Origin of the sequence: Curtobacterium sp. PhB78, from assembly GCF_003751685.1 — a bacterium.
Taxonomy (GTDB): Bacteria; Actinomycetota; Actinomycetes; order Actinomycetales; family Microbacteriaceae; genus Curtobacterium.
This window is the reverse complement of sequence record NZ_RKIA01000012.1, coordinates 1-40,872: the sequence shown is the minus strand read 5'-3', so window position 1 is coordinate 40,872 and position 40,872 is coordinate 1. Positions and strand designations below refer to the sequence as shown.

At 69.7% G+C, this 40,872-nt stretch carries 38 protein-coding genes and 1 rRNA gene; 26 read left to right on the top strand and 13 right to left on the bottom strand.

The genetic code is table 11. The annotated features are described in order from the left end of the window. The 11 genes from rrf to EDF53_RS18820 form a co-directional block, all read left to right on the top strand. A 5S ribosomal RNA gene (gene rrf / locus EDF53_RS18870) occupies window positions 1-88 on the top strand; the annotation flags it as partial. Window positions 89-1,509: 1,421 nt separating this feature from the next. Further along, window positions 1,510-2,322, top strand: a complete 813-nt coding sequence (locus tag EDF53_RS18860) for a hypothetical protein (RefSeq protein WP_123294975.1) — start codon at window positions 1,510-1,512, stop codon at window positions 2,320-2,322. A 31-nt stretch (window positions 2,323-2,353) separates the two neighbouring features. Continuing rightward, window positions 2,354-3,325 (top strand): HAD-IIA family hydrolase, encoded by a 972-nt coding sequence (locus tag EDF53_RS18855; protein ID WP_123294974.1) that lies wholly within the window; start codon window positions 2,354-2,356, stop codon window positions 3,323-3,325. 10 nt (window positions 3,326-3,335) lie between these two features. After that, on the top strand, window positions 3,336-3,503 hold the full coding sequence (locus EDF53_RS19515) for a hypothetical protein (protein ID WP_159572718.1): 168 nt from the start codon (window positions 3,336-3,338) through the stop codon (window positions 3,501-3,503). 13 nt (window positions 3,504-3,516) lie between these two features. After that, entirely contained in the window at window positions 3,517-4,329 is an 813-nt protein-coding gene (locus tag EDF53_RS18850; RefSeq protein WP_260216180.1) for a TlyA family RNA methyltransferase, read from the top strand. Then, entirely contained in the window at window positions 4,326-5,255 is a 930-nt protein-coding gene (locus tag EDF53_RS18845; RefSeq protein ID WP_111086586.1) for an NAD kinase, read from the top strand. Before EDF53_RS18850 ends, EDF53_RS18845 begins: the two co-directional genes overlap by 4 nt. Window positions 5,256-5,280: 25 nt before the next feature. Beyond that, window positions 5,281-6,975: a DNA repair protein RecN gene (recN, locus tag EDF53_RS18840; protein WP_123294972.1), complete on the top strand. Its 1,695-nt coding sequence runs from the start codon at window positions 5,281-5,283 to the stop codon at window positions 6,973-6,975. 207 nt (window positions 6,976-7,182) lie between these two features. After that, window positions 7,183-8,898, top strand: coding sequence for a CTP synthase (locus EDF53_RS18835; protein ID WP_173170571.1), 1,716 nt, complete (start codon window positions 7,183-7,185; stop codon window positions 8,896-8,898). A 162-nt stretch (window positions 8,899-9,060) separates the two neighbouring features. Next, window positions 9,061-9,636, top strand: a complete 576-nt coding sequence (locus tag EDF53_RS18830; RefSeq protein WP_173170563.1) for an NUDIX domain-containing protein — start codon at window positions 9,061-9,063, stop codon at window positions 9,634-9,636. After that, entirely contained in the window at window positions 9,633-10,214 is a 582-nt protein-coding gene (locus tag EDF53_RS18825) for a DUF1349 domain-containing protein (RefSeq protein WP_123294970.1), read from the top strand. Before EDF53_RS18830 ends, EDF53_RS18825 begins: the two co-directional genes overlap by 4 nt. A gap of 19 nt (window positions 10,215-10,233) precedes the next feature. Next, window positions 10,234-11,262: a site-specific tyrosine recombinase XerD gene (locus EDF53_RS18820; protein WP_123294983.1), complete on the top strand. Its 1,029-nt coding sequence runs from the start codon at window positions 10,234-10,236 to the stop codon at window positions 11,260-11,262. A gap of 114 nt (window positions 11,263-11,376) precedes the next feature. Here EDF53_RS18820 and EDF53_RS18815 read toward each other — a convergent pair whose 3' ends face one another. Next, the gene (locus tag EDF53_RS18815; protein WP_221181239.1) at window positions 11,377-11,823 is read right to left on the bottom strand and encodes a DUF2510 domain-containing protein; all 447 of its coding nucleotides are present in this window, start codon (window positions 11,821-11,823) and stop codon (window positions 11,377-11,379) included. A gap of 123 nt (window positions 11,824-11,946) precedes the next feature. Between EDF53_RS18815 and EDF53_RS18810 the strand changes: the two genes are divergently transcribed. Beyond that, entirely contained in the window at window positions 11,947-12,444 is a 498-nt protein-coding gene (locus EDF53_RS18810; RefSeq protein WP_260216177.1) for an ASCH domain-containing protein, read from the top strand. 36 nt (window positions 12,445-12,480) lie between these two features. On the opposite strand, the gene EDF53_RS18805 is transcribed toward EDF53_RS18810, so the two are convergent. Then, window positions 12,481-13,512: an LLM class flavin-dependent oxidoreductase gene (locus EDF53_RS18805; RefSeq protein ID WP_395873932.1), complete on the bottom strand. Its 1,032-nt coding sequence runs from the start codon at window positions 13,510-13,512 to the stop codon at window positions 12,481-12,483. Window positions 13,513-13,568: 56 nt separating this feature from the next. Between EDF53_RS18805 and EDF53_RS18800 the strand changes: the two genes are divergently transcribed. Beyond that, a complete protein-coding gene (locus tag EDF53_RS18800) occupies window positions 13,569-13,901 on the top strand; it encodes a TraR/DksA C4-type zinc finger protein (RefSeq protein ID WP_123294966.1) in 333 nt (110 codons plus the stop codon). Between the two features lie 131 nt (window positions 13,902-14,032). Next, window positions 14,033-14,488, top strand: coding sequence for a TIGR02611 family protein (locus tag EDF53_RS18795; protein WP_260216174.1), 456 nt, complete (start codon window positions 14,033-14,035; stop codon window positions 14,486-14,488). A gap of 161 nt (window positions 14,489-14,649) precedes the next feature. Here the strand turns inward: EDF53_RS18795 and EDF53_RS18790 are convergent, their stop codons facing one another. Next, a complete protein-coding gene (locus tag EDF53_RS18790; protein WP_123294981.1) occupies window positions 14,650-15,903 on the bottom strand; it encodes an MFS transporter in 1,254 nt (417 codons plus the stop codon). Window positions 15,904-16,003: 100 nt separating this feature from the next. Here EDF53_RS18790 and EDF53_RS18785 point away from each other — a divergent pair, with 100 nt between their 5' ends. Next, window positions 16,004-16,369, top strand: a complete 366-nt coding sequence (locus tag EDF53_RS18785; protein ID WP_123294965.1) for a helix-turn-helix transcriptional regulator — start codon at window positions 16,004-16,006, stop codon at window positions 16,367-16,369. 38 nt (window positions 16,370-16,407) lie between these two features. Next, window positions 16,408-17,961 carry a methyltransferase gene (locus EDF53_RS18780; RefSeq protein ID WP_395873937.1) on the top strand — a complete coding sequence of 518 codons (1,554 nt, stop codon included), beginning with the start codon at window positions 16,408-16,410 and terminating at the stop codon, window positions 17,959-17,961. Window positions 17,962-17,983: 22 nt separating this feature from the next. Here the strand turns inward: EDF53_RS18780 and EDF53_RS18775 are convergent, their stop codons facing one another. Beyond that, window positions 17,984-18,844 carry an NAD(P)-dependent oxidoreductase gene (locus EDF53_RS18775; protein WP_111086594.1) on the bottom strand — a complete coding sequence of 287 codons (861 nt, stop codon included), beginning with the start codon at window positions 18,842-18,844 and terminating at the stop codon, window positions 17,984-17,986. Between the two features lie 110 nt (window positions 18,845-18,954). Then, window positions 18,955-19,545: a TetR/AcrR family transcriptional regulator gene (locus EDF53_RS18770; RefSeq protein ID WP_123294964.1), complete on the bottom strand. Its 591-nt coding sequence runs from the start codon at window positions 19,543-19,545 to the stop codon at window positions 18,955-18,957. Between the two features lie 131 nt (window positions 19,546-19,676). Between EDF53_RS18770 and EDF53_RS18765 the strand changes: the two genes are divergently transcribed. Next, the gene (locus tag EDF53_RS18765) at window positions 19,677-20,945 is read left to right on the top strand and encodes an MFS transporter (protein WP_243648859.1); all 1,269 of its coding nucleotides are present in this window, start codon (window positions 19,677-19,679) and stop codon (window positions 20,943-20,945) included. 57 nt (window positions 20,946-21,002) lie between these two features. Next, window positions 21,003-23,513 (top strand): glycoside hydrolase family 3 protein, encoded by a 2,511-nt coding sequence (locus EDF53_RS18760; RefSeq protein WP_395873928.1) that lies wholly within the window; start codon window positions 21,003-21,005, stop codon window positions 23,511-23,513. 448 nt (window positions 23,514-23,961) lie between these two features. Here EDF53_RS18760 and EDF53_RS18755 read toward each other — a convergent pair whose 3' ends face one another. Continuing rightward, on the bottom strand, window positions 23,962-24,978 hold the full coding sequence (locus tag EDF53_RS18755; protein ID WP_123294963.1) for an LLM class flavin-dependent oxidoreductase: 1,017 nt from the start codon (window positions 24,976-24,978) through the stop codon (window positions 23,962-23,964). Between the two features lie 87 nt (window positions 24,979-25,065). On the opposite strand from EDF53_RS18755, the gene EDF53_RS18750 reads away from it, so the two are divergent. Together EDF53_RS18750 and EDF53_RS18745 are read left to right on the top strand one after the other, a co-directional pair. After that, window positions 25,066-27,675, top strand: a complete 2,610-nt coding sequence (locus EDF53_RS18750; RefSeq protein ID WP_123294977.1) for an RNA helicase — start codon at window positions 25,066-25,068, stop codon at window positions 27,673-27,675. Then, on the top strand, window positions 27,675-28,187 hold the full coding sequence (locus EDF53_RS18745) for a GNAT family N-acetyltransferase (RefSeq protein WP_123294962.1): 513 nt from the start codon (window positions 27,675-27,677) through the stop codon (window positions 28,185-28,187). The genes EDF53_RS18750 and EDF53_RS18745 overlap by 1 nt, the downstream gene beginning before the upstream one ends. Before the next feature lie 31 nt (window positions 28,188-28,218). Here EDF53_RS18745 and EDF53_RS18740 read toward each other — a convergent pair whose 3' ends face one another. From EDF53_RS18740 to EDF53_RS18730, 3 genes are all read right to left on the bottom strand, one after another. Further along, a complete protein-coding gene (locus EDF53_RS18740; protein ID WP_123294961.1) occupies window positions 28,219-29,256 on the bottom strand; it encodes an NAD-dependent epimerase/dehydratase family protein in 1,038 nt (345 codons plus the stop codon). A gap of 86 nt (window positions 29,257-29,342) precedes the next feature. Next, window positions 29,343-29,864 carry a ribonuclease H gene (locus EDF53_RS18735; RefSeq protein WP_123294960.1) on the bottom strand — a complete coding sequence of 174 codons (522 nt, stop codon included), beginning with the start codon at window positions 29,862-29,864 and terminating at the stop codon, window positions 29,343-29,345. Between the two features lie 70 nt (window positions 29,865-29,934). Next, window positions 29,935-30,729 (bottom strand): LysM peptidoglycan-binding domain-containing protein, encoded by a 795-nt coding sequence (locus EDF53_RS18730; RefSeq protein WP_123294959.1) that lies wholly within the window; start codon window positions 30,727-30,729, stop codon window positions 29,935-29,937. 141 nt (window positions 30,730-30,870) lie between these two features. Between EDF53_RS18730 and EDF53_RS18725 the strand changes: the two genes are divergently transcribed. Then, window positions 30,871-31,122: a hypothetical protein gene (locus EDF53_RS18725; protein WP_123294958.1), complete on the top strand. Its 252-nt coding sequence runs from the start codon at window positions 30,871-30,873 to the stop codon at window positions 31,120-31,122. Here EDF53_RS18725 and EDF53_RS18720 read toward each other — a convergent pair. The 3 genes from EDF53_RS18720 to EDF53_RS18710 all read right to left on the bottom strand — a co-directional run bounded on the left by EDF53_RS18720 (window position 31,119) and on the right by EDF53_RS18710 (window position 33,967). Then, window positions 31,119-31,691 carry a hypothetical protein gene (locus tag EDF53_RS18720; RefSeq protein WP_123294957.1) on the bottom strand — a complete coding sequence of 191 codons (573 nt, stop codon included), beginning with the start codon at window positions 31,689-31,691 and terminating at the stop codon, window positions 31,119-31,121. The genes EDF53_RS18725 and EDF53_RS18720 overlap by 4 nt on opposite strands. Window positions 31,692-31,742: 51 nt before the next feature. Continuing rightward, window positions 31,743-32,561, bottom strand: a complete 819-nt coding sequence (locus tag EDF53_RS18715) for an aldo/keto reductase (protein WP_123294956.1) — start codon at window positions 32,559-32,561, stop codon at window positions 31,743-31,745. Window positions 32,562-32,761: 200 nt separating this feature from the next. Continuing rightward, window positions 32,762-33,967 carry an MFS transporter gene (locus tag EDF53_RS18710; protein ID WP_123294955.1) on the bottom strand — a complete coding sequence of 402 codons (1,206 nt, stop codon included), beginning with the start codon at window positions 33,965-33,967 and terminating at the stop codon, window positions 32,762-32,764. Between the two features lie 333 nt (window positions 33,968-34,300). Between EDF53_RS18710 and nrdH the strand changes: the two genes are divergently transcribed. The 4 genes from nrdH to nrdF all read left to right on the top strand — a co-directional run bounded on the left by nrdH (window position 34,301) and on the right by nrdF (window position 38,279). Then, window positions 34,301-34,534: a glutaredoxin-like protein NrdH gene (gene nrdH, locus EDF53_RS18705; RefSeq protein WP_017886897.1), complete on the top strand. Its 234-nt coding sequence runs from the start codon at window positions 34,301-34,303 to the stop codon at window positions 34,532-34,534. A 109-nt stretch (window positions 34,535-34,643) separates the two neighbouring features. Then, the gene (gene nrdI / locus EDF53_RS18700) at window positions 34,644-35,060 is read left to right on the top strand and encodes a class Ib ribonucleoside-diphosphate reductase assembly flavoprotein NrdI (RefSeq protein ID WP_123294954.1); all 417 of its coding nucleotides are present in this window, start codon (window positions 34,644-34,646) and stop codon (window positions 35,058-35,060) included. Between the two features lie 17 nt (window positions 35,061-35,077). Continuing rightward, a complete protein-coding gene (gene nrdE / locus EDF53_RS18695; protein WP_123294953.1) occupies window positions 35,078-37,183 on the top strand; it encodes a class 1b ribonucleoside-diphosphate reductase subunit alpha in 2,106 nt (701 codons plus the stop codon). A 94-nt stretch (window positions 37,184-37,277) separates the two neighbouring features. After that, complete coding sequence (gene nrdF, locus EDF53_RS18690; protein WP_111086559.1) at window positions 37,278-38,279, top strand: class 1b ribonucleoside-diphosphate reductase subunit beta; 1,002 nt, start codon at window positions 37,278-37,280, stop codon at window positions 38,277-38,279. Between the two features lie 201 nt (window positions 38,280-38,480). Here the strand turns inward: nrdF and EDF53_RS18685 are convergent, their stop codons facing one another. Beyond that, the gene (locus EDF53_RS18685) at window positions 38,481-39,794 is read right to left on the bottom strand and encodes a hypothetical protein (RefSeq protein WP_148058391.1); all 1,314 of its coding nucleotides are present in this window, start codon (window positions 39,792-39,794) and stop codon (window positions 38,481-38,483) included. Between the two features lie 223 nt (window positions 39,795-40,017). On the opposite strand from EDF53_RS18685, the gene EDF53_RS18680 reads away from it, so the two are divergent. Continuing rightward, window positions 40,018-40,542, top strand: coding sequence for a DUF6578 domain-containing protein (locus EDF53_RS18680; RefSeq protein WP_131878667.1), 525 nt, complete (start codon window positions 40,018-40,020; stop codon window positions 40,540-40,542). Window positions 40,543-40,872 lie beyond the last annotated feature (330 nt).

Sequence of the window (40,872 nt, the reverse complement as noted above, 5' to 3'; positions counted from 1 at the left end):
CGGTCACATTCCGAACCCGGAAGCTAAGCCTCTCAGCGCCGATGGTACTGCAAGGGGGACCTTGTGGGAGAGTAGGACGCCGCCGGACTTAACGTAAGAAGATGTGGCCATCGGCCCTCCATCGTGAATTCGCAGGGGAGACCCTCGTTCACGGTGGTGGCCGGTGGCCATTTCTGTTTTGCCGCTCGTCGCTCGACGTCGGCTCCGGTTCGTGATGGACTGGAGCCCGAACGTCGGTCCGACCGACGCGGCACCCAACACAACGACACAGCGGACGAACGCCCGGCCTTCGGTTCGGGCACGCGATGAGGAGCAACGGTGGCGAACGACGACGAGCGGCGGAACGACGGCGACCGGGGAGACCGACCCCGACGGGACGACCGAGCCCCTCGACGCGACGGAGGTCCGCGCGGAGACGCTGCGAGCGGAGGCCGTTGGTCGTCCGGTCCACGTGACTTCGAACGCCGTGAGGGCGACCGTCGTGACCGTCCTGAGCGCTCCGACCGTCCGTTCCGCGACGGCGCTGCACGTCGCGACAGTGCGCCGCGGAGCGGTGGCGACCGTCCGTTCCGCTCCGGAGACCGTGACGATCGTCCGTCGTGGCGGAGCGATCGCGGCGACTCCGGCCGTCCGCCGCGCGGCGACGGCCCCCGCGGTGCTGAGCGTCCGCGCCGCGACGGGGACCGTCCGTTCCGGTCGGACCGCCCCGCGCGTGATGGTGACCGTCCCGCCTACCGTGGTGGTTCGGATCGTCCGCGTCGTGATGGTGACCGCCCGTACCAGGGCGGTTCGGATCGTCCGCGTCGTGATGGTGACCGCCCGTACCAGGGTGGTTCGGATCGTCCGCGTCGTGATGGTGACCGCCCCGCCTACCGCGGTGGCTCGGACCGTCCCGCCCGCGACGGCGATCGTCCTGCTCACCGCGGTGGTTCGGATCGTCCCCGTCGTGATGGCGACCGCCCCTACCAGGGTGGTTCGGATCGTCCGCGTCGTGATGGCGACCGTCCCGCGTACCGCGGTGGTTCCGACAGTCCCGCTCGCGATGGAGACCGCCCGTACCGCAGCGGCTCTGACCGCCCGGCGCGTGACGGGGACCGTCCGTCGTACCGTGGAGGTTCATCGGACCGTCCGCGTCGTGACGGCGACCGTCCCGCGTACCGCGGCGGCTCTGACCGTCCCGCGTACCGCGGTGGTTCCGACCGTCCGGCGCGTGACGGCGACCGTCCGGCCCGCGATGGCGACCGTCCGCGTCGTGACGGCGACCGACCGTCCTTCCGGGGTGCTTCGGACCGTCCGGCCCGCGGTGGCGACCGCCCGCGTCAGGACGGTGGCGATGACCGACGCCGCTTCGGCGACGGGACGCGTCACGCCGGCGCACGGTTCGGCGAGGCAGCCCGCGACGACTGGGAAGACCGCGACCCGTACGGCACGAAGTCGATCCGTCCGCGCCACGACGACCCGGACATCCCCGACGAGATCGATGCGCGCGACCTCGACCCCGCAGCGCGCATGGAGCTGAAGACGCTCAGCAAGGACAACGCTGACTGGGTCGCCCGGCACCTCGTGGCCGCGGCGCTGTTCGTCGACGAGGACCCCGCTCTGGCGAACGAGCACGCTCTGAGCGCCGCTCGCCGTGCCGGTCGCGTCGGTGTCGTCCGCGAGACCGCTGCGATCACGGCGTACCGCCTGGGGGACTTCGCGACCGCGCTGCGCGAGCTCCGCACCTACCGGCGCATCTCCGGCCGCAACGACCAGCTCCCGATGATGGTGGACTGCGAACGCGGCCTCGGCCGCCCCGAGCGTGCGCTCGAGCTCGGGCGCTCGGTGGAGCGTGCCGCGCTCGACACCGCCGTACAGGTCGAACTCGCGATCGCGATGTCCGGCGCACGCATCGACCTCGGGAACCCCACAGCTGCCCTGGGCGAGCTGGAGATTCCACAGCTGGACCCGTCCACGGCCTACACGTGGTCACCGGCGCTCTACAGTGCTTACGCGGCCACGCTCGAAGAGCTCGGCCGCCAGGACGAGGCCGACGAGTGGTGGGCCCGTGTCGACCGTGCGGCAGCGGCTCTCGCCGAAGCCGCCGACGAGAACGCTTGGGAGACAGTTGATGTGGTCGAGGAAACGCTCGAAGTCGAAGAACACGGAGACGCCGGCGAGCTCGACGACACCGACCAGCTCGACGACGACGCCGACCTCGACGACGACGACGAGCCAGCCCTCGCCGAGCCCGACGTCGTCGGCGAACCCGGCGACGCCGACGAGCCCGGCGAACTCGACGACGACAACCCCCGCGACGTCGACGGCTCCGCAGCCGACTGACGTCCCGACCGCGCCGACGGACGGCGTCGACGTGGTGCTCACGGACCTCGACGGCGTCGTCTACCGGGGGCGGAACGCCATCCCGCACGCGGTCGAGGCGCTCACACGGGCCTCGCTGACCGCACGGGTCGGGTACATCACCAACAACGCGTCCCGACGACCGATCGACGTCGCCGAGCACCTCGAGCGCTACGGGCTCGAGGTGTCCGAGGACGACGTCGTCACGTCGTCGCAGGCGGGCGTGCAGCTCCTGTCGACGCTGGTGCCCGCCGGCGCGACGGTGCTCGTCACCGGTGGGCTGGGACTGTCGAGCATCGTCGAGGCCGCCGGCTTCACGGTGACGACCAGTGCCGAGGACTCCCCGGCCGCGGTCATCCAGGGCTTCTCACCGGACCTCGGGTGGAAGGAACTGGCCGAGGCGTCGTTCGCGTTGGCCGACCCGGCGATCCCGTGGGTCGCCACGAACATGGACTGGTCGATCCCGGTCGAGCGCGGCATCGCCCCCGGCAACGGCACGCTCGTGTCCGCGGTGCACCAGGCCGTGGGGCGGATGCCCGTGGTCGCCGGCAAGCCGGAGCGCCCGATCTTCGACGCCGCGGTCGAGCGGTTCGGCGGCGGGAAGACACTGTTCATCGGTGACCGTCTCGACACCGACATCAAGGGGGCGAACGACGTCGGGATCCCGAGCGTCCTCGTCCTCACGGGCATCGACCAGGCGAAGCAGGTGCTCGCGGCCGATCAGCGCTCGCGTCCACTGTTCGTGCTCGAGGACCTCCGTGGTCTGTCCGAGCCCTACCCGGTGACCGTCCGGCGGCAGGACGACGACGGCACGCGGTACGTCACCGTCGGCAGCGCCACCGTGGCGATGCGGGGACACGTGGTGCGGGTACTCGACGCGGGCAGTGACATCGATCGGCTCCGTGCCGGCGCAGCGCTGATCTGGGAGTCCGGTCTGGCCATCTACGGCCTCGACGTGGACCCGCAGCTGTACGGCGGCGAGTAGCGTGTCGGACGTGCCGAACCCCGAGCAGCCGTCCGCCGACCTGGAACCGCAGGACGAGTTCGCCGCGCGCACCTCGGCGGCCGAGACCCTGCCGCTCGTCGAACGTGCAGACGCGTTCTCGGCACTCCACGACGAGCTGCGCACGCGGCTCGAGAGCGGCGGCACCGCGAGTGCCTGAACCGGACGGAGCCGTGCCCGACGCGACCCCGGTCCGCCTCGACGCCCTGCTCGCGACACGTGGCCTCGCGCGTTCGCGCACCGCTGCCACCAAGCTCATCCAGGACGGCCGGGTGACGGTCGACGGTCGTCCTGTCGTGAAGCCCTCCACCCCGACCTCGCCGGCTGCCGACATCGTGGTCGACGCGGCCGACGAGTGGGTCTCCCGCGCTGCCCAGAAGCTGATCGGAGCGCTCGATGCGTTCGGCGTCGACCCGTCCGGCCGTGTGGTGCTCGACGTCGGTGCGAGCACGGGTGGCTTCACACAGGTGCTCCTGGCCCGTGGTGCTCGCCGGGTCATCGCGCTCGACGTCGGGCACGGGCAACTGCACCCGACGATCGCCGTCGACGAACGTGTCGCCGTGGTCGAGGGCACCAACGCCCGCAGCCTGACCCTGTCGGACTACCTCGCGCTCGACGGCGCCGCAGCCGAGACGACCCTGGTGGTCGGCGACCTGTCCTTCATCTCGCTCCGGCTCGTGCTGCCCGCCCTGGCCGAGGCCGTCCCCGCCGACGACTTCGTCCTGTTGGTGAAGCCGCAGTTCGAGGTCGGTCGCGGCGGGGTGCGCGAGGGCATCGTGCACGATCCGGCACTCCGCGACGACGCCCTGATGAACGTCCTGTGGGCCGCATGGGACCTGGGCTTCGGGACCACCGGGCTCGCGGCGTCGCCCATCATCGGGACGCACGGGAACCACGAGTACCTCGCGCGCTTCCAGCGTGGTGTCGGTGGCAATCCGACAGAATGGAGAGTCCGGGCAACCGAACTCACAGAGGGGACCGCATGAGCGACGACCGGCACATCCTGCTCGTCTCCCACACGGGTCGCCGTGACTCGATCGACGCTGCGGTCGAGGTCTGCGACCTCCTGCACGCCGCCGGTCTGATCCCGGTGATGCCGTTCGACGAGTACGCCGACATCCGGCGAGCCGAAGCCTCGGTGGGGCAGGTCGACATCCTGGGCGTCGACGTCCAGGCGGACCAGCTCGAGATCGTCATCGTGCTCGGCGGCGACGGCACGATCCTGCGCGCGGCCGAACTCGTGCGCGAGACGCGGGCGCCGATCGTCGGCGTGAACCTCGGGCACGTGGGCTTCCTGGCGGAGAGCGAGCGGGACGCCCTCGCCGAGACCGTCGAGCGCGCCCTGTCGGGTGAGTACCACGTCGAGGAGCGCGTCACCCTGCAGGTCGACGTGGTCGTCGGCAACCAGATCGTCTACTCGAGTTGGGCGCTCAACGAGGCCACCATCGAGAAGGCCTCGCGCGAGCGCATGCTCGAAGTGGTGACCGAGGTCGACGGTCGCCCGCTGTCCTCGTTCGGGTGCGACGGCGTCGTCGTGTCGACCCCCACCGGGTCCACGGCGTACTCGTTCTCCGGTGGCGGTCCCATCGTCTGGCCCGACGTCGACGCCCTGCTGATGGTGCCGCTCAGCGCGCACGCCCTGTTCGCCCGCCCGATCGTGGTGGGCCCGGACTGCACGCTCGCGATCGAGGTCCTGCGGCGCACGAGCGGTGTCGGGGTGCTGTGGTGCGACGGTCGCCGGACGCACGACCTGCCGCCGGGCGCTCGCGTCGAGGTCCGACGGTCGCCGGACCCCGTGCGGGTCGCGCGCCTCAAGGACGCTCCGTTCACCGACCGGTTGGTCGCGAAGTTCCGGCTCCCGGTCACCGGGTGGCGCGGGCCGCAGACCGACGAGGACGAGGACCACCTGTGACCGGCCGAGGCGAGGAGCACCACCGATGATCGAGGAGATCGCGATCCGTGACCTCGGGGTCATCGGCGAGACCACGCTCGAACTCGGTCCGGGGTTCACCGTCGTCACGGGCGAGACCGGTGCCGGCAAGACCATGATCGTCACGGCCCTCGGGCTGTTGCTCGGTGCTCGGGCGGACGCCGGTTCGGTCCGCCGTGGTGCCTCGAGCGCCGTGGTCGAGGGCCGGTGGAACGTCCCCGAGCACGCTGCCGTCGCCGAACGCGTCGAGGACGCCGGCGGCGCGGTGGAGGACGGCGAACTGATCCTCACGCGCACGGTCTCGGCCGAGGGGCGCAGCCGTGCGACCGTCGGGGGCCGCAGCGCTCCCGTCGCGGTGCTCGGTGAACTCGCGGACCAGCTCGTGACGGTGCACGGCCAGTCCGACCAGATCCGACTGACCTCGTCGACCGCGCAGCGTGCGGCGCTCGACGGCTTCGGCGGGGCGGCCCTCGAGAAGGCCCTGAACCGGTACGTCGCCGCGTTCGACGCGTGGCAGCAGCACACGGGCGAACTCGAGACACTGACGCGCGACCGCGACGAGCGGGTGGCCGAAGCCGACCGGATCCGCGCTGCCTCGGACGAGATCGAAGCGGCCGACCCGCAGCCCGGCGAGGACGTCGAGCTCGCCGAGCGCGCCGACCGGCTCGGCAACCTCGAGGAACTCCGGCTGTCCGCGGCCCTGGCGCACGAGGCCCTGTCCAGCGAGTCCCTCGACGGCGTCTCCGACGTCGTCGGCCTGGTCGAGTCCGCCCGACGTGCCGTCGAGCGGGTCGCCGGCTCCGACGCCGCCCTGCAGCCCGTGCTCGAACAGCTCACGGAGCTCGGCATCCAGGCGGCCGAGGCCTCGGCGAGCATCTCCAGCTACCTCGGCTCGCTCGAGCCCGAGGCCGGTCACGACCTCGAGCTCATCAACGAACGGCGCGCCCTGCTCGCCGGCCTCACCCGCAAGTACGGCGAGACCGTCGACGACGTCATCGACTACGGGCAGCGGGCGAGCGACCGCCTGCTCGAGCTGGACGGCGACGACGACCGCATCGCCGCCCTCCAGCAGTCCGTCGAACAGGACGAACAGGCACTCGGGGTGGCCGCGGCCGCGTTGACCGCTGCCCGCACGAAGGCGGCAGCGGACCTCGCGAAGCGCGTCACGACCGAGCTGAAGACACTCGCGATGGCCGGCGCCACCCTGGTGGTCGAGGTCACCGACGCGGGGGAGTACCGCCGACATGGACGCGACCAGGTGTCGATCCTGCTGCAGCCGCACTCCGGCACCGACCCCCGACCGATCGGCAAGGGGGCATCGGGCGGCGAGCTCTCGCGCGTGATGCTCGCGATCGAGGTCGTGATGGCCGGCAGCACGACCGTGCCGACGTTCGTCTTCGACGAGGTCGACGCCGGCGTGGGTGGTGCCGCGGCGATCGAGATCGGCCGTCGGCTGGCGAAGCTGGCCGAGCGCACACAGGTCATCGTCGTCACGCACCTGGCGCAGGTCGCGGCGTTCGCGAACAACCACCTCAACGTGGTGAAGGACGCCAGCGGCGCCGTGACCTCGTCGAGTGTGCGACGGCTCGAGGGCGAGGACCGCCTGCAGGAGATGGCGCGGTTGCTCTCGGGGCTCGGCGACAGCGCGAGCGGCGTGGAACACGCCCGCGAACTGCTCGACGTGGCCGGCCAGACGGCCTGACCTGCCACACGGCCGCAAGCAAGCACGCGCGCACGCAAGCACGGCAAGCACGGCAAGCAAGCAAGCACGCACGCACGCACGCAAGCACGCAGGCAAGCACGCGCGCCCACGCGCGCACGGCCCGAAGACCCGGCCACCCACCCCGCGCAACGCCCACGGCGAACCGAGGTCGCGCCTCCCGGCAGTTCTGACGTACGATGGAATCCCGTGGCGGACACTCTCAGCAGCGGTACCCAGGCAAACACCCCGACCCCGAAGGTGACGAAGCAGATCTTCGTGACCGGCGGGGTCGTCTCGTCTCTCGGCAAGGGCCTGACGGCAGCCAGCCTCGGCAATCTCCTGACGGCTCGCGGCCTCAAGGTCGTCATGCAGAAGCTCGACCCGTACCTCAACGTGGACCCGGGCACCATGAACCCGTTCCAGCACGGCGAGGTCTTCGTGACCGACGACGGTGCGGAGACGGACCTCGACATCGGGCACTACGAGCGCTTCCTCGACATCAACCTGGCGCAGTCGGCGAACGTCACGACCGGCCAGGTGTACTCGACGGTGATCGCCAAGGAGCGTCGCGGCGAGTACCTCGGTGACACCGTGCAGGTCATCCCGCACATCACCGACGAGATCAAGCGTCGGATGCGCGAGCAGGCGGAGAACGACCCGCAGCCCGACGTCATCATCACCGAGGTCGGCGGCACGGTCGGCGACATCGAGTCGCAGCCGTTCATCGAGTCGGCGCGCCAGGTGCGCCACGAACTCGGCCGCAACAACGTGTTCTTCGTGCACGTGTCGCTCGTGCCGTTCATGAACGCGTCGGGTGAGCAGAAGACGAAGCCGACGCAGCACTCGGTCGCCGCGCTCCGCTCGATCGGCATCCAGCCCGACGCCCTCGTGCTGCGGTCGGACCGCCCGGTGTCGGACTCGAACAAGAAGAAGATCGCCCTGATGTGCGACGTCGACGAGGACGCCGTGGTGAACGCCGTTGACGTCCCGTCGATCTACGACCTGCCGACGCTGCTGAACAACCAGGGCCTCGACCAGGTCATCGTCGACGCGCTCAAGCTCGAGGCCGGCCCGGTCGACTGGACCGCGTGGACGCCGGTGCTCCGTGCCGTGCACGAGCCGAAGAAGGACGTCACGATCGCCCTGGTCGGCAAGTACATCGACCTGCCGGACGCCTACCTGTCGGTCACCGAGGCGCTCCGTGCCGGTGGCTTCGCGCACGACGCGAAGGTGACGCTGAAGTGGGTCGTCTCCGACGACTGCACCACGCCCGAGGGTGCTGCGAAGCAGCTCGGCGACGTCGACGGCATCTGCATCCCCGGCGGGTTCGGCGTGCGCGGCATCGAGGGCAAGCTCGGCGCGCTGCGCTTCGCCCGTGAGCAGGGCATCCCGACGCTCGGCCTGTGCCTCGGCCTGCAGTGCATGGTCATCGAGTACGCCCGCCACGAGGCCGGCCTGACCGACGCGTCGAGCACCGAGTTCGACCCGGAGACCTCGACGCCGGTCATCGCGACCATGGCGGAGCAGGTGGACATCATCGCCGGCGGCGACCTGGGCGGCACCATGCGCCTCGGCCTGTACCCGGCGACGTTCAGCTCCGGGTCGTTGGCCGAGTCGCTCTACGGTGCGCCCGAGGCGTCCGAGCGCCACCGTCACCGCTACGAGGTCAACAACACGTACCGGCAGCAGATCGCGGACGCCGGCCTGGTGTTCTCGGGCACGTCGCCCGACGGCAGCCTGGTCGAGTACGTCGAGCTGCCGCGTGACGTGCACCCGTTCTACATCGCGACGCAGGCGCACCCGGAGCTGCGCTCGCGTCCGACGAACGCGCACCCGCTGTTCGCGGGGCTCGTCGCGGCCGCGATCGAGCGCCACGAGGCGTCCAGCCTGTTCGACCCGCAGAACGAGGAGCAGGTCGCGTAACGCGCGTTGTCGATGACGGGAGGCGCGGTGCCAGCTGGCACCGCGCCTCCCGTCCGTCTGTGGTCGCGCCCAAGGAACCTGGTTCCGGACACGGAACCAGGGAACGACGCGGTGCTGTGTCCGGAACCTGGTTCCGCGAGGGGCGCGTGCTTGGATGGTTCCGTGACTGACGCACCCATCGCTGACGAAGCCGCCTCGTTCGAGGTCACCGAGTCCACCGTCGTGTACGACGGCGCCGTCTGGGACGTGCGCCGCGACGCGATCGCGTACCACGACGAGACGATGGTGCGGGAGTACATCGACCACACCGGTGCCGTCGCGGTCTACGCCGAGGACGACGAGGGCCGTGTCCTCGTGATCCAGCAGTACCGACACCCGGTTCGGGTGCGCGACTGGGAGCTGCCGGCCGGGCTGCTGGACGTCGAGGGCGAGGACCTCCAGGTCGCTGCCGCTCGCGAACTCGCTGAAGAGGCCGACCTCGAAGCGGACACGTGGGAGCCGCTGGTCCGGTACAACACGTCGTCCGGCGGGAGCAACGAATTCCTGCAGGTCTACCGCGCCCGGGGCGTGCGGCCCACGACGACGGCGTTCGAGCGCGAGGCCGAGGAGGCCGACATCGTGAAGCGGTGGGTGCCGCGGGCCGAGCTGGTGGAGGCGATCCTCGACGGTCGGCTGCACAACTCCGGGCTGGTCGTGGCCGTGCTCGCGGTGGATGCGCTCGAGCGAGGCCGCGCATGAGCCTGCGAGAACTGGTCGACGCGGCGACGTGGACGCACGAGCCCGAGGCCGTGGAGTTCGACGGCGACGTGCTGCGCGTGACCGCGGTCGAGGGCAGCGACGCCTGGCGGACCACGTCGTACGGGTTCGTCCACGACTCCGAGCACGCGCTGGTGCAGCCCCTCGACGGGTCGTTCTCGGTCGAGGCATCGTTCGTCCTCGACTACACGGAGCAGTTCGACCAGGCAGGGATCTTCCTGCGCGTCGACGAGCGGAACTGGATCAAGGCCGGTGTCGAGTTCTCCGACGGGACGCCGCAGCTCGGCGCCGTGGTGACCCGTGACTTCTCGGACTGGTCGGTGGCGCCCGTGCCGGAGTGGGTGGGACGTGTGGTGACCGTCCGGGCCAGCCGCGACGGTGATGCCGTGACCGTCCGGGCGTGGGCCGACGACGAGGAACCCCGGCTGGTGCGGGTTGCGTACCTCGATCCCGCTGCCGCCGTTTCGGCGGGACTGCTGTGTGCCGCTCCGACGCGTGCCGGCCTGACCGTGACGTTCACCGGGTACCGGTTCGGGGCCCCCGACGAGGCACTGCACTGACCGTGCGCCTGTTGTCGTGATTCCCCTCGACCGTGCCACGGAGACGTACCTGCGGCACGTCGCGATCGAGCGGGGACTGTCACAGCACACGCTGTCGGCGTACCGGCGTGACCTGGCGGTGTTCACCTCGTGGTTGGCGACGGCTCCGGTCGTCGAGTCCGACGGTGCCGACCGCGCCGGCGGGGCGTCTGCGATCGACGACGTCGGGCGGCTCGCTCGGGCAGACGTGTCGGAGTTCGTGACCTACCTGGCGACGAAGCCGGACGGTCCGCTGGCGCCGAGGTCGATCGCCCGGAAGCTCAGCTCGGTGCGCTCGTTCACGGCCTTCGCGGCGGGGGAGGGCTGGCTGCCGCTCGACCCCGGCACCGCCGTCCGGCCGCCGAAGGCCCCGATGCGGCTGCCGAAGGCGATCTCGGTGGAGGACATGGAGCGGCTGCTCGGAGCGGTGTCGACGGACGGCTCTGCGGATGGTTCCGCAGACGGCGCTTCCGGTGTGGACGACCCCGTGCGGCTGCGGGACAAGGCGTTGCTCGAACTGCTCTACGCCACCGGCGCGCGGATCTCCGAGGCGGTGGGGTTGTCGGTGGACGACGTGACCACGCTGTCCGACGACTCGGCTCCGGACGCCGACGGTCTCGCCGTCGTGAAAGTCACCGGCAAGGGGAACAAGCAGCGGGTCGTGCCGCTCGGCAGCTTCGCCCGGGCGGCGATCGACGCCTACCTGGTGCGGGCCCGGCCGGTGTTCGCGGCACGAGGGGCCTCGACGCCGGCGCTGTTCCTCGGCGCGCGGGGTGCCCGGCTGTCGCGGCAGAGCGCGTGGCTCGTGATCCAGTCGGCGGCCGAGGCGGCGGGACTCGAGGCGCATGTGTCGCCGCACACGTTCCGGCACTCGTTCGCGACGCACCTGCTCGAGGGCGGTGCCGATGTGCGCGTGGTGCAGGAGTTGCTCGGGCACGCGAGCGTCGCGACGACCCAGATCTACACGATGATCACGGCGGACATGCTGCGGGACGTGTACCAGACGGCGCATCCGCGGGCGCGGCGGTAGGTCTCGTCGTTCGGCGGGCCCGGGCGTGCACTTCGTGAGCAGAAATGGTCGGGTCGCTGGTCGGCACCCGACCATTTCTGCTCACGAAGTCGGACGGTGACGGCCCGGGACGCGTCAGAAGAGGTGGTACTGGGCCGACGCCGCCACCGCGCCCGTCGCGACCGCCACGACCACCGCGCTCGAGGACGCACTCCTCGCAGCGACCGCCCACCCGCCGGTCGCACCGGGGCGGACGACACCGACGAGCCCGCACACGAGGGCGAACGCGCTGCAGACACCAAGCGGGTTGATGAGGATCGACGTCAGGGCCAGCAGCACCGCGAGCACCGTGAACACGCACAGCCGGCGGTCGCGACCGCCGCCGGACGCCCACGCGTGGGTCCGGATCGATGCCGTGTGCACGGAGAACGAGGGGCCGACAGGTGCGACGACGATCGGCAGGACCGGTTCCGGAGCACTCGGCAGGACACGGGTCGCGGCGCCCCAGGCGTGACCGTCCCACCAGCGGAGACGACTGGCGTCCTGCGGGTCCGGGAACCAGCCTGCGGCCGGCAGTGTCACGGGGACTCCTCGAGGTGCGGGGGATGGTGCTCCTCGACGGTAGGGGACGCCGCCCCGCCGCCACAGTCCCAAGGCGGGTGTCGGCACAAGTGCGGACACCCGGCGGTGCGCTACGGTCGGCTGGTGACCGCGAGCCTGGACGACTTCTGGAACGAACGGCGCGACGAGGCTCCGGAACTGCCTGCCGAGGTGCCGGAGGCGTGGTCGTTCGGTGCCACTCCGGAGCAGGCAGACGAGCTGCTCGGCCTGGTGCTCCGCGGCGTCAAGGACGGCACGGCGTCATCGCTCTGGGACTACGAGGCGACGGGTGACCCGCTCCCCGCGACCGGTGAGTGCAGCATCGTGACCGACGGCGCCGGTGTTCCCCGGGCCGTCATCGAGACGACGGACGTCCGGATCGTCCCGTTCGACGCCGTCCGGGCCGAGCACGCGCGCGCCGAAGGCGAGGGCGACCGGAGCCTCCAGCACTGGCGCACGGTGCACGAGGCGTACTGGCGCGCGCACTCCGAGAACCCGCGCGGCTTCGAACCGGACATGCCGGTGGTCTGCGAGCGCTTCCGGCTGATCTGGCCGACGCCGACGCCTGCGCCGACCCAGACGACGACGCCGACGCCGGAGTAGACGCAGCCGCCGACCGTCAGCGCCTGACCGATCAGATCAGGCCGGGACGGGTGCCGCGTCGACCTCGGTGAACACGTCCTTGACGGCGGCGAGCAGTCTCGCGTTGAAGTCGACGCCGAGCTGGTTCGGCACCGTGACGAGCACGGTGTCGGCAGCGCGGACCGCCTGGTCGGCCGCGAGCTCCGCGACGAGGTCCTCGGGTGAGCCGATGTACGAGCGGCCAAAGCGGGCGAGCCCGCCGTCGAGGTGCCCGACCTGGTCCTGCCCCTCGACCTGTGCGCGCACGCCGAAGTAGTGCCGCGACTCGTCGTCGATGATCGGGATGATGCTGCGCGACACCGACACCCGAGGGGTCCGGTCCCAGCCCGACTCCGCCCACACTCGTCGGAAGCGCTCGATCTGTTCGGCCTGCAGTTCGTCGAACGGCACGCCGGTGTCCTCGGTGAGCAGGGTCGACGACATCAGGTTCATGCCCTGTTCAGCGGTCCACTCGGCGGTGGCTCGTGTGCCGGCGCCCCACCAGATGCGGTCGCCGAGCGAGTCGGAGAGCGGGGAGATGGGCAGCGATCCGACCGAGCCGGTCATCTGCGGGTTGGCGTTGGCCATCGGTTCGCCGGCGATCGCGCGACGGAGCACGCTGGTGTGCGCGCGGGCCATGTCGGCGCCGTTCTCGTCGGACGCATCCGGCACGTAGCCGAACTGCTGGTAACCGGCGAGGGCGGTCTCGGGTGAGCCACGGGAGACGCCGAGCTGCAGTCGTCCGCCGGAGATGAGGTCGGTCGCCGCGGCCTCCTCGGCCATGTAGAGCGGGTTCTCGTAGCGCATGTCGATCACGCCGGTCCCGATCTCGATGCGGCTGGTCTTCGCGGCGATCGCGGACAGCAGGGGGAACGGTGCCGCCTGCTGCGGTGCGAAGTGGTGCACGCGGAAGTAGGCGCCGTCGACGCCGGCCTCTTCGGCAGCGACCGCGAGGTCGATCGCCTGCACCAGGGACTCACGCCCGCTGCGCACCTTCGACCCCGGCACGTCGCGCCAGTGTCCGAACGACAGGAACCCGATCTTCGTCATGTCGATGCAAACGCATTCGGAGAGTCGGGCATTCCGTCACGACTACGGTGTGCGCCATGGACGACCCCCGCACCGCGCTCGACACGGAACGCGCCCGCAACGAACGGCTGCTCGCCGACGTCGAGCGGAGCATGCGCGACGTCAGTGACGCCCGCCAGGACGCCAACTCCGACGACGAGCACGACCCCGAGGGCGCGACCCTCGCTTGGGAGCGCGGCTCGCTCGGCGCCGTCCGCGACGCGTCCCGGCAGCGGATCGAGCAGGTGGACGCCGCGCTCGCGCGGCTCGACGCCGGCACCTACGGAACCTGCGCCGTCGGCGGCGAACCGATCCCAGCGGCCCGATTGGCCGCCGTCCCGTGGGCCGCGACGTGCGTCGCCCACGCGTGACGGGCCTCCCGGCGGACACCCGCTGACGGACGGGAGGCACGGCGCATCCCCGCCACACGTCCTCCGTCACGCGCACCGCGCGTCCACCGCGTGCGCCGCGGATTCCCAGCCGCACGCCCTACGTTTTCGGCATGGACGGCGACGCGAACGACGGAACCGGCGAGAGCCGGACCGACGGTGCGCCGCGTCAGCGCTTCCAGTGGTTCCACGACATGCGGACCTGGATCCACGCCAGGCCGCACCTGCACCTGTTCTACAAGGTGCTCGTCGGCATCGTCGGCGGGCTGGTCGTCATCATCGGACTCATCCTGGTGCCGCTGCCCGGGCCGGGATGGCTCGTGGTGTTCATCGGGCTCACGGTGCTGGCGAGCGAGTTCCACTTCTTCCACAAGATCATCGTGTGGCTCAAGGCGCAGCTGCACCGCTTCTGGGACTGGGCCAAGCGGCACGGACCGAAGCGCCTGCGTGATGCTGCCGACCGGGGCAAGGCCGACGTCGACGCCGCCCACACGGGTGCTGCTCGGACGGTCGGGGTGCGCGCTCGTGGACGGGCGCGCGGCGCGAACTCGGCGCACCCGGAGCACTGAGTCGGCCCGGCGCGTCCGGCACCGTGCCGTGTTGGTCACTGCGTGCAAGGTTGATGGCTCCGTGCGGCGCTGTATGCGCGCACTGAGCGAGCAACCTCGCACGGGATGACCAACCTCGCACCGTGCGCCTGGCGCGCGCCGCCCTCCGAGCGGACGGCCCGCTACTCCGCCGCGACGCGGATCGAGCCGGTGGCGGTGCGCTCGATGACCTCGGCGGCCTGCTCCTCGACGGCGGCCGCGTCCTTCGACGTCAGCTGCAGCACGAGCGCGACGACGGCAGCGAGGACGATGAACCCGCCGTACCCGGCGATGACGGGGACGAGTCCGGTCGACGGTTCGAGCAGCCCACCGATGACGGCGGGGACCCCGAACGCCAGGTAGCTGACGACGTAGATCGTCGAGAGCAGTCCGGCGCGGTGGGTCGGTGCCGCGGTCGCGAGCAGCATCCGCAGCGGCGCCTGGAACCCGGCACCGAAGCCGACGCCGGCGATCGCACTGCCGACGACGAGGCCGGGCAGGGAGTGGGCCATCACGAACGCCACGGTCACGATCGGGCCGAGCACCAGGGCGACGAGCCCGACGAGCACAGCGCGACGAGCGTCCATCCGCTGCGTCGCGAGTCCGGTCAGCGCGCCGACGCCCGTGACGACGGCGATGAGTGCGCCGGCCGCGAAGTGGTTCGTGATGCCGAACACGGCACCGAGGGCCGAGGGGACGAGTGAGAGGAACATGCCGCCGAGGGCCCAGCTGGCGACGAGCGAACCGACGACCCCGCGGAAGAGTCGACGCGAGCTCCGCGGCACGCTGATCGTCGGACGCAGCGAACGGAGTGCTCCGGGGCGCCGTTGGACCTGCTCGGGGACCACGAACAGCGCCAGCACGAGGAGCACGAGCAGTGCGCCGAAGACCAGGTAGACGAGCTGCTCCGGCGCCGGACCCCACTGCACGAGAGCACCGCTCGACATCGCACCGGTGGCCAGCGCGATCGGCGGGATGACCCCGTTCAGCACGCCGGCCAGCGTCGGGTGCCGCTCGAGTGAGTTGTCGATGAGGGCCGCCCCGAGCGCACCGATCAGGAGCCCGACGGAGACGCCCTGCACGATGCGGTCGACGATGAGCGCACCGACGCCGTCCGCGATCGCGAACAGTCCGAGCGACAGGGCGACGCCCAGGCCTCCGGCGACGAGCACGGGTTTGCGGCCGACGTGGTCGGACAGCCGACCGGCGATCAGCAGACTCGCGAGCAACCCGGCGACGTAGATGGCGAAGACGCCGGTCAGCATCAGTGGCGTGAGGTGCCACTCAGCGGCGTAGACCGGGTAGATCGGCGAGGGGACCGCGGACGACGCGACCGACACCAGGAGCATCGCCGCGAGGATCCAGAACCCGGCGACCGAGCGAGCTGACTGCTGCATGAGCATCCTTCCGATGGTCCGTTGTACGACTGCATTCGTACCGCAGTCCGCTGTACGACGCAAGTCGTACAGCAAGCCGAACGGTGGTAGCGTCCCGTCCATGCCCGCGCACGTCGATGCCCCCGAGCGGCTGCCCCAGCCGTCCGTGGCCGAGATGGACCTCCCCGTCGTCCTCGATGCCCTGAGCGACCCGATCCGGTTGGCGATCCTGCACCGCTACCTCGTCGATGCCGCCGGTGGTGAACGGAGCTGCGGCTGGGTCGGCATCGACCGACCGAAGTCCACGCTCACCCACCACTTCCGGGTCCTGCGCGAGGCCGGACTGCTCGAACAGCACCTCGAGGGCCTGACCCGCATCAGCCGGGTCCGGGTCGAGGACGTGCAGCAGCGGTTCCCGGGGCTGCTCGACCTGGTGCTCGACTGGCAGGTGCCCGCGGCGCTGCTCCGCGACGGGATCGAATCGTGAGCACGGTGCCCGGCGCGGGTGCCGACGCCGGCGCCGGGGTGGCCGTGCACACGCTGCCCGACATCGGCGCTGACCCGGCCGTGGCGACGGCGCTCGCCGCGGACCTCGACGCCGCCGGCTTCACCGTCGACCGGGTCGACGCACTCTGGGGGACCGAAGCGGCCGCATCGCTGCACCGGGGGTCGCGAGTGGCGGCCCTCCGTGCCCTGGCTGCTCGTGAGACATCCCCGCTCGGCACCCTCGCCACCCTGTTCGTGCTCGGACTGCCGACGTCCCGCGCGGACGCAGCTGCCGCGTTCCCGACCGCCGGGCTCGACGCCGTGGTCGCGGCAGGCCTGCTGCGGGTCTGCGACACCGACGCCGCAGTCGTGGAGCCGACGGTGGACCTGCGCCCCTACGCCTTCGTCGACGACCTCGGCGCCGGCAGCTGGTGGATCGCCTCGGACCTCGGCGAACTCGCCCTCGGCCACGCGATCAGCGAGGAGCACGTCCTCGGCATCGGCGGCGCCACCACCACGCTGAGCGGCCTGCAGGTCCCCGTCCCCGTCCGCACGGTCCTCGACCTCGGCACCGGCTGCGGGATCCAGGCCATGCACGCCCGACGCTTCGCCGAGCACGTCGTGGCCACCGACATCTCGCGCCGCGCCCTGGACATCGCCCGCTTCAACGCGCAGCTGAACGGCATCGACGGCATCGACTTCCGGTACGGCTCCCTCTTCGAGCCCGTCGCGGGGGAGCGGTTCGACCGCATCGTGTCGAACCCGCCGTTCGTCATCACACCCCGCCGGCCGGGCGTCCCCTCGTACGAGTACCGCGACGGCGGCATGGTCGGCGACGCGCTCGTCGAGACCGTGCTCCGTGGCCTGTCCGAGCACCTCGAGCCCGGTGGGACCGCGCAGCTGCTCGGCAACTGGGAGTACCACTGGGGCGTCGACGGCCTCGACCGCGTGCGCAGCTGGTTCGCGGACACCGACCTCGACGCGTGGGTCATCGAGCGTGAGCGCCAGGATCCGACGTCGTACGCCGAGACCTGGATCCGCGACGGCGGCACGAAGCCCGGGACGCCCGAGTTCGACACACTCATGGGCGCCTGGCTCGACGACTTCGCGGACCGCCGCGTCACCGGCGTCGGTTTCGGCTACGTCGTGGTGCGTCGAGCCCTGCCAGGAGGAACGGCGAGCCTCCGCCGGTTCGAGCGCGTCCCCGAGACGCTCGGCTCCAACCCCGCCGGGCTCGGCGCCACGGTCGCTCGCGTCCTGGACGCGGCGGCGTGGCTCGCCGCGCACGACGACGTGGCGCTCGCCACGGCGCACCTGACGGTGGCGGGCGACGTCACCGAGGAGCGCTACTACTGGCCGGGCAACGACGACCCGACGGTGATGTCGCTCGTGCAGGGCGGCGGACTCGGACGGCGGGTGGACGCGGACACGGCGCTCGCCGCGTTCGTCGGAGCCTGCGACGGGGACTTGTCCGTCGCGGCGATCGTCGGCGCGCTCGCGCAGATCACGGGCGTCGACGAGGAGGTGCTCGCCGCCGACCTGTTGCCGGCGGCGCGCGACCTGGTGCTCGACGGGCTGCTGCTGCCGGCCTAGCGAACGGACGGCGCGGTCGCTGTCAGCGGCCGTCGCGCCAGCTGTGCTCGGGGGCGTAGCCGAGCAGCTCGCGGGCCTTCTCGGACGACAGCAGCGAGCTGACGCCGTCGATGTCCGCGCGACGCTCGATGTCGGGCACGTAGCGCTCGACGAGCTCGATCGTCGGGGTGTCCATCACGGTGTCGGGGCTCGCGATGACGAACGCCTCGAACCCGGTGAGCTCGGCCTCGACGGCCTTGCGGACCGCCTGGGCACCGTCACGCGAGTCGATGTAGGACCACAGGTTGAAGGTCTTCGCCTCGGGGGTGGCGTCCCACGGGAACGCCGGGTAGTCGGTCTCGTCCATCACGTTCGAGAACCGCAGGCCGATCATCTTCAGCTCCGGGTCCCAGCGGGTGAAGTGGCGGGCCATCTCCTCTTCGACCGCCTTGCCGAGCGAGTACGACGACTGCGGGCGGACCGCGAACTCCTCGTCGACGGGCAGGTAGGGCGGGTGGTGCTCGCCCATCGGGATGCCGAGCAGGGTCTCGCTCGACGCCCACACCAGGTTCTTGATCTTCGCGGCGCGTGCGGCGTGGAAGACGTTGATCGACGCCGTCACGTTGTTCGTGATGAGCGCTACGTCGGGGACCTGGCCCGGCGCGGGCACGGCCGCGAGGTGCACGACGGCGTCCACGTGGTCGTACCGGTCGTCGATGCCGAGCAGGGCGTTCAGGACCTGGCCGTAGTCGGTCAGGTCGATCCGGACGAACTGCACGCCCTCCGGCTGGTCGGGGGAGGGCACGCGGTCGAGCAGCACCACGTCGTACCCGTGCGCATCGAGGTCGCGCACCACCGCTCGTCCGAGCTTGCCGCTGCCGCCGGTCACCACTACACGCGTCATCGCGTCACTCCACATCCTCGTCGGGTCGCCCTCCGGGCACGCCCCATCCTGCCCGGCGCCGCCTGACCCGACCAGGCCCTGTCCGTACCCCGCTGTCCGGCGGGGGAGCGTCAGGCGGTGGGGGCGACCTGGGCGATCGCGAGCCGGGCGACGAGCTCGACGTGCTGCGCCATGTCCCGCGACGGGTCGAACAGCCACTGGATCTGCATGCCGTCGGACACCGCGAGCAGCACGCTCGTCAGTTCCTCGGCATCGACGTCGGCGCGGAGTCGTCCGTCCTGCTGCATGGTGCGGAAGTCGGCGGACAGGTCGCGACGGCTGCGCTCGTAGCGCTCTTGGAAGTACGCGTGCGCGGGGTGCTCGGGGTCGGTCGCAGCTGCGGCGGAGAGGTTGACGAACATCTGCACCAGGCCGGGGACCTCGGCGTTGTGCCGGACGATCGCGGCGAGCAGGGCGGCCGGGTCCGGCGCCTGCCAGTCGTGCTGCAGGTCCATCTCGTCGCGTCGGCGCAGGATCTCGACCCAGAGCTCGTCCTTGGAGTCGAAGTAGTGCAGCAGGCCGGCCTGGGTCAGCCCGACGGCGTCGGCGATGTCCTTGATGCTGGTGCGGCGGAACCCCTGCGAGGCGACGAGGTCGAGCGCGACCGTGAGGATCTCCTCGCGCTTCGCGATGCCCTTCGCGTACGAACCCCGTCGTGCCATGGCAGGACTGTACCGCTCGGAGTGCACACAGAAAACCTAGCCGCACTTGGGTTTGGTGTTACCGTGGGCGGAGCCGCCGACGAAGGCGTGCGAGTCACCGGTGCAGGTGGCGTACCCGAGAAGAGGTTGCAGTGGCCAACGACGCCCTGACCGTCAACGACACCCCGACCGCAGTCGCACCCACGCGCGGCCGAGGTGCCCCGCTCATGTACACGCTCGGCATGCCGATCGCGATGCTCGGCCTGTACATCGCGCTGCTGCCGCCGGTGCTGGTCGCCATGGCGCTCAAGGTCGCCGAGATCGCACCGGACAACCAAGCAGGTGTGCTCGGCCTGGCACTCGGTGTCGGCGCGTTCGCCGCGATGGTCGCCAACCCCCTGGCCGGTCGCTTCAGCGATCGGACTGCCGGGAGGCTCGGCATGCGTCGTCCGTGGATCATCGGTGGCACCGTGGTCGGCTTCGCGGGCCTCGTGGTCGTCGCGACGACCACCTCGACCGTCGTGCTCGTCCTCGCGTGGGGCGTCACGCAGATCGCCTACAACGCCACGATCGCCGCCATGACCGCGGTCCTGCCGGACCACGTCACGCGGTCCCAGCGCGGCCGGGTCGCGGCGCTGCTCGGGCTCTCCCAGAACCTCGCGCTCGTCGGCGGCACGTTCCTCGTGCAGCTCTTCTCGACCTCGGCGACGCAGATGATCATCCCCGGTGCGATCGGGTCGATCGTCGTCGTGCTCTACGCGCTCGTGTTCCGCGACCGCGTGCTGACCCACCGGCCGACGTCGAAGCTCGGCATCGGGCAGGTCTTCGGCTCGTTCGTCTTCAACCCCGTCAAGCACCCGGACCTCGGCTGGGCCTGGCTCACCCGGTTCCTGATGGTCGCCGCGCAGTACACCGCGGTGAGCTACCTGACGTACTTCCTGCGGGACGACATCGGCGTGGACCCGGACCACGTCGCGAACGCGGTGTTCCAGGGAACGCTGTGGAACGTCGTCGGCATCGTGCTCACCTCGCTGATCGCCGGCTGGCTGTCGGACAAGCTCGGCCGCCGCAAGCTGTTCGTCGCGATCGCGGGCATCGTCGGCGTGGTCGGGCTCGTGATCATCGCGCTCGCGCCGTCGCTCGGCATGGTCCTGGTCGGCGAGTTCGTGATGGGTGCCGGCATGGGCGTCTTCTACGCCGTCGACCTGGCGCTCATCACCGACGTGCTGCCGTCCGACGAGGACAACGCGAAGGACCTCGGCGTCGTCAACATCGCGCAGGCCCTGCCCCAGTCGATCGTGCCCGCGGCGGCCCCGGGCGTCATCGCCCTGACCGGCGGGTACAGCGGCTTCTTCATCACCGGTGCCGTCGTCGGACTGCTCGGCATCGTCTCGGTGTCCCGCATCCGCGGCGTGCGCTGACCACGCTTCCCCAGGCTCTGAACGAAAGGACCGACCACCGTGACTACCGTGAACGACGTGACCCTCCCCTCCGACTCGGCCGCCCCGCCGCTCCGCGACGCCGCGGTACCGGCCGGCGGGGGCCCAGCCTCCAGTACGGCCGAGCGCATCGACGCGCTCGTCGACCAGCTGACCACCGACGAGAAGGTGCAGCTCCTGACCGGGCGCGACTTCTGGACCACCTGGCCCATCGAGAAGATCGGGCTGCGCCGGATCCTGATGTCGGACGGCCCCTCGGGCGTCCGTGGTGAGGTCTGGGACGAACGCGACCCGTCGCTGAACCTGCCCTCGGCGACCGCGCTGTCGGCGTCCTGGGACCGCGCGATCGCGAAGCGCTACGGTGCAGCAGCAGCCGTCGAGGCACGCCGCAAGGGCGTCGACGTCGTCCTCGGCCCGACCATCAACCTGCACCGCTCGCCGCTCGGCGGCCGGCACTTCGAGGCGTTCAGCGAGGACCCGGTCCTGACCGGTGACCTGGCTGCGTCGTACGTCGACGGTGTGCAGGAGAACGGCGTGGCCGCGACCCCGAAGCACTACATCGCGAACGACTACGAGACCGACCGCTTCACCGCGTCGACCGAGGTCTCCGACCGGGCCCTGCGCGAGCTGTACCTGCTCGCGTTCGAGAAGGCCGTGACCGAGGCACACGCCTGGGCGATCATGTCGTCGTACAACTCCATCAACGGCGTCACCGCGTCGGAGCACGACCTGCTCGAGACGCCGCTGAGCTCGGAGTGGGGCTTCGACGGCATCGTCGTGTCCGACTGGACCGGCGTGCGCTCGGTCGACTCGGCGAAGGCGTCGCAGGACGTCGCGATGCCGGGCCCGAACCAGTGGTGGAGCGAGGGTCCGCTGCTCGCCGCGGTGCAGTCCGGTGACGTGCCGATCGAGGCGATCGACCGCAAGGTCCGCCGCATCCTGACCCTGGCCGCCCGCGTCGGCGCACTCGAGGGCTTCGAGCCCGTGGCCGCGCAGCCGGTGCACGTCGAGGACGGCGTCGCCTTCGTCCGCGAAGCCGAGGCCGAGGGCACCGTCCTCGTCCGCAACACCGGCGTGCTGCCGCTCGACGCCCCCGCCGTCTCCCGCATCGCCGTCATCGGCCACAACGCCGACCAGGCCCGCACACAGGGCGGTGGCTCGGCCACGGTCGTGCCGTCGCAGGTCGTCTCGCCGCTCGACGGGATCCGCTCGGCGTTCCCGGGCGCCACGGTCGACTACGCGATCGGTGCCGTCGTGCAGGAGGGCATCGCGGAGTTCCCGCTGTCCACCATCACGAACCCCGGCACAGGCGAGCCCGGCGCCCGCGTCGCCTTCGTCAAGGACGACCAGGAACTGTACGTCGAGGACCGCCGCGCCACGGCACTGTTCTGGTTCGGCGGCGACGCCCCCACACGCGAGGCCGACCGGCTCGACATCACCACGACCTACACCGCGCCGTCCACCGGCACCGTGCGGATCGGCATCGGCGCGGCCGGCCGGTCGCGGATGTGGATCGACGGGGAGCTCGTGCTCGACGAGGACGTGCCGTTCGAGGGCGACCAGCTCGGCGCGGCGTTCCTCAACCCGCCGGCCCGCTCGGTGCCCGTGTCGGTGACCTCGGGGCAGCAGGTCGCGATCCGCATCGAGTACGACGTCATCCAGGACGAGACCCTCGGCGGCGTGCTCGCGTACCAGTTCGGCACCGAGCCGTCCGACGAGGACCCGTCGGTGCTCATCGATGCCGCGGTCGAGGCTGCCCGCACGGCTGACGTCGCCGTGGTGGTCGTCGGCACGAACTCGAAGGTCGAGTCCGAGGGGTACGACCGCTCGTCGCTCGCGCTGCCCGGGCACCAGGACGACCTGGTGCGTGCGGTCGTGGCGGCGAACCCGAACACGGTCGTCGTCGTGAACGCCGGCTCGCCCGTGGAATTGCCGTGGCGGAACGACGTCGCCGCGGTCCTGCTCACCTGGTTCGGTGGCCAGGAGTACGGCAACGCGCTCGCCGACGTCCTGACCGGCGCGCAGGAGCCCGGCGGTCGACTGCCCACCACCTGGCCGGTCGCGATGGCCGACGTGCCCGTGCTCGACGTCACCCCCGTCGACGGCAAGGTGTCGTACGACGAGGGTGTCCACATCGGGTACCGTGCCTGGCTCCGTGCCGGCACCACGCCGGCGTACCCGTTCGGGCACGGCCTCGGCTACACCTCGTGGACCATCGACGGCGTCGTCGCGACGCCGACAGTGTCCGAGGGGGACGCGGTCATCGTCACGGCGACGGTCGCCAACACCGGACCGCGCGCCGGCAAGCACGTCGTGCAGGTCTACGCCTCGCGCGAGTCCTCGGCGGTGGACCGTCCGGCGCGCTGGCTCGTCGGGTTCGCCCCGGTCCGCCTCGGCGCGGGGGAGTCGACCGAGGTCTCGATCGAGGTGCCGGCCCGGGCGTTCGCGCACTGGGACGGAGCCTGGCAGTACGAGCCCGGCACCTTCACGCTGCACGTCGGAGCCTCGGTCACCGACGAGTCCGGGAGCGCGGCCCTCGAACTGGTCTGACCAGTTCGTCCGGTTTCCGCGCACCGACGACGCCTGTTGAGTAACATCGATGTGCGCCAGTCGGCTGGTTACCGTCGGCGCACGCACCGACTACGGGGTCGCTGGTTGTGCGACTCAGCCTCCTGATCCGGCTGACGATGCCCCAGCTTCCCCGGTGCGTCCAGAATGCGTCCCCGCGTCCGCGCGGGGGCGCATTCGTTCGTCCCGACTGTTTCCGTCCTGGAAGGGGTTCGGCGAACCGGTTGACGGACTTCGTGCGATCCGGGCAAAACGGGTGACGGATGATCAACTTTCTCGTCCTGAGGGCGCAACCGAGTGTGACAAACCGCTCGGTAGGTGGAACGATGGTCCCACCATCCCGTGCGGATCAGGGACGAGATGGTCATCCGGCAGGGCTCTCGAGCATCACCGACTCGATCTGAGCCCCGCCGGGTGTCCTGATCCGTTCTCAGGCCCGCAGTGCCGGCGCGATCTCCTCGGCGACGATGCGCAGGATCCGCTCGTGGGCGGCCACGTCGCCGTTCGCGGGCAGGGTGATCACGAGCTCGTCCGTGGCGGTGACGGCGGGGTCGGCGAGCAGGGCGTCGACGATGGCGGCCGGCTCGCCGGACAGCACCTTGCTGAACCGGAACGGCGGACCGGAGAGCGGTCGGCCCTCGTCGTCCATTCCCGAGGCGTACCCGGTCAGGAACTCGTCGTGGACCGCGCGGTCGTGGTCGTCGAGCAACGGCACGACGATGCGGCCCACCGCGACCTTCGACGTGCGGCCGGTCCCGCCGTGCAGCTCGGTGAACCGCTCGCGGTAGGCGGCGATCTGGTCGGCCTGCGCCTGGGCGAAGGGTGCACCGGTGTCCTCGGTGTTGAGGGTCGAGCAGTGCAGGAGCAGCCCCTTCTCGGCCGTGCGCACCGCGGTGCCCATGCTGCCGCCGCCCCACCACACGCGGTCGCGCAGGCCGGGGCTGAGCGGCTGCAGGGTCAGGTCCGCACCGGCCGGGATGCTCTCGTAGCCAGAGCCGGCGCTGCCGAGTGCGTCGCCGTCGAGCACCTCGAGCAGTCGGGCGGCCCGGGCCTCGGCCTCGTCGCGGAACGAGCGGTCCACGGAGCCGAACACCGGGTCGAGGATCGGCCCGTACCCGGCGATGCCCGTGCTGATGCCGAGCTGCACGCGCCCGCCGCTCAGCAGGTCGACCGTGCTGGCGTCCTCGGCGAGGCGCACCGGGTCCTCGTAGCGCATGCCGAGCACCGCGGTGCCGAACGCGATGGTGCTCGTGCGCTGGGCCGCGGCGGCGAAGAAGGTCATCGGGCTCGTCAGGAAGGGCTCGAAGTGGCGGCCACGGACCCAGCCCGTGCCGTAGCCGAGGGTCTCGGCCGTCTCGAACAGCCGCAGACCGTCCTGCAGGGCGCTCGCCGCACCCGCAGTGCCGCCGTGGTTCGGGACGAAGGTGAGGAAGCCGAGTTCGCGCATGACGCGAGTCTATGCGCGCGTATGGAGCCGGGCCTCCCGGTCGACCGGGCCGACCACCTCGTCACCGCAGCCTGGGAGGATGGGGCCATGACCGACGTCACCACCGTGCCCCCGCTCGTCGCCGCGATCCCGGCGGCGGTGGACGGCGTCGTCGACGCCGACGAGGTCTACGAGGCCTTCGCGGCCTGGGCCGAGGAAGGCGGCCGGCCGCTGTACCCGGCACAGGACGAAGCGGTCATCGAGCTCGTCTCCGGCGCGAACGTCGTGCTGAGCACCCCGACCGGCACCGGCAAGTCGCTCGTCGCGGCCGGCGCGCACTTCGCCGCGCTCGCCGAGGGCAAGCGGAGCTACTACACGGCACCGATCAAGGCGCTCGTGTCCGAGAAGTTCTTCCAGCTCGTCGAGCTGTTCGGCGCGCAGAACGTCGGCATGGTCACCGGCGACTCCAGCGTGAACGGCGACGCCCCCATCGTCTGCTGCACGGCCGAGATCCTGGCGAACCTGGCCCTGCGCGAAGGTCCGGACGCCGACGTCGACGTCGTGGTGATGGACGAGTTCCACTTCTACGGCGACCCCGACCGCGGCTGGGCCTGGCAGGTGCCGCTGCTCGTGCTCGAACGTGCGCAGTTCCTGCTGATGTCCGCCACCCTCGGCGACGTCACGACCATCGCCGACGACCTGTCCCGACGCACCGGCCGACCCACCGCCCGCGTGACCGGCGTCAGCCGACCGGTGCCGCTCGCGTACGAGTACGTGATGACGCCCGTGCAGGAGACCGTCGAACGGCTGCTGGAGGAGGGCAAGGCGCCGATCTACATCGTGCACTTCGCCCAGGCGGCTGCGCTCGAGCGGGCGCAATCGCTGATGTCGGCGAAGGTCGCTGATCGGGCGCGTCGAGACCAGATCGCGGAAGCGATCGCGGGGTTCCGGTTCAGCGCCGGCTTCGGACAGACCCTGTCCCGCCTGATCCGCGCCGGCATCGGCGTGCACCACGCCGGCATGCTCCCCAAGTACCGACGGCTCGTCGAGCAGCTCGCACAGCGCGGGCTGCTGCCCGTCATCTGCGGCACCGACACCCTGGGGGTCGGCATCAACGTGCCGATCCGCTCCGTGCTGTTCACCGGACTGACGAAGTTCGACGGCACGAAGATGCGGCAGCTGTCCGCACGCGAGTTCCACCAGATCGCCGGCCGCGCCGGACGCGCCGGGTACGACACCGAGGGTGACGTCGTCGCCGAGGCCCCCGAGCACGACATCGAGAACGCCCGCGCCGTCGCGAAGGCCGGGGACGACCAGAAGAAGAAGAGCAAGATCAAGCGGAAGAAGGCACCGGAGGGGTTCGTGTCCTGGGGGCAGGCCTCGTTCGACCGGCTCATCGGCGCCGAACCGGAACCGATGGTGTCGCGCATGCGCATCACGCACGCGATGGTGCTGTCGGTGGTGGCCCGCGGCGGTTCGGCGTTCGACGAGGTGCGCTCGCTGGTGTTCGACAACCACGAACCGCGCGCCCGCCAGCTCGCGATGGCCCGGCGTGCGCTCGTCATCGCCCGGACCCTCATCAACGCGCAGGTCATCGAGCGGGTGCCGGGGCCTCCGGTCTCCTACCGGCTCACCGTCGACCTGCAGTCGAACTTCGCCCTCAACCAGCCCCTGTCCCCGTTCGCGCTCGCCGCGTTCGAGCTGCTCGATCCTGCTTCTCCGACCTACGCGCTGGACATGGTCTCGATCGTCGAGGCGACACTGGACGACCCGCGGGCGATCCTGTCGCAGCAGCAGTTCAAGGAGCGCGGCGAAGAGGTCGCCCGCATGAAGCGCGAGGGCATCGAGTACGAGGAGCGGATGGAGCTGCTCGAGGAGGTCACCTGGCCTCGCCCGCTGTCCGAGCTGTTGGAGGCGGCGTACGAGGCGTACGCGGCGGAACAGCCCTGGGTCCTCGACTTCGCGCTCTCGCCCAAGGCCGTCGTGCGCGACATGTACGAGCGCGCGATGACCTTCGGCGACTTCGTGCGGTTCTACCAGCTCACCCGGTCCGAGGGGCTCGTGCTCCGGTACCTGTCCGACGCCTACCGGACCATGCGGCAGACCATCACCGAGGAACAGCGGAACCAGGAGCTCGACGACCTGATCGAGTGGCTCGGCGAGGTCGTCCGGCAGACCGACTCCTCGCTCGTCGACGAGTGGGAAGCGCTGCTCAACGGCGACGTGCTGCTCGCCCTCGCCGAAGAGCAGGAGATCGCGCCGCCGCAGCCGGCACGGCTCACCGGCAACGTGCGGGCCTTCACCGTGCTCGTGCGGAACGCACTGTTCCAGCGGGTGCTGCTCGCCGCGCGCGACGACGTCGACGGACTCGGGGCGCTCGACGCAGCAGCCGGGTTCGACGGCGACGCGTGGGACGCGGTGCTCGAGGAGTACTACGAGGAGCACGACACCATCGGCACCGATGCCGAGGCGCGGTCCATGTCGTACCTGGTCCTCGACCAGGCCGGGGCGACGGGTGTGGGGGCGTCCGGCTCTGGGGCCGCAGGCTCGGCGCGTGTGTGGCGTGCCCGGCAGATCTTCGCGGACCCGTCAGGCGACAAGGACTTCGGGTTCTCGGCGACGATCGACCTCGACGCCTCGGACGAAGCCGGCGAGGCCGTGGTCCGGGTCACCGAGATCGGACGGTTCGACGGGTGGGCCGACGTGGACGTGGACTGATGCCGGCCGGCGCTGGTTCGTTCGTCGTGCGTGCGCTCGGCGCGGACGACGTCGACGCGCTGCAGGGGCTGCTCGAGACCGTGCCGGACTACGCCGAGCGGATCACCGGGTACCCGCCGGGGCCGTCCGACGGGTTGAGCGCACTCGTGTCGGTGCCGGACGGCTTCGACCCGGCGGGCAAGCACGGGATCGGGCTGTGGGACGGTGACTCGCTCGTCGCGTTCGCGGACGTGCTGCTCGGCTACCCAGCACCGACCACGGCCTACATCGGACTGCTCGTCGTCCGTGGCGATCGGCAGGGTTTCGGCCTCGGACGAGTCCTGCACGAGGCCGTCGTGTCCCTGGCAGCTGACGCCCGCGCCGACCGAATACGACTGGGGATCGTGGCGACGAACGCGGTCGGTGCCGAGCCGTTCTGGCGGGCGCTCGGGTACGCGCCGACAGGGGAGCGGAAGCCGTACCGGTACGACAGGCTCGAGAGCACGGTGGCGTTGTGGGAGCGGGCGGTCTGATCCTCGTGGGTCAGTGGTGGAGCAGGGTTCGTCAGGGGCGGACCAGGCCCTTCGCCACCAGGGTCCGGGCCGCAGCCACGATCGCCTCGTGCGGATCACGAGGCGTCCAGCCGAGCACGGTGCGGGCTCTCTCGTTCGAGGTGCGCTTGGCGTAGCCGAGGTCGGGCACCATCGCACGGAACTGCGGCTGGGTCTCGGCCGCGGTCCGTACGACGTCGTCGGGCAGCGTCTGCGTCGGGGCCGCCTGGGCGTCGTCACCGAGGTGCTCGCGCAGGGTGGCGGCGATCTCGGCCATCTCGAGCGCCGGGCCGTTCGACAAGAGGAACCGCTTGCCCGCTGCATCCGGGGCGGTCGTCGCGGTGACGTGCGCTGCGGCGACGTCACGCACGTCGACGATGGGGATGAACAGCCGCGGGGTCGCGGGCATCGCTCCGGAGAGCATGGCCTGCAGGATCTGGTTCGCACCGGACACCGCGTGCCCCATCGCCGGACCCATCACCGCGACCGGCATCGTCGTGACGAGCTCCGGCGCACCGGGCTCGGACGCGACGAAGTCCCACGCGGCCCGTTCGGCGAGGGTCTTGCTCTTCCCGTAGGCGTCGACTCCGGGCCCGTCGAGCACCGTCCAGTCGGCCTCGGTGAACACGTGGTCGGAGTGTGGGTGGCCCCAGCTGACCGCGTGGAACGCCGAGGTCAGCACGACGCGATCGACTCCGGCCGTGTGTGCGGCGCGCAGCACCCGCAGCGTCCCCTCCACCGCCGGACGGATCACGGTGTCCTCGTCCTCGACGTGGCCGGGTAGCACCGGCGAGGCGACGTGGTGCACGACGTCGATGTCCGCGACCGCCTTGGCCCATCCGTCATCGGACGTCAGGTCGGCGGCGACGAACTCCAGCCGGTCGTCGGCGGTCAGGCCAGCCTCGGCGAGGACCGCACGGACCGCGGGTTCCCGGTCGAGGGACCGGATCGTGGTGCGGACGCGGTGCCCGGCGTCGAGCAGCTGCAGGATCAGGTGGCCGGCGATGAAGCCGGAGCCGCCGGTGACCAGGACGTGTTCGGTGTTCTCCATGCGCCCAGCATCGTCTCGGGGTCGGATGCGGACCAGTGCCTCGGTGTTCCTGGGTCTCCCAGACCCAGGCTGATCGAACTCGTCGGTCAGAAGAGCGTGGCCGGCGGGGTCGCCTCGGGCAGCGCGGACGGCTCGGTGACCTCGACGCCGGGCCAGCCCGGACCGTGCGGCACGTCGGTGTGGTTCTGGTAGGCGGTGGCCGCACCACGGGCGCGGACGTCGGCGGCTTCGTTCATCTCGTGGCCGACGTGCCCGCGGACCCACTCGAACGTGACCTTGCGGCCCTGCAGTTCGGCGTCGAGCTCCTTGATGATCTCGACGTTCATGACCGGCTTGCCGTCGGCCTTGCGCCAGTTCTTCCGCTTCCACCCGGCGAGCCACTCGGTGCAGGCCTTGATGGCGTACTGGCTGTCGCACAGGATGTGCAGCGGCTCGCCGGAGTCCTTCGTCGCGCGGAGCAACTGCAGGACGGCCGTGAGCTCGCCGATGTTGTTCGTTGCCCGGGGCCAGCCACCGGCGGCCCAGCGGTCGTCGTCGACGTACCAGGCCCAGCCAGCGGGGCCGGGGTTGCCGAGGGCTGAGCCGTCTGCTGCGGCGACGATCGTCACGAGTGGACCTCCTGGTCGGGGCTGGTGCCCGTCGAGCGTAACGGACGGTCGAGTGCCGTCCGCGCCGAGGTCAGCGGCGCGCGGGATCGAGGTTCAGCGTGCTGCCCTCGAGCAACCAGTCGTCGGCGCGGGTCTCCATGTACGGGTTCAGCCACTGCACCTCGGCCGGCGTGATGCCGAACCGCTGTGCGACCGTGGTCAGCTCGTCGCCGTGCGCCACCAGGTAGTCGGTCGGACGACCGTCAGCGTCCGTGACGATGCCGTACGCCCCCGGTCGGTCCTTGCCCACGGTGATGCGCAGGTCCGGGTAGGGGTTCGGGATCTTCCACTCCAGGGCGCCGGCGGCCAGCACCGATCCGACCCACGGGCGTTTCGACGGGTCTTCGTCCGGCACCGACGCGGGGACGAGGGCGACACTGCGCAGGTAGTCCGGTCGTGCACCGGCGGCGTTCATCACCACGGTCTTCGGCGGGCCGGAGGCGGCGGTCCACTCGGTCGTGTCCCGCGCCGAGGCGTCACCGCCGTCGAGCGGGCTCGCGTGCCGGTGGCGGAACTGCAGGCTCATCTGCTGCGGGTTGGTCGTGCGGTAGCCGGAGAGCTGCGCGGTGAACGTACCCTCGTCGTTCGCCACGATCCGCACGTGGATGCTCGTGTCACCGCTCGGGGACGTGACGTCGGTCTCCGCCGCGACCGTGCCCGTGGGCAGGACCTGCTCGACCGCTTCAGGTTCGCCGTTGACCTGCTCCGTCGTGAGCGTCGGATCGGGGATCGGCTCCGCCGTCCGCTCGGTGGCCTGTCGGGTCGGCTTCGGCAGTGTGTCGTCCCCGCCGAACACCGTGCAGCCCGTCAGCAGCAGCCCCACCATCGCCGTACCGATAACCGCGCTCGCCGCGGTCCGCCTCCGCGTCATCGTTCCCCCACGGCAGGGAGCGTACCGCCGGGGTCCGGCGCGATCGACCGCCGTGACCGAACTGGTACTCGGGGCACACGGACTACCGTCCGGGTCATGAGCGACAGCATCCCGGAGACGCCGGATCCCGACTCGACCGACACCGCGTACAGCCCGTCGAGCGAGCGGGAGACCGAGGCGTCGCAGACCGACCAGCGCAGCGACGCCGAACTCGAAGCGGACGGCATCGACACGTCCAAGATCACCGCCGCACCGGGCACGGGAGGCGCGGACGACGCTGGCGACGTGGAACCCGCACCGGGCGATCTGCACCTGCCGTGGCAGTCGGAGGAGGACCGCCGGGGCTAGCGGGACACCCGGTCCAGTTCGCGGACGAGTTCCTCGCCGTCGCGGACGTCCCAGAACGCGAACACCTGCGGTCCGAACAGCCCGTCGAGTCCGGTGTTCGCGTAGATCTTGGCGGTCGCTCCGCCGGCGAAGAACGCCGCCACTCCGCTCGGATCGCCGGTGTTCCACTCCACCGAACAGTGCCGTCGGCCCCCGGTCCAGGTGATGGTGCGATCGGTGCGCCCCACCGGGACCTCGCGGGTGGTGTTCGGCCTGATGATCAGCGCGCGGCGGTCGGTGACGGCGTAGACGGTCGTGCGTTTGCGGTGGGCCTTCACGATGAAGCGCCCGAACACGAGGTGCAGGCCGACCAGCGACAAGACGATCGGGATGATCGCGCCCACGCCGAGGTACCCGTTCCGCACGACGTCGAGGACTGCGAACAGGATGAAGCCGGTCCAGAACAGCGAGAACGGGATGAGGAAGCCGTCCCGCCCCGTGAAGAGCATCGCCGGGTCGCTCGTGCCGGCCCAGTACAGGTGCTCATCCGGACCGAGGTGCTCGCGGGCGGTCTGCTGAGGATCGTTCACCCCGAAGAACCTACGCCGTCACGCGAGCACCACGTCACGACGGCGCTCCCGTCACGACACCGAGTCGGGGTGCGAGCCCGTCCGCTGCCCGGACTCGAGCGTGGCGATCGCCGCGAGCTCGTCGTCGCTGAGCACGAAGCCGTCGACATCGAGGTTCGACCGGATCCGCGACGGCGTCACCGACTTCGGCAGCACCACGACCCCCTGCTGCACGTTCCACCGCACGAGGACCTGCGCGACGCTCACCCCGTGGGCGTTCGCGATGCCGGTGAGGACCGGTTCGTCGATCAGTCGACCGCGACCGAGTGGTGACCACGCTCCGGTGACGATGTCGTGCTGCTGGTGGAACTCCATGAGCTCGCGCTGCGGGAGCCACGGGTGCCGCTCGACCTGGTTGAGCGCCGGGACCTCACCCGTCTCGTCGACGAGCCGCTGCAGGTGCGGCATCTGGAAGTTCGAGACCCCGATGCTCCGAGCACGCCCGGAGTCGCGCAGTTCGACGAGCGCGCGCCAGGTGTCGACGTAGCGGTCGTTCGCCGCGGCCGGCCAGTGGATCAGGTACAGGTCGACCGCGTCGAGCCCCAGCCGCTCGAGGCTGCCGTCGAACGCACGCAGGGTCGCGTCGCGCCCCTGGTGGTCGTTCCACACCTTGGTCGTCACGAAGACGTCATCACGGTCGAGCCCGGAGGCCCGGATCGCCTTGCCGATGCCGGTCTCGTTGCCGTACATCTCGGCCGTGTCGACGTGCCGGTAGCCGGCGTCGAGCGCGAGGCCGACCGCCGTCTCGGCCTCGGTGTCGTCGACCTTGTAGACGCCGAACCCGATCGCGGGGATCGCGGCGCCGTCACGCAGGGGAAGTGAACTGACCATGCACCCATCCTGCCGGTGCGTGGCGGGCGCGCGCCGGGCCTCCCGGCCATCTGTGGAGAACGCGACCCGCCCGCCGGACGCACGTTCCTTCCCATACCGGCCGCGATGACAAACGCAATCGGGCGTACCTGGTCAGAACTTTCGACCAGGTACGCCCGATTCGACCAGGTACGCCGCCGAAAGCCCCGCCCGCCCCCCGCTCAGGTCGGCAGGACCACCGGCTCGGTGTCGGGGATGGGGCTGGCGTCACGGCCGCGCAGGTCGGGCAGCCAGCGCTTCGCCCCGAGCGCGACGACGACGCCCACCCCGGCCATGACCGCACCGACCGTGAAGCCGCCCACCGGGCCACTGCTGTCGATCAGGAAGCCGGCGACCGCGGACCCGCCGGCGGCACCGATGAGCTGACCGGTCCCCATCCAGCCGTAGGCCTCGGCGGTGTCGGAGAACTTGACGGTGGCGGAGACCGAACCGAACATCACCGCGAGTGCCGGCGCGATGCCGATGCCCGCGATCACGAGGGCGAGGCAGAGCCACCAGAAGTTCGTGCCGCCCAGGGCGAGCGCGAGACCGACGAAGACGATCGCCATGCGCGTCCACAGGGTGTTGGGGGAGATCGGACGGTGGCCGAAGGCCAGGCCGCCGAACAGGGACCCGACCGCGAAGACGGCCAGGACGATGCCGGCGTTCGGGCTGCCCTCGCCGAAGACGCTGGTGACGCTGGCCTCGACCGCGGCGCACGCCCCGATGAGCAGCAGACCGGTCAGGGTGGCGACGACGACCGACGGTCGTTTCAGCACCACGCCGAACGCGCGCTTCGAGCGGGGGATGCGGACGCGGCCGAGCTCGGGTGAGGCGATGAACCAGATGCCGCCGACCACCAGGAAGACCATGGCGACGACGATCGCCTCGACCGTGCCGACCTGGGTCGCGACGAAGGTGGTGATGACCGGGCCGGCGACCCAGATCAGTTCTTGGGCGCTGGCGTCGAGCGAGAACAGGGGGGTGAGCTGCGACGAGGTCACCATCTTGGGGTAGATGGTGCGGACCGCCGGCTGCACGGGCGGGACCGCGAGGCCGCCGAGGAACCCGACCACCACGTAGCCCCAGAGCGGCATGAGGACGAACCCGATGACCCCCATGCTCACGAGCGCGACGATGCTCGTCAGGATGAGGACGGGGCGCATGCCCCAGCTGCCCATCCAGCGGCTCGTGAGCGGGCCCGCCAGCGCCTGCCCGACACTCGTCGTCGCGAGCACCAGGCCGGCGGCGCCGTAGGAGTGGAAGACGTGCTCGACGTGCAGCAGGTAGGCCAGCGAGAGCATCCCGAACGGGAAGCGCGCGGTGAGCTGTGCAGCGATGACACGACCCACGCCGGGGGTCTTCAGGAGGGGGCCGTACGTGCTCACGAGACGAGTGTACGGACCGGACGGATCGGGGTGTCACCCGTCCGGGGGAGGTGTGGAGGAGGTCCTCGTCGACACCGTTCTCAGACACGCCGACGGGAGGTGTCGAGAACTTCCGTCCACAGCTTGTGGAGAGTGTCGGTGGTGGGTGCGAGAGTGGCGGAAAACCGGGCCTCCGGGAATCCACAGTCTGTGGATCGGGTTGTGGAAACTACAGGCGTGTAACACTTTCTCTTGTGGTCGACGGGTCCGCCGGGCACAACATGTAGTAGCGTCGTCCTCAGCACCGCACACGAACTTCGGACCTGGAATCAGGCCCAGAAACCAGGGGAGAACATGGCCGTCACCGTCTACACCAAGCCGTCCTGCGTCCAGTGCACAGCGACGTACCGGGCCCTCGACAACAAGGGCATCGAGTACGAAGTGCACGACGTCTCCACCGACGAGGCAGCCCTCGAGCACGTCAAGAGCCTGGGCTACATGCAGGCCCCCGTCGTCGTCACGGACGACGACCACTGGTCGGGCTTCCGCCCCGACAAGATCGCGACGCTCAGCGCCGAACTGGCGTAGTCGCCTCCCGTCCTGTGGACGGTCACCCGGTTCCGTTCAGGAGGCCCGGATCACCGCCCACAGGACACCCCCGGTCCGTCTGTCCGCACCTTCCACCGAGGAGCGCGCCATGAGCCGATTGGTCTACTTCTCGAGCGTGTCCGGGTACACCGCGCGCTTCGTCGAGAAGCTCGGCCGCGACGCGGACCGGATCCCGCTCTACCCGAGCGAACCCTTCCTCCACGTGGACGAGCCCTACGTCCTGTTCCTGCCCACCTACGGTGGCGGCAACGGCGATGGTGCGGTCCCCAAGCAGGTCATCAAGTTCCTCAACGACGCGCACAACCGCTCGCTCATCCGCGGTGTGGTCGTCGGCGGCAACACGAACTTCGGCGAGGCCTACGGCCTGGCAGGGGACGTCATCGCACGGAAGTGCCACGTCCCCCTTCTCTACAGATTCGAACTCTTCGGGACCCCTGACGACGTGTCGGCGGTCAACTCAGGATTGGATGCATTTTGGACGCAGCAGTTGCAGACGTCGATCTGACGTCGCCGCAGACGGGGATGGACTACCACTCCCTCAACGCGATGCTCAACCTCTACGACGCGGACGGGAACATCCAGTTCGACAAGGATCGTGAGGCCGCCAAGCAGTTCTTCCTGCAGCACGTCAACCAGAACACCGTCTTCTTCCACAACCTGAAGGAGCGGCTCGACTACCTGGTCGAGAACGAGTACTACGAAAAAGCGACGATCGACATGTACTCGCTGGACTTCATCCAGCGACTCAACGACCTGGCGTACTCGAAGAAGTTCCGGTTCCAGACGTTCCTCGGCGCGTTCAAGTACTACACGAGCTACACGCTCAAGACGTTCGACGGCAAGCGCTACCTCGAGCGCTTCGAGGACCGCGTCGTCATGACCGCCCTCGGCCTGGCCCAGGGCAACGAGCAGCTCGCGATCGACCTCGTCGAAGAGATCGTCGCCGGCCGCTTCCAGCCCGCCACCCCGACGTTCCTCAACACGGCGAAGGCCCAGCGCGGCGAACTCGTTTCCTGCTTCCTGCTGCGCATCGAAGACAACATGGAGTCGATCTCGCGCGGGATCAACTCGTCGCTGCAGCTCTCGAAGCGCGGCGGCGGCGTGGCCCTGCTGCTCTCCAACATCCGTGAGGCCGGCGCCCCGATCAAGCAGATCGAGAACCAGTCCTCGGGCATCATCCCCGTGATGAAGCTGCTGGAAGACTCCTTCTCCTACGCGAACCAGCTCGGTGCGCGTCAGGGTGCCGGCGCGGTCTACCTCAGCGCCCACCACCCGGACATCATGAAGTTCCTCGACACCAAGCGTGAGAACGCCGACGAGAAGATCCGCATCAAGACGCTGTCCCTCGGCGTCGTCGTGCCGGACATCACGTTCGAGCTGGCGAAGAACAACGAGGACATGTACCTGTTCTCGCCGTACGACGTCGAGAAGGTCTACGGCGTCCCCTTCGGCGACGTCCCGATCTCCGAGAACTACCGCGCGATGGTCGACGACTCGCGCATCAAGAAGACGAAGATCAAGGCGCGTGACTTCTTCACGACCATCGCCGAGATCCAGTTCGAGTCCGGCTACCCGTACATCGTGTTCGAGGACACGGTGAACAAGGCCAACCCGATCAAGGGTCGGATCAACATGTCCAACCTGTGCTCCGAGATCCTGCAGGTCAACACCCCGACGACCTTCAACGAGGACCTGTCCTACAAGGAGATCGGCAAGGACATCTCCTGCAACCTCGGGTCGCTGAACATCGCGCTGACGATGGACTCGCCGGACTTCGGCAAGACCATCGAGACCGCGATCCGTGGTCTGACGTCCGTGTCGCAGATGTCGCACATCGCCTCGGTGCGTTCCGTCGAGGACGGCAACGACAAGTCGCACGCCATCGGCCTCGGCCAGATGAACCTGCACGGTTACCTGGCTCGTGAGCGCGTCTACTACGGCTCCGAAGAGGGCATCGACTTCACGAACATCTACTTCTACACGGTGCTGTTCCACGCCCTGCGCGCCTCGAACAACATCGCCATCGAGACCGGCGAGACCTTCGACGGGTTCCGTGACTCGAAGTACGCGTCGGGTGAGTTCTTCGACAAGTACACCGACCAGGCGTGGACCCCCGCGACCGCTCGTGTCGCCTCGCTGTTCGACAACGCGAACATCACGATCCCGACGCAGGACGACTGGAAGGCGCTGAAGGCGTCCGTCCAGGAGCACGGCATCTACAACCAGAACCTGCAGGCCGTGCCGCCGACCGGTTCGATCTCGTACATCAACCACTCGACGTCGTCGATCCACCCGATCGCGTCGAAGATCGAGATCCGCAAGGAAGGCAAGCTCGGCCGCGTCTACTACCCGGCGCCGTTCATGACGAACGACAACCTGGACTACTACCAGGACGCGTACGAGATCGGTGCCGAGAAGATCATCGACACGTACGCCGCGGCGACGCAGCACGTGGACCAGGGCCTGTCCCTGACGCTGTTCTTCAAGGACACCGCCACCACGCGTGACATCAACAAGGCCCAGATCTACGCATGGCGCAAGGGCATCAAGACGATCTACTACATCCGTCTGCGCCAGCTCGCCCTCGAGGGCACCGAGGTCGAGGGCTGCGTCAGCTGCATGCTGTAGAGCTGCCGCTCTCTTCCTGGAGGCGCGGGGCGGGCCCCGCCCCGCGCCTCCAGTCCGTCATCAGATCACCATCTCGAATCCGGAAGACAATCCCATGACCCTCACCGACCCGGTCCACGCCACGGGCAAGTCCATCCCGCTGATCAGCTCGGTCAGTGCCATCAACTGGAACCGCATCCAGGACGACAAGGACGTCGAGGTCTGGAACCGGCTGGTCAACAACTTCTGGCTCCCCGAGAAGGTGCCGCTGTCGAACGACGTGCAGTCGTGGAACACGCTGACGCCGGCAGAGCAGCAGCTCACCATGCGAGTCTTCACCGGCCTGACGCTGCTCGACACCATCCAGGGCACCGTCGGCGCGATCAGCCTGATCCCCGACGCGATCACCCCGCACGAAGAAGCCGTCTACACGAACATCGCGTTCATGGAGTCGGTCCACGCGAAGAGCTACTCGTCGATCTTCTCGACGCTGGCCTCGACGCCCGAGATCGACGACGCCTTCCGCTGGTCCACCGAGAACGTGAACCTGCAGAAGAAGGCCCAGATCGTCCTCGACTACTACACCGGTGACGACCCCCTGAAGCGCAAGGTCGCCTCGACGCTGCTCGAGTCGTTCCTGTTCTACTCCGGCTTCTACCTGCCGATGTACTGGTCGTCCCGCGCCAAGCTCACCAACACGGCCGACCTGATCCGCCTGATCATCCGCGACGAAGCCGTCCACGGGTACTACATCGGGTACAAGTTCCAGAAGGGCCTCGAAGGCGCTTCCGAAGAGCGCAAGCAGGAGATCAAGGACTACACGTTCAACCTGCTGTTCGAGCTCTACGAGAACGAGGTGCAGTACACGCAGGACCTCTACGACCAGGTCGGGCTGACCGAGGACGTCAAGAAGTTCCTGCACTACAACGCCAACAAGGCGCTGATGAACCTGGGCTACGAGCCGATGTTCCCCAAGGAGACGACGGACGTGAACCCGGCGATCCTGTCGGCCCTGTCGCCGAACGCGGACGAGAACCACGACTTCTTCTCGGGGTCCGGGTCGTCGTACGTCATCGGCAAGGCGGAGAAGACTGAGGACGAGGACTGGGACTTCTGACCCTGGTCTGACTCGTGGGGACGCCCTGCTGGCTTCGGCTGGCGGGGCGTTCTTGTGTCCGTATGTCGCCCCGTCAACGAAATGGAGCGCGGACGGGCTATGTGAGACATGGCTTGTCGGCACCCTGGAGTGTGCAGCAGTTCGTCCGGTGGGCGACCCGCTATCGGTCCACCATTGCCGAGCTTGTTCGAACGGCCTGGATCAGCGCGGGGCACGTATCAGTGTCGCGAGGACGGCATTCGCGCCTGTGGGACGCGCGGGGCCATACTGCCGAAGCAGCCACCGCAACATCGCACCGCCTGCGGCACCTGCGGCACCTACCGCTACGGCTGTGGCGAGTTCAGCTTGTGCTGACACGGCAGCTGCGGTTCCGACGCCCACCGCACCATCCACGATGAAGTCGCTTCCGGCATTACGGAACGACGCGCCGAAGCGTGACTGACTAAGCGAGCGTTTCACGTCCTGGATGGCAGGGACGAGCGTCTCCCTCACCCGATCTTGCAGCGTGTCCAGATCGTCGTTCTCGGACGCGCGATGCAGCTCCTGCAGCTTCAGTCGCCACGCTTCAAAGTCGTCTGATGACGCTCGTATCGCCACCGCTTCGGTGAGCGGAGTATCAGCGGTTGGAACCGCGACACGGCTGACTTCTCGAAGCATCGAAGCCGGAAATGCCTTCACTGAGTCGTTGTACCTCGCCCGCAGCAGCCCCAACGAGGCTCCGTTCGCGGGAACGTATTGAGCGGCACCGGCGTGAGCGACCGCGATGGTCTTCGCCAGGTAATACAACGGGGGTGCGAACTGCGTTGGCCGGTCCGCCCGTACCACTGGGAGGTTCATCTCAAGCTTCATGCCACGGATGCTGTCCCATGTGTGCAACTCGCTGTCGTCGGCGCTGTCGAGGAACCGCTGCAGAGTCTCGTTTCGACTGTCGATCCGGACCGCCGTTGCGAGTTGCTGCGTCGTTGCCCGGATCGTCGGCCACTGACTCCTGAGAACGATGATCCCAGCACGGATTGGCTTGTCGAGCACGTAGAGGTTGTTCACGATCGCGGCGAAGCGCTTTGCGGCCGCGGCAGCGTCGGCGCGTATTCGGTCGTAGCGGAACGGGTCGAGCCACATCTCGGGACCAGTAGCGACTGTGTCTGCCTGCCCGTCTGGTCGTCGGTACCGCGTTGCCCACAGCGGAGGAAGCCCACGGCCGTCCGAGAAGAAGTCCGCGAGCGGATCAAGTACCAGCAGTCTCGGGTAGTAAAGCAACGCGTCGCTGAGTTCCTGCCGCAGCAGTTGCTCACTCCAGAATGAACCGAGGAACCCGCCGAGGAACGAGGCGCGCGGCTGATCGTCGCTGGGTGTGCCGTCGAGATCCGGTTGCGCGTTCCAAAACTCGGTCAATGTATCGCGAATTTCGTCCAGCTCGCTCGTACTCAGCCGGTGCAGGGCTCCGTCCCGAACCCGCTGGCCCACGGCGTTATCCAGCGCATCCAGGATCGTTACGGGCGGCATCAGTGCGGGCATCTTGGACCTCCTCAAGCGGTGCCTACCGTAGCGGTCCACACCGACATCACCGATCAAGGCCGCAAAGGAGCGCACGTGCAATCACGGCCGATACCCGCCCCGCCTAATGGTTCAACCTCGTCGTCATCTGACGTGGCCAATGTCGGTTAGCCGATCGGTTAGCGGTCACTTCCGCCGAGATGTCGAGGGCTGGCGCCCTCTCTAGGCGGATAGCCTTCGGGACATGCCGCCCGAACAACGTCCGTCGAAACACGTAGTTTTCCCCGCGACAGCGCACGCTTTGTTCGCCGGTGCCCCTAGCTTCGTTGACCCGGCAGCTGAACGGCGACAACCCTGCGTCGTCCCGTCGGAGAGCATCGTGCCGCCTCTGGGAGACGGGGAGCGCGACGTCTGGCTCATCGAATGGCAGGTCGCGGAGGATGCTTTCGACGTCGCCGTCGGCGAGCAAGTTAGGTGGGACGTCGTCGACGCGGACCCGATTCGTCTCGGCCACTTCGGAGGCCGACGCACGGTGACCGAGGAACGCAACACCGATGCTGAGCAGCTTGGTGCCGGGCCAGAGCGCCCAATCGCCGGCATCGTCACTCGAATCGACCAGGTGTCGGTCCGGTACGGGCCGTCCGCGAACGGCTCGGGGCAGGAACCAATCCCAGGCTCTGCGATGCAGCACGCGGCGCGAACGTTGACCCCGCGAATCCCGCACGATGGGACGATCGTCGGCTGGGTCGTCCGCATCCGGCTCGACTGAAGTCGACTGGGGTCGCGCCCGGTAGAGCCCGAGTCAGCCGCCTCGAGTTCTCGTGGTCTGAGGACTCCGGACCTTCCCGTCGCAGGTGCTTCGTGATCACTGAGCCATCCTCAATCGAGACGGGCTCCGACAAAATACACGACCCTCGAACAGGTTACATTCCCCACAACAAATATTACGATGCGGTAACGGGGTACGGGGTTCCAATCTCCTCGTCGGAGGGCGCCGAATAGCTTGCACAGACCGGGAAACACCCGGAGCGCTCACCAGCCGCACATTGCTGGTTCTCCACCCTGCACCAGGGTGTGTTCGGCGCGCACACAGCAGCCG

Excerpts from the sequence above, each read along its gene's own strand:
- EDF53_RS18800 (WP_123294966.1), top strand. The coding sequence starts at position 13,569 with ATGGACGACCCCCGCACCGCGCTCGACACGGAACGCGCCCGCAACGAA.
- EDF53_RS18750 (WP_123294977.1), top strand. The coding sequence starts at position 25,066 with ATGACCGACGTCACCACCGTGCCCCCGCTCGTCGCCGCGATCCCGGCG.
- EDF53_RS18740 (WP_123294961.1), bottom strand. The coding sequence starts at position 29,256 with ATGGAGAACACCGAACACGTCCTGGTCACCGGCGGCTCCGGCTTCATC.
- nrdE (WP_123294953.1), top strand. The coding sequence starts at position 35,078 with ATGGACTACCACTCCCTCAACGCGATGCTCAACCTCTACGACGCGGAC.
- EDF53_RS18755 (WP_123294963.1), bottom strand. The coding sequence starts at position 24,978 with ATGCGCGAACTCGGCTTCCTCACCTTCGTCCCGAACCACGGCGGCACT.
- EDF53_RS18805 (WP_395873932.1), bottom strand. The coding sequence starts at position 13,512 with ATGACGAAGATCGGGTTCCTGTCGTTCGGACACTGGCGCGACGTGCCG.
- nrdI (WP_123294954.1), top strand. The coding sequence starts at position 34,644 with ATGAGCCGATTGGTCTACTTCTCGAGCGTGTCCGGGTACACCGCGCGC.
- EDF53_RS18795 (WP_260216174.1), top strand. The coding sequence starts at position 14,033 with ATGGACGGCGACGCGAACGACGGAACCGGCGAGAGCCGGACCGACGGT.
- EDF53_RS18730 (WP_123294959.1), bottom strand. The coding sequence starts at position 30,729 with ATGGTGGGGCTGCTGCTGACGGGCTGCACGGTGTTCGGCGGGGACGAC.
- EDF53_RS18775 (WP_111086594.1), bottom strand. The coding sequence starts at position 18,844 with ATGACGCGTGTAGTGGTGACCGGCGGCAGCGGCAAGCTCGGACGAGCG.
- EDF53_RS18860 (WP_123294975.1), top strand. The coding sequence starts at position 1,510 with ATGGAGCTGAAGACGCTCAGCAAGGACAACGCTGACTGGGTCGCCCGG.
- EDF53_RS18790 (WP_123294981.1), bottom strand. The coding sequence starts at position 15,903 with ATGCAGCAGTCAGCTCGCTCGGTCGCCGGGTTCTGGATCCTCGCGGCG.
- nrdF (WP_111086559.1), top strand. The coding sequence starts at position 37,278 with ATGACCCTCACCGACCCGGTCCACGCCACGGGCAAGTCCATCCCGCTG.
- EDF53_RS18770 (WP_123294964.1), bottom strand. The coding sequence starts at position 19,545 with ATGGCACGACGGGGTTCGTACGCGAAGGGCATCGCGAAGCGCGAGGAG.
- EDF53_RS18745 (WP_123294962.1), top strand. The coding sequence starts at position 27,675 with ATGCCGGCCGGCGCTGGTTCGTTCGTCGTGCGTGCGCTCGGCGCGGAC.
- EDF53_RS18680 (WP_131878667.1), top strand. The coding sequence starts at position 40,018 with ATGCCGCCCGAACAACGTCCGTCGAAACACGTAGTTTTCCCCGCGACA.
- EDF53_RS18845 (WP_111086586.1), top strand. The coding sequence starts at position 4,326 with ATGAGCGACGACCGGCACATCCTGCTCGTCTCCCACACGGGTCGCCGT.
- nrdH (WP_017886897.1), top strand. The coding sequence starts at position 34,301 with ATGGCCGTCACCGTCTACACCAAGCCGTCCTGCGTCCAGTGCACAGCG.
- EDF53_RS18715 (WP_123294956.1), bottom strand. The coding sequence starts at position 32,561 with ATGGTCAGTTCACTTCCCCTGCGTGACGGCGCCGCGATCCCCGCGATC.
- EDF53_RS18685 (WP_148058391.1), bottom strand. The coding sequence starts at position 39,794 with ATGCCCGCACTGATGCCGCCCGTAACGATCCTGGATGCGCTGGATAAC.
- EDF53_RS18825 (WP_123294970.1), top strand. The coding sequence starts at position 9,633 with ATGAGCCTGCGAGAACTGGTCGACGCGGCGACGTGGACGCACGAGCCC.
- EDF53_RS18785 (WP_123294965.1), top strand. The coding sequence starts at position 16,004 with ATGCCCGCGCACGTCGATGCCCCCGAGCGGCTGCCCCAGCCGTCCGTG.
- EDF53_RS18725 (WP_123294958.1), top strand. The coding sequence starts at position 30,871 with ATGAGCGACAGCATCCCGGAGACGCCGGATCCCGACTCGACCGACACC.
- recN (WP_123294972.1), top strand. The coding sequence starts at position 5,281 with ATGATCGAGGAGATCGCGATCCGTGACCTCGGGGTCATCGGCGAGACC.